The 52,560-nt window shown below is 45.5% G+C and carries 39 protein-coding genes and 1 pseudogene; 22 read left to right on the top strand and 18 right to left on the bottom strand.

Annotated elements, in window-relative coordinates; genetic code table 11:
* The 4 genes and pseudogenes from ACIGBN_RS09880 to ACIGBN_RS09865 all read left to right on the top strand — a co-directional run.
* Positions 1-151: pseudogene (locus ACIGBN_RS09880) on the top strand (IS30 family transposase); the annotation flags it as partial.
* An 83-nt stretch (positions 152-234) separates the two neighbouring features.
* The gene (locus tag ACIGBN_RS09875) at positions 235-939 is read left to right on the top strand and encodes an outer membrane protein (protein ID WP_396665157.1); all 705 of its coding nucleotides are present in this window, start codon (positions 235-237) and stop codon (positions 937-939) included.
* Between the two features lie 284 nt (positions 940-1,223).
* A complete protein-coding gene (locus ACIGBN_RS09870) occupies positions 1,224-2,993 on the top strand; it encodes a sensor domain-containing diguanylate cyclase (protein ID WP_133001523.1) in 1,770 nt (589 codons plus the stop codon).
* Between the two features lie 254 nt (positions 2,994-3,247).
* Entirely contained in the window at positions 3,248-5,128 is a 1,881-nt protein-coding gene (locus ACIGBN_RS09865) for a methyl-accepting chemotaxis protein (protein WP_396665155.1), read from the top strand.
* A 157-nt stretch (positions 5,129-5,285) separates the two neighbouring features.
* Here ACIGBN_RS09865 and ACIGBN_RS09860 read toward each other — a convergent pair whose 3' ends face one another.
* The 6 genes from ACIGBN_RS09860 to ACIGBN_RS09835 all read right to left on the bottom strand — a co-directional run bounded on the left by ACIGBN_RS09860 (position 5,286) and on the right by ACIGBN_RS09835 (position 12,051).
* Positions 5,286-6,059 carry a 3-hydroxybutyrate dehydrogenase gene (locus ACIGBN_RS09860; protein WP_133001521.1) on the bottom strand — a complete coding sequence of 258 codons (774 nt, stop codon included), beginning with the start codon at positions 6,057-6,059 and terminating at the stop codon, positions 5,286-5,288.
* Between the two features lie 59 nt (positions 6,060-6,118).
* The gene (locus ACIGBN_RS09855; protein WP_133001520.1) at positions 6,119-7,480 is read right to left on the bottom strand and encodes a TRAP transporter large permease subunit; all 1,362 of its coding nucleotides are present in this window, start codon (positions 7,478-7,480) and stop codon (positions 6,119-6,121) included.
* Between the two features lie 17 nt (positions 7,481-7,497).
* Entirely contained in the window at positions 7,498-8,100 is a 603-nt protein-coding gene (locus tag ACIGBN_RS09850; RefSeq protein ID WP_133001519.1) for a TRAP transporter small permease subunit, read from the bottom strand.
* Positions 8,101-8,197: 97 nt separating this feature from the next.
* Positions 8,198-9,256 carry a TRAP transporter substrate-binding protein gene (locus ACIGBN_RS09845; protein ID WP_133001518.1) on the bottom strand — a complete coding sequence of 353 codons (1,059 nt, stop codon included), beginning with the start codon at positions 9,254-9,256 and terminating at the stop codon, positions 8,198-8,200.
* Positions 9,257-9,575: 319 nt separating this feature from the next.
* A complete protein-coding gene (locus tag ACIGBN_RS09840) occupies positions 9,576-10,994 on the bottom strand; it encodes a sigma-54-dependent Fis family transcriptional regulator (RefSeq protein WP_133001517.1) in 1,419 nt (472 codons plus the stop codon).
* 124 nt (positions 10,995-11,118) lie between these two features.
* Positions 11,119-12,051 carry a LysR family transcriptional regulator gene (locus tag ACIGBN_RS09835; protein WP_396665151.1) on the bottom strand — a complete coding sequence of 311 codons (933 nt, stop codon included), beginning with the start codon at positions 12,049-12,051 and terminating at the stop codon, positions 11,119-11,121.
* Between the two features lie 160 nt (positions 12,052-12,211).
* Between ACIGBN_RS09835 and ACIGBN_RS09830 the strand changes: the two genes are divergently transcribed.
* From ACIGBN_RS09830 to ACIGBN_RS09790, 9 genes are all read left to right on the top strand, one after another.
* Positions 12,212-12,916, top strand: coding sequence for a CoA transferase subunit A (locus ACIGBN_RS09830; RefSeq protein ID WP_133001515.1), 705 nt, complete (start codon positions 12,212-12,214; stop codon positions 12,914-12,916).
* A gap of 52 nt (positions 12,917-12,968) precedes the next feature.
* A complete protein-coding gene (locus ACIGBN_RS09825; protein ID WP_133001514.1) occupies positions 12,969-13,628 on the top strand; it encodes a CoA transferase subunit B in 660 nt (219 codons plus the stop codon).
* A gap of 29 nt (positions 13,629-13,657) precedes the next feature.
* Positions 13,658-14,833 carry an acetyl-CoA C-acetyltransferase gene (locus ACIGBN_RS09820; protein WP_396665148.1) on the top strand — a complete coding sequence of 392 codons (1,176 nt, stop codon included), beginning with the start codon at positions 13,658-13,660 and terminating at the stop codon, positions 14,831-14,833.
* A 112-nt stretch (positions 14,834-14,945) separates the two neighbouring features.
* Complete coding sequence (locus tag ACIGBN_RS09815) at positions 14,946-16,319, top strand: short-chain fatty acid transporter (protein ID WP_133001512.1); 1,374 nt, start codon at positions 14,946-14,948, stop codon at positions 16,317-16,319.
* Positions 16,320-16,668: 349 nt separating this feature from the next.
* On the top strand, positions 16,669-17,664 hold the full coding sequence (gene xylF, locus ACIGBN_RS09810; RefSeq protein ID WP_133001511.1) for a D-xylose ABC transporter substrate-binding protein: 996 nt from the start codon (positions 16,669-16,671) through the stop codon (positions 17,662-17,664).
* A gap of 55 nt (positions 17,665-17,719) precedes the next feature.
* Positions 17,720-19,246 carry a xylose ABC transporter ATP-binding protein gene (locus tag ACIGBN_RS09805; RefSeq protein WP_396665145.1) on the top strand — a complete coding sequence of 509 codons (1,527 nt, stop codon included), beginning with the start codon at positions 17,720-17,722 and terminating at the stop codon, positions 19,244-19,246.
* A gap of 13 nt (positions 19,247-19,259) precedes the next feature.
* Positions 19,260-20,390, top strand: coding sequence for a sugar ABC transporter permease (locus tag ACIGBN_RS09800; RefSeq protein WP_133001509.1), 1,131 nt, complete (start codon positions 19,260-19,262; stop codon positions 20,388-20,390).
* 70 nt (positions 20,391-20,460) lie between these two features.
* A complete protein-coding gene (gene xylB / locus ACIGBN_RS09795; RefSeq protein WP_396665143.1) occupies positions 20,461-21,936 on the top strand; it encodes a xylulokinase in 1,476 nt (491 codons plus the stop codon).
* Positions 21,937-22,094: 158 nt separating this feature from the next.
* Complete coding sequence (locus tag ACIGBN_RS09790; RefSeq protein WP_396665141.1) at positions 22,095-23,288, top strand: XylR family transcriptional regulator; 1,194 nt, start codon at positions 22,095-22,097, stop codon at positions 23,286-23,288.
* 137 nt (positions 23,289-23,425) lie between these two features.
* Here ACIGBN_RS09790 and xylA read toward each other — a convergent pair whose 3' ends face one another.
* From xylA to ACIGBN_RS09775, 3 genes are all read right to left on the bottom strand, one after another.
* The gene (gene xylA / locus ACIGBN_RS09785; RefSeq protein WP_396665139.1) at positions 23,426-24,745 is read right to left on the bottom strand and encodes a xylose isomerase; all 1,320 of its coding nucleotides are present in this window, start codon (positions 24,743-24,745) and stop codon (positions 23,426-23,428) included.
* 244 nt (positions 24,746-24,989) lie between these two features.
* On the bottom strand, positions 24,990-26,183 hold the full coding sequence (gene fdhA / locus ACIGBN_RS09780; RefSeq protein WP_133001505.1) for a formaldehyde dehydrogenase, glutathione-independent: 1,194 nt from the start codon (positions 26,181-26,183) through the stop codon (positions 24,990-24,992).
* A gap of 126 nt (positions 26,184-26,309) precedes the next feature.
* Entirely contained in the window at positions 26,310-26,636 is a 327-nt protein-coding gene (locus ACIGBN_RS09775; protein WP_133001504.1) for a hypothetical protein, read from the bottom strand.
* A gap of 262 nt (positions 26,637-26,898) precedes the next feature.
* Between ACIGBN_RS09775 and ACIGBN_RS09770 the strand changes: the two genes are divergently transcribed.
* On the top strand, positions 26,899-30,792 hold the full coding sequence (locus tag ACIGBN_RS09770) for a CHASE domain-containing protein (protein WP_396665136.1): 3,894 nt from the start codon (positions 26,899-26,901) through the stop codon (positions 30,790-30,792).
* A gap of 299 nt (positions 30,793-31,091) precedes the next feature.
* Here the strand turns inward: ACIGBN_RS09770 and ACIGBN_RS09765 are convergent, their stop codons facing one another.
* From ACIGBN_RS09765 to ACIGBN_RS09745, 5 genes are all read right to left on the bottom strand, one after another.
* Entirely contained in the window at positions 31,092-32,027 is a 936-nt protein-coding gene (locus tag ACIGBN_RS09765; RefSeq protein WP_396665134.1) for a LysR substrate-binding domain-containing protein, read from the bottom strand.
* 22 nt (positions 32,028-32,049) lie between these two features.
* Positions 32,050-33,615 (bottom strand): MFS transporter, encoded by a 1,566-nt coding sequence (locus ACIGBN_RS09760; RefSeq protein WP_396665132.1) that lies wholly within the window; start codon positions 33,613-33,615, stop codon positions 32,050-32,052.
* Positions 33,616-33,617: 2 nt separating this feature from the next.
* Positions 33,618-34,595 carry an HlyD family efflux transporter periplasmic adaptor subunit gene (locus tag ACIGBN_RS09755; RefSeq protein WP_396665130.1) on the bottom strand — a complete coding sequence of 326 codons (978 nt, stop codon included), beginning with the start codon at positions 34,593-34,595 and terminating at the stop codon, positions 33,618-33,620.
* 458 nt (positions 34,596-35,053) lie between these two features.
* A complete protein-coding gene (locus ACIGBN_RS09750; protein WP_396665128.1) occupies positions 35,054-35,719 on the bottom strand; it encodes a TetR/AcrR family transcriptional regulator in 666 nt (221 codons plus the stop codon).
* Positions 35,720-35,770: 51 nt separating this feature from the next.
* Positions 35,771-37,054 (bottom strand): NAD(P)/FAD-dependent oxidoreductase, encoded by a 1,284-nt coding sequence (locus tag ACIGBN_RS09745; protein ID WP_396665126.1) that lies wholly within the window; start codon positions 37,052-37,054, stop codon positions 35,771-35,773.
* Positions 37,055-37,385: 331 nt separating this feature from the next.
* Here ACIGBN_RS09745 and ACIGBN_RS09740 point away from each other — a divergent pair, with 331 nt between their 5' ends.
* The 3 genes from ACIGBN_RS09740 (at position 37,386) to ACIGBN_RS09730 (ending at position 41,700) form a co-directional block, all read left to right on the top strand.
* Entirely contained in the window at positions 37,386-38,726 is a 1,341-nt protein-coding gene (locus ACIGBN_RS09740; protein WP_133001498.1) for a glutamine synthetase family protein, read from the top strand.
* A 104-nt stretch (positions 38,727-38,830) separates the two neighbouring features.
* A complete protein-coding gene (locus tag ACIGBN_RS09735; RefSeq protein ID WP_396665124.1) occupies positions 38,831-39,955 on the top strand; it encodes an extracellular solute-binding protein in 1,125 nt (374 codons plus the stop codon).
* Between the two features lie 290 nt (positions 39,956-40,245).
* Positions 40,246-41,700, top strand: coding sequence for a TrkH family potassium uptake protein (locus ACIGBN_RS09730; RefSeq protein WP_133001497.1), 1,455 nt, complete (start codon positions 40,246-40,248; stop codon positions 41,698-41,700).
* Positions 41,701-41,819: 119 nt separating this feature from the next.
* On the opposite strand, the gene ACIGBN_RS09725 is transcribed toward ACIGBN_RS09730, so the two are convergent.
* From ACIGBN_RS09725 to ACIGBN_RS09715, 3 genes are all read right to left on the bottom strand, one after another.
* Positions 41,820-44,144 (bottom strand): FdhF/YdeP family oxidoreductase, encoded by a 2,325-nt coding sequence (locus tag ACIGBN_RS09725; protein WP_396665122.1) that lies wholly within the window; start codon positions 44,142-44,144, stop codon positions 41,820-41,822.
* Between the two features lie 3 nt (positions 44,145-44,147).
* Complete coding sequence (fdhD, locus tag ACIGBN_RS09720) at positions 44,148-44,972, bottom strand: formate dehydrogenase accessory sulfurtransferase FdhD (protein ID WP_396665120.1); 825 nt, start codon at positions 44,970-44,972, stop codon at positions 44,148-44,150.
* Between the two features lie 291 nt (positions 44,973-45,263).
* A complete protein-coding gene (locus ACIGBN_RS09715; RefSeq protein ID WP_396665118.1) occupies positions 45,264-45,434 on the bottom strand; it encodes an alpha/beta fold hydrolase in 171 nt (56 codons plus the stop codon).
* 478 nt (positions 45,435-45,912) lie between these two features.
* Here ACIGBN_RS09715 and ACIGBN_RS09710 point away from each other — a divergent pair, with 478 nt between their 5' ends.
* The 5 genes from ACIGBN_RS09710 to ykgO all read left to right on the top strand — a co-directional run bounded on the left by ACIGBN_RS09710 (position 45,913) and on the right by ykgO (position 50,493).
* Positions 45,913-46,392, top strand: coding sequence for a DUF3015 family protein (locus tag ACIGBN_RS09710; protein ID WP_396665116.1), 480 nt, complete (start codon positions 45,913-45,915; stop codon positions 46,390-46,392).
* 70 nt (positions 46,393-46,462) lie between these two features.
* Positions 46,463-48,322: a DUF4105 domain-containing protein gene (locus tag ACIGBN_RS09705; protein WP_396665114.1), complete on the top strand. Its 1,860-nt coding sequence runs from the start codon at positions 46,463-46,465 to the stop codon at positions 48,320-48,322.
* A gap of 317 nt (positions 48,323-48,639) precedes the next feature.
* Positions 48,640-49,977, top strand: coding sequence for a peptidoglycan DD-metalloendopeptidase family protein (locus ACIGBN_RS09700; RefSeq protein ID WP_396665112.1), 1,338 nt, complete (start codon positions 48,640-48,642; stop codon positions 49,975-49,977).
* A 114-nt stretch (positions 49,978-50,091) separates the two neighbouring features.
* A complete protein-coding gene (locus ACIGBN_RS09695) occupies positions 50,092-50,337 on the top strand; it encodes a type B 50S ribosomal protein L31 (RefSeq protein WP_133001491.1) in 246 nt (81 codons plus the stop codon).
* A 12-nt stretch (positions 50,338-50,349) separates the two neighbouring features.
* Positions 50,350-50,493 (top strand): type B 50S ribosomal protein L36, encoded by a 144-nt coding sequence (gene ykgO / locus ACIGBN_RS09690; RefSeq protein ID WP_133001490.1) that lies wholly within the window; start codon positions 50,350-50,352, stop codon positions 50,491-50,493.
* A 182-nt stretch (positions 50,494-50,675) separates the two neighbouring features.
* Here the strand turns inward: ykgO and ACIGBN_RS09685 are convergent, their stop codons facing one another.
* A complete protein-coding gene (locus ACIGBN_RS09685) occupies positions 50,676-52,202 on the bottom strand; it encodes an acetyl-CoA hydrolase/transferase family protein (RefSeq protein WP_133001489.1) in 1,527 nt (508 codons plus the stop codon).
* Positions 52,203-52,560: the final 358 nt, after the last annotated feature.

Genomic DNA, 52,560 nt, shown 5'->3' with positions numbered 1-52,560 from the left:
AAGACAGTACGTGCCTAAGGGCATTGATCTAAGAAGCGTTACAGAAGAGAAAATAGACTTCGCGATGAGACGAATAAACAATCGCCCAAGGAAGTATTTAGGATTCAAGCAGCCAGCCGTTATCTTTAAACTGATGTGTTTGGCTGCTTGAAGTGAAAAGTGTCGCACTTCGTACTTGAATTCGGGGCTATCTAAAACAGACAACAAAGTAGGCCCTATATGATTTCAAAGTGTATGAAGAAAACTATTCTAGCTTCCAGCCTTTTGTATATTTCCACGAACCTAGTCGCTGCACCTCAATATTACGGTGTTTTAGAGATGGGTCTTTCACATAGTGATTTCAGTAATTTAGAAGCATCTACCCCTGAAGCAAGCACGACAACTGAGGTTGTTGATGACTCAGGCAACTCTTCATTTTTTAGTGTTGGTGTTGGTATCAATTGGGAAAATAGCCCCCTTAGATCCGAGATTGTATACAGTTCATATGGAGAGCAGAATTTTATAGAAGACACCGTGTTTACTAGCTCTGGAAATGAGCGAACAACTACAAATATCAAACAAGATTCACTCATGTTTAACCTCTTGTACGATATCGATATTAAAAGTAATGTTTTTAAACCCTATGTAGGTGCTGGCGTGGGAGTGCTCAGATCCAAGGTTAGTGCAACTCAGTCGGATGAGCCTGCAACCAGTAGATCGGCTTCTTTTGCAGAGACCTCTGACACAAATTTTATGTGGAGCGTCGTAATAGGGGCTAACTATAGTGTGGCCGAAACATTAAAGGTTGGTTTTGGGTATCGTTACACGGATGCTGGAGAAATTAGTACCGATGATAACTGTGTAGGATCTGATACCTTGATCTGTGATGCTGGGGAAACACACTCAGCGGATCAAAAGTCACAGCTATTGTTTGTCAGTATGAATTACTATTTTGAATAATTGTTATTAAAAATCTGTAGCGGCTTTTCTCTCGCTTTACTAACGATTCCTTAGGGTGTGTTTCTTTTGTTTTGCAAGAGAAATGCCCCTTGTCTACCAGTACCGCTCTTTGTCTATTGTGCTTTGTTGTTGGCTCTTCTGCGCTAATGTAAGTTTCTGTGCACAAACTTTTCACAATTTGATGACTTCATAGTATAGTAATGGAAAACGCTCAGTTTATGACCTATGTCTGTTCTGGTTAGGCTGAGTTTAGAGTCGCATTACGTAGGTAGAGTAACTAATAAGTGAAGACTGTTCCGTTACGCTGGTTGATTGTTATTCCTTTTGTTGTTCTCGCGCTTGTCTTGGGGATGGCGATGTATTTGCTTTCCACTATCACGATAGCCAATATCGCAGATAGAGTGGGAAAACAATATATCAAAGAGGTGGAAGGCCGTATTTATGATAGGGTGCAAGATTTCGTCACGCCTTTGATTAGTATTGTTGAAATGAATCTTGACGTTTTTTCTCATCGGCCAGAATTGTTGAATGATTTAACCCCGATGGCAGGGCGGTTTTACGAACAGGCGATACCTTACTCACAAATGACGTTTATATCTGTTGCAACGACGGATGGGCGTTATGTGAACTCTTCACAAAGTCCGATCAAAAGTGGTCAGCATAATATTGCCGCGAACTTTGTTCATAAGCCATTGACCATGGAGGGATTTGAATACGATCCGAGAGTCTTCATTGGTCCTAAGATTGACTCTGATCCGACCTTTCCTTACGACCCTAGAGTCCGCCCGTTTTACAATCTTGCAGTACAAAATAAGCAGGTAACCTGGGGGGAAATTGAACCTTATTACGGCTTTCCAGTACTTGGTATTAATTTATCGGCGCCTATTTATGGCAAAGATGGTCAGTTATTAGGGGTGACCGCAACCAGTATTGCATTGGTTGAGTTAGACAAATATCTAGCCTCTTTGGATTTGGTGGAAGGGGCCTACCTTTTTTTGGCTGAGGGTAACGGTGATTTAATTGCCACCTCAGAACAAGGTAATTTGTATCAAACGACAAATGGGGTAATCACTCGATCAAACCTAAATAACCATTCAAATAAAGCCTTTCAATTGGCTAGCCAGACGTTAGAAAAAGGCATCCAGGAGTTAGAGGTCGAAGGGAAAAAATATCTATATTATCTGCGGACTATTGATCTTAAATATGGGAAACAGTGGCAGATAGGCATTCTTATTCCGAGCTCTTATCAACAAAGCATTCTCGATAGTTATACGCAAAGTGCGATTATAATCACATTAATTCTGTTCGTGTGTATTGCTGGGATTGGTTATTTAGTCGCTTGGTACATTGGTAAGCCGATTCGTCGTCTTAGTCAGGCTGCGAATGATAAAAACCTTAAAAGTATTCAGCAACTCCCTCATGTATTAAGTGGGGTTCGTGAGATTAATTCATTAAGCCGAGGGTTACGCTTAATGGCGGATAATCTCTCTGACATCATGCAAAACCTAGAAGAAAAAGTCGCAGAAAGAACCTCTTATTTACAAGGGGAGAATGAGTACTTACTAGAGAGTGCTCTGACGGATGAATTAACGGGCTTATATAATAGGCGTGGTTTTAATCAGGTGTTTGAAGGTGCGATACAACGTGCGCAACAACAAAAACAGCAATTGACCTTTGTGCTCTGTGACATTGATCACTTTAAACGCATTAACGACAAGTTTGGTCATACGGTTGGTGACCTTGCCTTGGTGTCTGTGGCGATGAATCTTAGACACCATGTGCGATTTTCTTCGGACATTGTTGCGCGCTATGGTGGAGAAGAGTTTACGTTGGTATTTTTGAATACGGATATTGCGCAAGTGTTATTTAGATTGGACAGTATTCGACAAGGCTTTGAGCGCAATCCGGTGGTGAAAGGAGAATATATCACCATGAGCTTTGGTGTGGTTCATGTTTGTGAAGGCGATATTTTGACCATGGAAGAGCTAATAGAACAAGCCGATAAAAAGCTATATCAGGCTAAAAATGCAGGCAGAGATCAGGTCGTTATCTGATCTCTAGAAGTCGTGTGTGACGGCGTGAATGGTCCCTCTGAGCGCTTGATAGTAGAATCGTAAATCCTCTTTTTTAAACAGAATGACCGCTGTAGTCCATTGTTCCTTATGACATAATTGCCTTCCTCAATCTACATGTAGCGTCAGCCAATCGTTAAAAATTGCTTGTTTGTCATAATTCAATGCTATCAAGGGGCAATGTTGGCGCTACAGAAAGTTGTTTACCCTGTTTATTAATTAAGGATAGTTAAATAGTGAAGGTATCTCATAAGGTTGTTTCGTGTGCTTGCGCGGTCGTGCTGCTCGCGTTCACCATCTACTCGTTGTTCCAATACAATAGCGCTAAAAATGCATTGTTTCAAAGTGCCACAATCAATACTCAGGAAAGCAGTCAGGCATTGGCTTTACAGGTAAATCATTGGTTAAAAAGCAAAATGGCGTTGATTGACGTTATTGCCCAAAGAGTGGATGAAAACTTTAGCAAGCAAACCATTCAAAAGGCATTTGACTTGCCGATTTATAAAGACGAATTCCTGTTGTTGTTTGGCGGTTTAGACACCGATGGCAAGCCGATTGGTAATGACCCATCATGGAATCCACCAGGTTGGGATGCTCGCCAGCGCCCTTGGTATAATATGGGGAAAGAGTACCAACAAGCCGCACTAACAGAACCTTATATGTCTACCAAAGGCGAATTGCTTATTTCTGTGATCTCGAGATTCTCCGATCATGGTCAGTTTAAAGGCACATTTGGAGGGGATTTGAGTTTAAAAACGGTGTCTGAAGCCGTCAACTCACTGAACTTTAATGGCACAGGCTACGCTTTCTTAATGACCAAAGCGGGCACGATTATTAGTCACCCTAATGCCAATTTGAACGGTAAACCTGTGTCTAAGTTACTCAAAGAGGGCGAGCCAGCGCTCAGCAATCACCTTGAAGAGCAGCATTTGCTTGATGGTACGCCTGTGTACGTCTCCTTCAGCTCAGTGCCTAATCTTTATGGTGCTGATTGGTACGTAGGGGTGGTGCTAAATAAAGATAAACTGTTCGCTAGTACGCGAGAATTTGGTTGGGTGGCGTTTTGGAGCACCTTAATCGCGGCATTCTTGGTGTCTGTGATTCTTTATTTTGTTGTCACACGTTTATTGCAACCGCTGCGCGCGCTGCAAGAATCCTTGCATGATATTAACAGCGGCGACGGCGATCTAACCAAACGTTTGGCGGTCAACACAAACGACGAGTTTGGGCAGGTCTCCACCGAATTTAATAAGTTTGTTAATTACTTGCAGCACTTAATCGGCGAAGTAAAAATGCGCTCTCAACATGTGCGTGAAAATACCGACAAATCAGCCGCGTCTTCACAGCATTCTGCCCAACAGTTGTATACACAGCTTGGGGAGTTGGATCAGCTGGCAACCGCGATGCATGAAATGTCGGCGACGGCGCACGATGTGGCGGACAATGCACAGGCTGCCGCTGATCGTGCTAGTCAAGCCGATATTGCTGCCAGCGAAGGGGAAGCGATTGTAGATCGTACGACTCAGTCTATTGCGCATTTGACAGACCAGATGGGTGGAGTGGTCACAACGATTAATGATCTCGTTACCTACAGCGACAACATTGAGTCCATTTTGACCGTGATCACGGCCATTGCCGACCAAACAAACTTGCTTGCATTGAACGCGGCAATTGAAGCTGCGCGGGCTGGCGAGCATGGTCGAGGCTTTGCGGTGGTGGCAGATGAAGTTCGAACACTGGCTTCAAAAACGCAAGAATCTACCGAACAAATTCAGCAAATGATTCAGCAATTACAAAACAGTGTGCGAGGCGCTGAAAGTGCGATACATGAAGGTCGCGAAAGTGCCAACAGTACGCAACTTATTGCCAATCAGGCGAAACAGTCGTTGGCTGAAATCCGCGCAAGGATTAACGATATTAATGACATGACGGTACAAATTGCGGCCGCAGCGGAAGAGCAAAGCGCTACTTCCAATGAAATTAACCGCAATACCAGTAATATTCGTGACATTAGTCAGTCTGTTTCTGATGCCGCTAAAAACCAATCTACCTTGTCTGATGACATGGTAGAGATCACTATTGAGCAGGCAAAAGCATTAGCTAAATTTAAGATATAACGCGCTGATTGAAACTTACTTGCTACGTTCAATCGGGTCGCTTCAAGCTCGATTGATCGTATATGGTGAGTTAGGCGTGCCGTAATTGTCGCTAAAAAAAGGCCTTAATATTCTATTAAGGCCTTTATTATTTCTGTTGTTTGTTTCAACTGCCAGTCTACTGAGCGGTATACCCACCATCGATGACAATGGCTTGTCCGGTTACGCCTTTAGCGGATGGGCTGGTGAGAAATAAACAGTAGTCGGAAATTTCTTTCACGCTGAGTAGGCGTTTCTGTGGCACTAATGGCCATATCACTTCTTCAAGAACGTCATCGAGTGGCACATTTCTCGTTCTTGCCAGCTCCTCCAGTTGGTTTCTAACCAATGGGGTGTCCACATAACCAGGACAAAGTGCATTAACGGTGACGCCAAAGGGGGCGGCTTCCAGAGCGGATACCTTAGTTAAGCCTATCACACCGTGTTTTGCCGAGTTGTAACCAGCCTTGCCAGCAAAGCCGATTAAACCATTGATGGAGGCCATATTGATGATGCGGCCATCCCCTTTTTCCTTCATCAGTGGAAGTATCTTTTTGATTGCTATAAATGGCGCAATCAGCATGATGTCGATGAGTTTTCGGTACGTGTCCGAAGGAAACTCTTCAATCGGAGCTATGTACTGTACGCCGGCGTTATTGATCAAAATATCGATGTGGCCGAATTGCATTATGGCCTCGTCAATGGCGCTCAAAAACTGTGTCTCATTGGTGACATCGCAGACAAAAAAAGCACATTGCTTGTTGAATTCAGAGACGCGCGCTTGCGCCGCTTCGATGGCTTCTTTGCTAAAGTCTAAGATCGCTACTTGCATGCCAGCGGTTAGAAAAGCCTGAGCAATTTCTAGCCCTATACCGCTTGCTGCACCAGTAATTAGAACGGTTTTATTATTCATTGTTATTCTCCAAACAAGGGCGCTAAGCAAGCGCCCTTCGAACAAGGCGGTCGTTAACGTTAGCCGTAGATGACTTTAGGCAACCAAAGCACCAGATCTGGGAAGAAAAACACCAGAAGTACGGCCAATAATTGCAATAAAATGAATGGGATAACGCCTTTGTAGATGTGCATGGTGGTGACACCTGGAGGGGCGACACCTTTTAAATAGAAAAGCGAAAAACCGACGGGCGGGGTCAAAAAGGACGTTTGCAACGCCAAGGCAAAAAGCACCACAAACCACACCAAATTGAAGTCAAGAGCGACCACAACCGGCCCAACCAATGGCAACAGAATTAGACTTATTTCGAGCCAATCTAAAAAGAAGCCCGCCACGAAAGCAATCAACAGAATAACAATGATGATGCCAGATGGTGACAGAGGAATGCCTTGCAAAAGACTGCTAATAAACTCATCGCCGCCTAATGTTCTTAATACCACGGCAAAGGCGGTGGCGCCTAAGAAAATACCAAAGACAAAAGACGTCGTAATGGTGGTTTTACGGCATACTTCGGCCAACATACTGAGGTTGAAGCGTTTATTTAGAATTGCCAATAGCGTCGCGCCAAATGCCCCGACACCTGCAGCTTCCGTAGGAGAGACAATGCCCATAAAGATAGAGCCTAAGACGGATAAAATCAGCGCTAGGGGCGGAAATACCGCTTTGACAGTTGACCAGATCAGTTCTTTGCTAATAGGCGGTAAATCCAACGGCGGATGGCACACTTTAGGGTTAAAAATCGCCGTCAAAATCACATAGATAATGTACAAAGAGCCTAATAAAAGGCCAGGCATTAACGCCCCCATAAAGAGGTTACCAACCGACAAAGAGAGCTGGTCTGCCATGATGATCAGCATGATGCTTGGTGGAATCAAAATACCCAAAGTGCCTGATGATGCGACAATGCCGCTGGCAAAAGAAGGGGAGTACTTTTGCTCAAGCATGACGGGCATAGACAACATCGCAAGCAGTACCACGGAAGCGCCGACAATGCCGGTAGAGGCAGCAAATAAGATGCCTATTAGAATAACCGCAACGCCAAGTCCACCGCGAAAGCGACCAAATAAGTTAACGAAGTTGACCATTAAGCGTTCAGCGACGCCAGAGCGTTCTAGCATCAGGCCCATAAAAATAAACATGGGCAGGGCGACCAACACCCAGTTGCTCATTTGCGCGTAGATTCTTTGTATTATGGTGCCGTAAATTCGCCAATCGGTCATGTAGTAAGTGTCCCAGTCTAGATACTGAGACGACAAAACTCCCACCACACTAAATACGATGGCAAGACCTGCCAATACCCAAGCGACGGGAAAGCCTGAGAAAATCAGTAAAATAAAGCTGCCAAGCATGGCAATGACTAAAAACTCGTATGTTTCGAACACAGTAAATCCCCTAATGATTAGCGCGATGCGTGGTTATCGTTGCTAGGCGTATTGGTTAAAAAAGAGACACAGCGAAGCCAGCGGGAAGTAGCGGCGACCATCAGTAAAGCTAAGGCGATTAGGATGAAAGATTTAATAACCCAGCGCATAGGAAGCCCGTCGAAAGAAGGGGAAACCTCGTTCATTCGGTACGCGCGTTCGACAAACGGCAACGCGTAACTGAACATCACAATGCAAAAAGGAAGCAGTAAAAAGGTGAGACCGAAGATTTCGATCCAAGCCCGCTTGCGCAGCGACCAGTGTTCAGCCAGTGCATCCACACGAACGTGGCCATCATGAATAAAACAATAGGATAGGCCAAGCATGAAGCCTACCGCGTACAAATGCCATTGCAGCTCTTCTAAGGCGACAAATGTGGTGTTAAAGCAATATCGCATTAAAGCGTTGCCGACGATCAGCAGCATTAATATCAGCCACAACCAGGAGGAATATTGGCCAACTTTTTCAATAGCAGACTCAATGCATTTGGATAATTTTGTGTGTGGTAGCTGGTTTAGATTTGAGTTTGATAAGCTGGCCTCAATTTTTGCCAAATCCAGCTCGTTAGTATGATCAGACATACCATTCTCCTTTGATTCCGGATGCGTGCACCCAGTGAAAAACGTCGGCATGGGTTGAAACCACATGCCGACTCACTAAACAGAGTGTCAAATAGAGTTATTTAGTGTCCCAATCACGAGGTAAGTAGCCCAATTTTTTCCATGGACGATGCTCTTTCTGGAAGGCTTTCATGGACGCGTAGATCTCGGCAAATTGAGGGTCTTCTTGAGAGTGTTTTGCCATGACTTTGTCGGTTGCCACTTCAAAGGCTTTCAGAATTTCAGGAGAGTACTGGTGTAAATTGACGCCTTTTTCTTCGAATTTCGCTAGCACGCCGCCTTGTAAGGCTTCGGATTTTGAAATGGCGAGAGTATTGGCGGCCATACAGCTGGTTTCAATTAAAGACTGAGTTTGTTTGTTCAGTTTTTCCCAATCATTGGTATTGATGTAAAGGAACTGGTTTGTGGAAGGCTGATGCCAACCAGGAAGGTAATAATGTTTTGCTACCTGATAGAATCCAAGTTGTTCATCGACCGTAGGGATAGAGAATTCCGTGCCGTCTAAGACGCCCGTTTCCAACGCTTGATATAGCTCGCCGCCAGGGAAGACGTTGATCGACATACCAAATTCCGACATGATTTCACCGCCAAGACCGGCAGCACGGAATTTAAGACCGTTTAGGTCGTCGACAGATTTGATTTCTTTACGGAACCAACCTGCGGCTTCTGGGCTGATAGTGCCGCAAAGAATAGGGTAAACATCATAAGGCTTAAACAGCTTTTTCAGCATCTTATCGCCGCCATGGAAATACATCCAAGCTGTAAACTCATTAGATTCAAGGCCGAATGGCGTTGCTCCGAATAAAGCCGCTGCTGGAATTTGTCCCCACTCATACCCCATCCAAGAGTAGCCTGCAGACAAGTTGCCAGAGCTAACATTGTCAAAAATACTCAGGGCTGGAATCAAGGTACCGGGTTCGAATACTTGCAGATTGACTTTACCGCCACTGCTTTCTTTTAGCATTTTTGACACTTCTGGCATGGTGTCGCCAAGTGCAATCAGAGAAGAGGAAAATGCCATAGGTACTTGCCAACGAATTTTATTGAAGTCGGCATGGGAGGAGGCGGCGAATGTTAATCCAGTCAGACAGGTGGCTGTTATCAGAGCTTTTTTCATGAGTGTTATCCTATTATTCTTATTGTCTATTTTTTTGTTCTGCAGGTTTTGCAAACGCTCTAGTGGAATAAACTGAAGCGTCTTTTGTGCTTTTTATTTGCTATCAAAAAGAATGCCACAATTTTATTTTCTTTATTTTTCAAAGGTTTATTTGGTTTTGGTTTTTCCATGAAAGAAATATTCTATATTTTTTCCGGAAAATCGGACGATTTTGATGCATTAATGATATTTTTTATAAAAAATAGTCCGGATATTCGGAGTTAGACCGATTTTTCGGACGGTTTTTGGTATATTTGTTGATTTTTCGTAAAGAAGTTGTTCAGCTGATTCCATATTTATCGATTTTTTCATAGAAAGTGGACTTACTTATACCCAGCTTTTTGGCCGCCTTGGTGCGGTTGTCGCCACATTCGATGAGCGCTGCCTTGATAATGTTTCTTTCCGCTGTATTCAGTTGCTCCTTTAAACTCCCCGACGCTTGGCGAGCGCTCAAGTCCGCTGGGGTGGGCGTTGCAACAGGAGGCGTTTTTGCTAACTGAACAGGCAGCAGTGACAAGGGGATTTTTCTGTCATGGCTGGTGTAAAAAGCGGCTTCCATAACGTTTTCTAGCTCACGAATATTGCCCGGCCAATCATAAGCCAGCATGGCGGTAAGCGCTTGAACCGTAAGTTTGGGGGCGCGTCTGCCGGTTCTACGTGACAGTTTTTGGAGGAAAAAATCGGCCAGTTTGGCAATGTCCTCACGACGTTCTCGTAACGGCGGAAGGGCAATAGACACGACATTAATACGATAATAAAGGTCTTCACGAAAATCCCCTGATGCGATCAAGCTTTCTAGAGGGCGATGTGTCGCGGTAATTAAGCGAATGTTGAGTGGGGTGGCGTGGGTGCCGCCCACGGATTCGACCTCTCTGTCTTGCAAGACACGCAGCAGTTTGGCTTGCATGGGTAAGGGTAAATCCCCTATTTCATCAAGAAATAATGTGCCACCGTTCGCGAGTTGAAATTTACCGGCTTTACCGCCTCGTTTGGCTCCAGTAAAGGCGCCTTCTTCGTAACCGAATAGTTCGCTTTCCAATAAGTTTTCAGGAATGGCGGCACAATTCACCTTGATAAAAGGAAACTCTGCACGGTCTGACAATTGATGAATCGCGTGGGCGTAGAGTTCCTTGCCAGTACCGGATTCGCCACGAATTAACACAGTCACATCGCCAGAAGAGACTTGCTTCACTTTAGCGCTTAAGGCCTTCATGATCTGGCTGTCGCCAATGACATCATTAAGATGAAAGCTGGCTCCAGAAAGAGTTTTATCCGACGTTAGCTGCTTTTGGCGACGAAAGTCCTGTTCTGCTAATAGCGCTTTTATGTGGGTGTTAATCTGTTTCCATTCGTGCGTATCATGAAAAATCACAGTGCCAATGGCACCAATGACTTCTCCTTGTTCGATAATAGGGAAGCGATTAGCGATCATGTTACTGCCAAGGATTTTTTGCAGTGACAAGCGTTCTGCTTTCCCGGTTTGCACTGTGATGTGCATGCGGGTGTTCTCAATGACGTCGGTGACTTTTTTGCCTTTGACGTCTTCGGCTTTCACTCCTAAAAAACGCGCGTATGGCCGATTGATAAAGAAGATTTTGGACTGATGATCGACGATCACAACCCATTCTTCCATGGCGTTTAAAATCGACTTATAGGTGTTCGCCGCTTGTGTGAGCTTTTCTGTTTTTTTCAATGGCATTGTCGACTCCGTGCAATGACCAAACCGGATGAATTATTATTTTTCTCGCGCCTTTGTACTGCTTAAAAGCGTAACGTTTTTGTTCAATGAACAGCAAGCGCCAAGGTTGCTTGTGACACCAATATTATATTGACTGGGCTTCGTTGCGATCTTTTGTTGGCATGACATCGTCAATGGTCGCATAAGTATCAATGAGTACGTCCAGCATGGCCGCCGCCGCAATAGAAAGGTTGGATCTGGGTTTGCAAACCACGCCAACACGACGGCCAATTTCTGGCTCACCAATCGGTCGGCAATTAAGGTGTTGTTCGTAGGCTTGTTGGCGACAAATAACAGGGACAACCGCAACCCCCATGCCTTCGCTGACCATTCTGACCACAGTGGTTAACTGATGAGCATCGAACGCGACCTTGAGCTCCATGCCCGCGTCTTGCAATGAATTTTCGATCATGGCACGCACACTAGAAGGGCGCTGTAAGGTAATAAAGTCGTATTCTAGTAGTGCCTTCCAAGTGATTTTCGCTTCTGCGTTGAGCGGATGATGCTCTGGAAAGATGGCGATAAAGTTATCTTCATAAAGCGGGTAAAACGCCAAATCCAAGAGGCTGGTTGGTTCAAAACAAATGCCTAACTCCACCTGATTATTGCCCACCATGTCGACGACAATATCAGACAATACATCGTCAATAGCGACTTGAATATGGGGGTAGCATTGGTGGTAGTTATGGATGGCTTTGGGCAGCAGTGAAGCCGCGAAAGAGGGCATAGAGGCGATGGAGATTTTGCCTAATTGAAGCGCAAAACGTTGCTTCATCTCGTCTTCGGCGTTTTCCCATTGAGCCAAGATACGTCGAGCAATCGGCACTAATGCTTCTCCCTCAGGGGTGAGAGAAAGGGTTCGTGTGGTGCGTGTTAGTAGCTTGCCACCGAGACTCTCTTCAAGACTTTTGACCGATAAGCTGAGCGCCGGTTGTGATAGATGCAACTGGTTAGCTGCGCTGGCAAAACTCATTGCGTCGGCGACGGCGAGAAAGGCGCGTATCTGTTTTAAATTCATTTATTTGTAATTCTTATTAATAAATATAAAAAATAAAATTAATTTATTTATCGTCCTGAGTCAAACTGAAGTTACTCGAAGGTTTACGCAATACTTTTTAAAACAGATACTTTTTTAAAATATAAAAATACTCTTACACAATAATAATTAGGAGAAAGTAATGGCGGGTTTTGACAAAGTAGTCACGTCCTATGAAGACGCCATGGCTGGGCTAGAAGACGGCATGACCGTACTGGCTGGTGGTTTCGGTCTATGTGGTATTCCTGAAAATCTTATTCAAGAAATCAAACGACGACAAACCCGTGACCTCACCATAGTGTCTAATAACTGTGGTGTGGATGGTTTTGGTTTAGGCGTTTTGCTGGAAGATAAGCAAGTTCGCAAAATGATTTCTTCTTATGTGGGTGAAAATGCCCTTTTTGAAAAGCAACTCCTCCAAGGTGAGTTAGAAGTCGAGCTCACACCTCAAGGCACCCTTGCCGAAAAAATGCGCGCTGGCGGCGCGGGTATTCCTGCCTTTTTTACTGCGACAGGTGTTGGTACCCCTGTTGGTGAAGGCAAAGAGACGCGAGTCTTTAATGGTCGTGAATACCTAATGGAAGAAGCCATTACCGGTGATTTTGCCATTGTAAAAGGCTGGAAAGCAGACCGTTACGGCAATGTTATTTATCGCCATACTGCGCAAAACTTTAATCCTCTCGCGGCAACGGCTGGAAAAATCACAGTGGTTGAAGTGGAAGAGATCGTCGACGTCGGTGAACTGGATCCCGCTCAAATTCACACGCCTGGTATTTACGTTGATCGCATTATTCAAGGTTCGTTTGAAAAGCGTATCGAGAAACGCACTGTCCGATCAGCAGACTAAAATGCCCTGTCATATTGACGAATAAAATAGACGAATAATAAGAGGCGCAAAGATGGCACTTACTAGAGAACAAATGGCACAGCGTGTTGCTAGAGAGTTACAAGATGGTTTTTACGTGAACCTAGGCATTGGTATTCCGACCTTGGTGGCGAACTTTATTCCAGAAGGCATGGAGGTGATGCTGCAATCGGAAAATGGCTTGCTCGGTATGGGCGAGTTTCCGAGCGAAGAGACGATTGATGCGGACATGATCAATGCGGGCAAACAAACGGTAACCGCGGTGAAAGGCGCGTCTATCTTTTCGTCTGCTGAGTCGTTCGCGATGATCCGTGGTGGTCATGTGGATCTTACCGTCTTGGGGGCGTTTGAAGTGGATGTGAATGGCAACATTGCCTCTTGGATGATTCCTAATAAATTGATTAAAGGCATGGGGGGCGCAATGGATTTGGTCGCCGGTGCTGACAATATTATCGTCACCATGACGCACGCCTCTAAATCAGGTGAGTCAAAATTATTGAGCGAGTGTGCCTTACCATTAACGGGAAAAGGGTGTATTAAGAAGGTCTTAACGGATTTGGCTTGGTTGGAAATCGAAGACGGTGCTTTTATTTTGAAAGAACGCGCACCGGGTGTTTCTATAGAGGAAATCCAAGAAAAAACACAGGGTAAATTGATCGTTCCTGATCATGTACCAGAAATGGTGTTTGCTTAATCCGACTTATGTTAATGGAGAATAGAATCATGAAAGCAGTCATTGTTGCCGCTGGAAGAACCCCGATTGGTGCCTTTAATTGTGCCTTGTCTTCCTTAAGCGCCGTTGAGATAGGTACTCAATTACTCAGTGGATTATTAGCCAAAGAACCTGTTCTGAAAGAACACATTGATGAAGTGATTTTAGGCCAGGTGTTGGCCGCAGGCTGTGGTCAAAACCCAGCCCGTCAAACGGCAATACATGCCGGTCTTACCAAACAAGTTTCCGCTATGACCATTAATAAAGTCTGTGGCTCTGGCTTAAAAGCGGTTCAGCTCGCAGCACAGGCGGTATTAAACGGTGACGCAAAAATGGTGGTGGCCGGTGGTCAAGAAAGCATGAGCCAAGCGGCCCATGTACTGCCGAATAGCCGCTCTGGTAAGAAAATGGGCAATTGGGAAATGCTGGATACCATGGTGACGGATGGCCTATGGGATGCCTTTAACGATTATCACATGGGACAAACCGCAGAAAACATCGCCTCACGATGGAACATTAGCCGTGAAGAGCAAGATGTCTTTGCCGTACAGTCACAACAAAAAGCCGCTCGAGCGCAGGCGGCAGGTCATTTTGTGGAAGAGATTATTCCTGTGGTGATCCCACAGCGCAAAGGTGAGCCGGTTATTTTTGCTCAGGATGAGCAAATTCGATCCAATGCAACTGAAGAAGCCTTGGCTAAGTTACGACCTGCCTTTAGCCGCGAAGGGTCAGTGACAGCCGGCAATGCTTCCACGTTGAACGATGGTGCAGCCATGGTGATAGTGACCTCAGATGAAGAAGCGGCACGTTTAGGCTTGCCAGTATTGGCGGTGATTGAAGCGGCCAGCAGCGCCGGGGTTGCTCCTGAAATCATGGGCACAGGGCCGATTGCAGCGACGAAAAAAGTGTTAGAGAAGGCCGATTGGTCAATTGCAGATTTGGATTTGATTGAGGCCAATGAAGCCTTTGCCGTACAGGCATTGTGTGTCAATCAAGAGCTTGCTTTGGATGCCAGTAAGGTCAATGTAAATGGCGGTGCCGTTGCTTTGGGTCATCCCATTGGGGCGTCTGGCTGTCGAATATTGATTACCTTATTGCATGAAATGAAACGTCAAGAGCGCCATAAAGGATTGGCAACGCTTTGCATTGGCGGAGGCATGGGGATTGCCATGTTGGTGTCACGTTAGAAAGGGTCAGGAAGGCCAGAAAATAAAAAATATAACCATATAAAACCAAGCCAGGTCGCTTATCAAGCGTTCTGGCTTTCACCTAAAATAACTATAATATTAGGGAAACCCAATGACTAATAACGCAGTAAAACAGACTGCTTTGCAGCGCTTGAGTAAATTTTTCGTTACGCTTCTTCAACGTTACCTACCGGACCCATTTATCTTCGCCATTGTGCTTACTCTGGTGGTGTTTGTCTTGGTTATGCCAAGCACTAACCAAGGGCCGATGGAAGTGGTTAATGCATGGGCAGGGGGCTTTTGGAAACTGTTGAGTTTCTCCATGCAGATGGCCATGGTGGTGGTTACCGGTCATGCGATGGCCAGTGCACCAGCGTTTAAACGCAAATTGGCAATGTTGGCAGGCGTGGCCAAAACGCCGGGCCAAGCGATTCTTCTTGTTACGGTAATCAGTGCCCTTGCTTGTTGGGTTAACTGGGGCTTTGGTTTGGTTGTTGGGGCGATTTTTGCCCGCGAATTAGCGGCAAAAGTGAAAGGCGTAGATTACCGGTTGTTGATCGCTTCTGCGTACAGTGGTTTCTTGTTTTGGCATGCGGGCTTGTCCGGCTCAATTCCGTTGGCAATTGCGGGTGGCGCCAACATCAGTACGGTGACCAATGGCGCCGTGACGTCGGCGATTCCTACCTCAGAAACGATTTTCTCACCCATGAACTTAACCATTTTGGCGGTGATGCTCGTGGCGATTCCTTTGTTGAATCGACTCATGCACCCTGCGCCTCAAGACACCATCACGATCGATGCGTCCTTGCTTGAAGAAGAAAAAGTTGAAGCGCCTAAAACCGGCAAGATGACACCAGCAGAGCGGATGGAAAACAGCCGTACACTGTCATTGTTATTGGGCGCTATGGGCTTTGCTTACATCATTTATTACTTTGTTACTAAAGGCTTTGCGCTGAATTTAAACATCGTTAACTTTACCTTTTTGTTCACCGCGATCTTGCTTCACGGAACCCCAAAAAGCTTGTTGAATTCGGTTTCTCAAGGCGCGCGTAACTGTTCTGGGATTCTGCTTCAGTTCCCTTTTTATGCGGGCATTATGGGGATGATGACAGCAACCGGCGATGGCGGCGCGTCATTGGCGGGCGTCATTTCTCAATGGTTTGTGTCGATTTCCAATGAAACCACCTTTCCTCTCTTTACCTTCTTAAGCGCGGGTATTGTGAATTTCTTTGTACCTTCTGGTGGCGGTCAGTGGGCGGTTCAAGCACCTGTGATGATGCCTGCCGGTGCGGCTTTAGGAGTGGATGCCGCGAAAACCGCCATGGCGATTGCTTGGGGGGATGCTTGGACAAACATGATTCAGCCTTTCTGGGCATTACCAGCGTTAGCGATTGCCGGTCTGGGTGCGAAAGACGTAATGGGTTATTGCATCATGGCATTACTGGGTTCTGGTGTGATTATTTCCTTGGGCTTCTTAATTTTTTAAGGACACAGCACACCATGGCAGCCAACAATGGTTGCCACAAGAAATCAGCAGACGCCTTCTTTTTAATGGTGACCAGAGAAGTCGCTTCCCCGTATTAGAAAGAGTGTCTGCTGTTACTGAGCTGTAAGCAAGAGGTTGTGTTCTTGCTTAAGCTGGTCTTCTGACCGTCTATAAAATGGTAATGCTTGAGCCACTTCTTGATAGCGATATCGGGAAGTGGCTTTTTTTGTTTTATAAAAAACGCTACACACAAACAAAAAAAGATAATGTCCCTATCTCGCTCATTTACTTACCTTTTAATAACTCCTTCAGGAGAACGTTCACTTAATAAAAACAAAAGGAATGTAACATGAAGAAACTCATTTCCCTTGGGCTATTGGCGGTCATCTGCTCCGCTAGCCCAGTGATGGCAGCCGGTGAAAAAATTGGCTTGTTGATGTCTGACTTACGTCTTGAACGCTGGCAAAAAGACAGTGACCTCTTTACTCATGCGGCCCAAGCCTTGGGGGCAAAAGTGTATACCCAATCCGCTAATGGGGATGCGAGCACGCAGATTTCTCAAATCGAAAACATGATTTCCCGTGGTGTGGATGTGTTGGTTATCGTCGCAGAAAACGGTGAAGTGCTGGGCAATGTGCTGTCAGAAGCAAAAGCAGAAGGCATTAAAGTACTGGCCTATGACCGCTTGATTAAATTTGCAGACATTGACTTGTATGTGTCATTCGACAATGTGCGAGTCGGAGAAATGCAGGCCGAAGCCTTGATGAAGCGAGTGCCAAAAGGTAACTACTTTTTACTAGGCGGAGCACCAACGGACAATAACGCCAAAATGTTCCGTGAAGGGCAGATGAATGTTTTGAATCCAGCCATTGAACGCGGTGATATCAAGGTCGTGGGCGACCAATGGGCCACCGGCTGGTCAGCCGAAGCCGCACTGAACATTATGGAAAATGGACTGACGGCAAACCAGAATAAAATTGATGCCGTGGTGGCGTCCAATGACTCGACCGCAGGTGGTGCAATTCAAGCGCTGAATGCTCAAGGCTTGGCGGGTAAAGTGGCTATTTCTGGGCAGGACGCTGATTTGGCGGCGATTCGACGCATTGTCGCAGGCAGCCAAACGATGACGGTGTACAAACCCATTTCTAAATTGGCCACCACCAGTGCCGAACTGGCGGTGAAGTTGGCGCGCGGTGAAAAAATCAGCACGAACAGCACGGTAAACAACGCCAAAAAAGAAGTCCCTGCGGTATTGCTAACACCGATTGCTGTGTCTAAAGACAACATTGATAGCACCATTATTGCGGATGGCTTCCATACCCATAAAGAGATATACAACCCTTAAATTATTCACGGTAGGCGCTCGCAAGAGCGCTTTTGCTTTTCATAGAGGTGGCGGTATGAAACAACCCCTATTGGATATGCGCAATATCGTGAAAAGTTTTTCCGGTGTGCGTGCGTTAAACGGAGTCAGTATTACCTTGGGTGACGGCGAGGTGTTGTCACTGTGCGGTGAGAATGGTTCAGGTAAATCGACCTTGATGAAGGTGCTAAGTGGCGTATGGCCTTATGGGTCCTATGACGGTGAGATTTACTTTCAAGGTCAGCAAGTTAAGGCGAGCGGAATTCGAGACACAGAAACCTTAGGCATTGTCATTATTCATCAAGAATTGGCGCTCGTGAAAGAACTGTCTGTCATGGAGAATATTTTCTTAGGCAACGAATTAGGTTCTTTTGCGGGCTTAAATGACGCCATGATGCACAGTCGATCCCGTGAGTTATTAGCGCAAGTAAAGCTTAATATTTCTCCCGATACCTTGGTTCGAGAGTTGGGTGTGGGGCAGCAGCAACTGGTCGAGATTGCGAAAGCGCTGAACAAAAATGTGAAGCTTTTGATTCTTGATGAGCCGACTTCGTCTTTGACCAATAATGAGATTGATATTTTACTGGGCATTGTCAATGGGCTGAAAGAGCAGGGCATTGCCTGCGTGTATATCTCGCACAAATTGGACGAGGTGCTGGCGTTATCAGATTGGGTCGCGGTGATTCGAGATGGTAACCATATCGCCACCAAAGCCGCGGCAACGCTGACTCAAAATGACATCATTAGCATGATGGTCGGGCGTCAATTGGACGAGCTTTTTCCTAGAGAATCCCACCAGATTGGTGAGGTGATTTTACAAGTCAATCACGCGCACGCCATTCAAGCAGGGGCGTCTCGCCCGCAAGTGGATGATGTGAGTTTTGCCCTTCGCAAAGGGGAAATTCTAGGCATTGCTGGTCTTATTGGTTCCGGTCGAACTGAGCTTATGCAGTGCATATATGGTTGTTACGCGGGGCAATATCGGGCCACGCTTGAGCTAGCAGGAAAGCCATTGCAGATACGCTCCCAGCGGGCGGCATTAAAGGCCGGGATCGCCATGGTGCCAGAAGACCGAAAGCGTCATGGCATAGTGCCCATTATGGGTGTGGGGCGCAATATTACCTTGTCGATTCTGGATCGTTATACCTCCCTTTGGGGGGCGATTGATGAAGACACAGAATCCCATGATGTCCATGACTCGATAGCCCGTCTTAAAGTCAAAACCGCCACCTCAGAGCTGGCCATTAAAAACCTCAGTGGTGGTAATCAACAAAAGGCCATTATTGCGCGTTTTCTCTTAACCAATCCCAAAATATTGATCTTGGATGAACCGACCCGAGGCATTGATGTGGGCGCCAAATACGAAATTTATAAGTTGATGTTTGCCCTCGTAAAAGAAGGCGTTTCCATCATTATGGTGTCCTCCGAATTACCAGAAGTGATTGGTATTAGTGATCGAGTATTGGTGATGCATGAAGGCCAATTAAAAGGAGAATTTGGCTATCAGGGGCTAACGCAAGAAAAAATCATGAACTGCGCCATTAACGACACCGCACTTGCTTAAGGAAATATCGAAAATGTTAAAAACAATAAAAACCAATCAATTGCAGCTGTTAGCCATGTTGGCTGCGATGTTTTTGATCGTGGTGTTCTTTTCTTTTGCCACCGATGGCGCGTTTATTTCACCTCGTAATGTGTCCAACTTATTTCGTCAAACCGCCATTGTCGGGGTGCTAGCGATCGGCATGGTGTTTGTCATAATCAGTGCAGAAATCGACCTTTCTGTTGGTTCTATGATGGGCTTGCTTGGTGGCATTGCGGCGATTCTAGATGTTTGGCTTCACTTTCCTATTATGTTGACCGTCTTGATCACCATGGGAGCAGGCTTATTGTTAGGGCTGTTTAATGGCTGGTGGGTGGCGTATCAAAAAGTCCCTTCTTTTATCGTGACCTTGGCGGGGATGCTGGCGTTTCGTGGCATTTTGGTGGGATTGACCGATGGCGCTACGGTGGCGCCTACCTCTGGTGCATTAGGCGTCATTGGCCAGAGTTATGTTCCAACCGGTTGGGGCGTGAGTTTGGTGTTGCTCTTGTGTCTGGGGGTGATTGCTAAGGTGTATCGCCGTCGCCAAGCACAACATAAGCATGGTGTGAGCAACAGTTCGGCCAAATTTGAATACTTAAATGCTGTTATATCGGTGGCTGTGCTGTTGATTTTATTGGCGATATTGGAAGGCTATCGAGGCATTCCGACCCCAATTTTGATCATGGGAGCGCTGATTTTGGTAGCGACTTATGTGGCCAAAAGAACCGCCTTTGGGCGCCGTGTGTACGCCATTGGTGGCAACATCGAAGCCACTAGGATGTCTGGCGTCAACGTGGAAAAAAACAAGATGTTTGTGTTTGGGTTCAATGGCGTGATGGTGGCCGTCGCCGCGTTAATTTTAACTTCTCGCTTGGGCGCTGGGTCGCCTGCCGCCGGTAATATGGCTGAGCTGGACGCGATTGCCGCGTGTGTTATCGGTGGGACTAGCTTAGCGGGCGGTGTCGGTACTGTTTTTGGTGCCATCATGGGGGCCTTGATTATGTCGAGCCTAGACAATGGTATGAGCATGTTGGATGTGCCGACGTTTTGGCAGTTGATCGTCAAAGGAGGCATCTTGCTGTTGGCGGTTTGGTTGGATGTAAAAACCAAAAAAGCTCAGTAATGCGCGCCTTTACCGAGCCATTTGTCGGTGAATTGTGGCGTCAATTCGTGCTTCATCAAAAGGAAATCGTATGTATTTAGGAATCGATCTGGGCACATCTGGTGTAAAAGTTATTTTAATGTCCGAAGAAGGGCAAGTGATCGCCAGTCAAACATCGCCTTTGAGTGTTTCAAGACCGCATCCATTGTGGTCTGAACAAGACCCAGAACATTGGTGGCAAGCCACTGATAAGGCTATGTTAGCGCTTGCTCTGGCGCACGATTTAGGCAGGGTTAAGGCGATAGGTTTGTCTGGGCAAATGCACGGAGCGACCGTATTGGATGCGAAAAATCGTGTATTAAGGCCGGCTATTTTATGGAATGACGGGCGCTCTTTTGACGCTTGCCAGCAATTACAGAGGCAGTGCCCTGAAGTGCAAGCGATTACGGGAAACTTGGTAATGCCTGGTTTTACGGCCCCCAAATTAGTGTGGCTACGGGAGCATGAGCCTGAGGTCTTTCGGCGCATAGCGAAAGTATTATTACCCAAGGATTTTCTCAGATTACGCATGACGAATGAATTTGCCACGGATGTCTCAGATGCGTCAGGCACCTTATGGCTCGACATGGAAGAGCGAGTCTGGAGCGAGCGCATGTTGCACGCAACAGGGCTAACCATGGCACAGATGCCAAAGGTTTATGAGGGCTGCGAGATAACCGGCACGCTCAGCCTTGAGGTTGCACAGCGCTGGTCTTTGCCTTGTGTGCCGGTTGTCGCTGGGGGAGGTGACAATGCGGCGGGCGCAGTGGGTATGGGCGTGATACATAAAGGACAAACCATGTTATCGCTGGGAACATCAGGGGTGATTTTTTCGGTGAGCGATGGTTTTACTGCCAATCCAGACGTTGCCTTACACAGCTTTGGTCACGCCTTGCCCAATACTTGGCATACCATGTCGGTGATTTTAAGTGCTGCCAGTTGTGTCGATTGGGTGGTGCAATTAACGCAATTTGGTAGCGTAAAAGCGGCTTTCCAAGCGCTGGAGAATCGGCCGATACAGCGAAAATTGTCATCGAATCCAGGGGTGGTTTTTTTGCCTTATCTAAGCGGCGAAAGAACGCCCCATAATGACCCTAATGCCAAAGGGGTGTTTTATGGTTTGTCTCATGAAACACAAGCGATTGATTTGCTAGAAGCCGTGTTAGAAGGCGTTTCGTTCGCCTTGCAGGATGGGCTTGATGCGGTGCAATCCGTGCAGCAAATAGAGGCGAGTATCGATGTGATTGGTGGCGGTGCGCGCAGTCATTATTGGTTGCAGTTGCTTGCGACTATTTTGGGGGTTCCTATGGATTATCGAGAAGGCGGAGACGTGGGGCCGGCATTGGGCGCTGCGCGCCTTGCTGCACTTGCGATACATGGGCAGGGCGCATTACAGGGGATTTGCTGTAAACCTAATAGGATCGCTCGATTTGAACCGATAATGAACGATCGAGAGTACTATCAGCAAAAACGTCAACAATATCAGTCCTTGTATCAAGGCGTGAAGGGGTTATCGTCGTTTTCTTGAGAGTGAGACACCCTGTTATTGGTGCTGACTTTGCGGCTGCTGATTATGAATTTTCACCGTGATTTTTCTTTTTTTTCGATCTGGCATTATCTCAATAAAATACCAGTGTATGATAAATATCTATCACTGATACCCATAATAATAAGAGATGAATGTGTATGTTTGAAAAACGTTATCGGCTTAATCTCGTCTTCAACGCCAATAAAGTCTATGACCGTCAAGTGGTTGAAGGCATTGGTGAATATTTACAAGCGGCACAATGTGATTGGGATGTCTATTTGGAGGACGATTTTCGCTCCCGAGTAGAAGGGCTTACTCACTGGGAAGGTGACGGTATCATTGCCGACTTTGATAACCCAGATGTGGAAGCGATTCTGAAAGACTCGACGATTCCGACCGTGGCTGTTGGTGGCTCTTATGCACACAAAACGGATTATCCAAGACTGCCTTATGTCGCCACCGATAACGCCGCCTTAGTCAAACTTGCCTATGATCATCTCAAACAAAAAGGCCTGACAGAATTTGCTTTTTATGGGGTGCCAAGTACCCGCTATAGCCGTTGGGCTGGCGAAAGAGAAAGCGCCTTTGTCGAGCAAGTCCGTTCCGATGGTTATCATCCTTATGTGAATCTTGGCTTACCGACCAGTGCAGCGTCGTGGCAAACCGCGCAACATGATTTAGAAACCTGGTTAAACAGTTTGCCTAAACCCATCGGTATTGTTGCGGTAACGGATTCACGGGCAAGGCATCTATTACAGGCCTGTGATCATCTTAATATTATGGTGCCAGAAGAAATTGCGATTATCGGCATTGATAACGAAAGCATGGCTCGTTATTTGAATCGAACGGCGCTTTCCTCGGTGGAACAGGGCAGTAAAGAGATGGGATACGCCGCTGCTAAAATGCTGCATCGAATGTTACTTGGCTATTCCGTGGAAGACGCTTTGGTTGTTGTCGACCCTGTGGGTGTTGAGGCTAGGCAGTCTTCTGATTACCGAGCATTAAATGACCCCTATGTTATTCAGGCGATGCACTTTATTCGCCATAATGCGTGTCGAGGGGTGAAGGTTGCCCAAGTCGTTGATTATGTGGGCTTATCTCGTACCAACTTAGAAACGCGATTTGTTGAAGAAATCGGTTGCTCAATGCACGAGCAATTGCACATGACGAAATTTTATCGAGCCTGTGAATTAGTTACGTCCACCAATCTTGCCTTTGATGAAATAGCCCGTACTTGCGGCTATCCATCGGTTCAGTATATGTACACAGTGATGCGTAAAAATGTCGGTATGACCCCAAGGGAATATCGTATTTCGTCGCGTCTTGGTAAGGAACAGGGCGGCGAGTTTTAAACACAATAGCGTGCCTTTAGCTAAAGGCGTGATCTGTTGTACTCCCTTAAGAGACATTAAAAAAGCGCCAATTAGGCGCTTTTTTAATGTCAAGATGCCTAACCGCTTTCGCGCGTAAGAGGCATGAAGAATGGGGATTAACGGTAAATGTAGCCGTTAACGATATTTTCTAATCTCTCTTGTCGGCCTGACGTCGGAGTTGGGTTCAGATTGTTACGCAAGGCGTACTCTGCTAAATCTTGAAGTGAGTGTTTGCCCGCTAAAATATCCAAACCTAGAGTGTCATTCCATTGTGCGTACCTTTGCTCTACCAGAGTCGCTAGAGTGGCGTCTTCGATCATTTTAACGGCACGTTCTAGCGATAATGCGAGTGTGTCCATGGCGCCAATATGGGCATGGAACATGTCTTCAAGATCAATGGATTGGCGGCGCAGTTTGGTGTCAAACATATAGCCGCCGGTTTTAAAGCCGCCGGCTTTTAGGATCTCGTACGTTACAAGTGCGTACTCTTCAACACTGCTTGGGAACTGGTCCGTATCCCAACCTAATTGCGCGTCCCCTTGGTTGGCGTCAACAGAGCCTAATATGCCTAGCGAGCAGGCGGTGGCAATTTCATGATGAAAGCTGTGACCTGCTAAGGTGGCATGATTGGCTTCGATGTTTACCTTGATCTCATTCTCTAAACCAAATTCTTTTAAGAAACCATAGACAGTGGCAGTGTCATAGTCGTATTGGTGTTTAGTAGGTTCAGCAGGTTTAGGTTCAATTAAGAGAGTGCCTTCGAAACCTATTTTGTATTTATGTTCGACTACCATCTGCATGAAACGACCAAGCTGTGCGCGTTCGCGTTTTAGATCGGTATTCAGTAGGGTTTCATAGCCTTCACGACCACCCCAAAGAACGTAATTTTCGCCTTTTAGTTTTTTGGTGGCGTTCATTGCGTGAAACACTTGGGTGGCAGCGTAGGTAAATATTTCAGGGTTGGGGTTTGATGCGGCGCCAGACATATAACGTGGATTTGAGAACGCATTGGCGGTTCCCCACAGGAGCTTGACTCCTGTTTCTTCTTGCTTTGCTTCTAGTACATCGACCATTTCAGAGAAGTTACGTATGTACTCTTTAACGGAGCGCCCTTCAGGGCTGACATCCACATCATGAAAGCTATAGTAAGGGATGCCCAGTTTAGTGAAAAACTCAAAAGCCGCATCGGCTTTCATTTTAGCGGCCTCCATTTCGTTTGTCGGTTTGTACCAAGCCCGATCAAAGGTGTTGGCACCAAATACGTCGCTGCCTTGCCAGCAGAAGTTATGCCAATAACACGCAGACATGCGCAAATGTTCTGCCATGGTTTTTCCCATGAGCACCTTGTTGGCATCATAATGTTTGAAGGCGAACGGGTTAGAAGAGTCTTTCCCTTCATATTTAATTGCAGGGATATTTTCAAAATGCTGGCTCATGGTTTACTCCTAACTTGTTATTGTTTTAATGATGCCTTTATCTTTGATGTTTTTTAAAAAGCCAGCAATTACGAAATTTCTTCGTTCCGTTATTGATTTTCCATGCTGAGGTCGTGCGCTGAATAATGCTGGTGAGCGAATGATGGGGAAGAGGGGGCAAAAAATAAAAAGCGCTTACCCTAAGGAAAGCGCTTTTCTAGTGTCAGTGAGGCTGACGTTGGCGTTGTTCTGGGAGTAAAAACGCTTAGCTCACCATTCTATGAGGATCGATAACGAATTTTTTAGCCGCTCCGCCATCAAAATCAGCGTAGCCTTGTGGTGCTTGATCTAAGGAGATCATTTGCACGTTGACGGCTTTAGCGATCTCAACCTTGTCGAATAAGATGGCTTGCATTAGCTGGCGGTGGTATTTCATCACAGGGCATTGGCCGGTGTGAAGAGAGTGAGATTTGGCCCAGCCAAGGCCGAAGCGCATGCTCAGGCTGCCTTGTTGTGCCGCCGCGTCGGCCGCCCCCGGATCTTCTGTGACATACAAGCCAGGTATGCCAATTTGCCCCCCTGCGCGGGTAATTTGCATTGCAGAGTTGAGCACTACGGCGGGCGATTCTTGGTGATGGTTGCAACCACAAGCGTGGGCTTCAAAGCCGACACAATCGACAAACGCATCCACTTCGCGTTCGCCAAGAATGGCTTCAATCTTGTCTTGCATATCGCCTTCTTGTTTTAGATCGATGGTTTCGCAGCCAAAAGAGCGCGCTTGGTTTAACCTGTCTTCTACCATATCGCCAACGATAATACAGGCGGCACCCAGCAGTTTTGCAGAGGCGGCAGCGGCCAATCCTACAGGGCCAGCTCCTGCAATGTAGACAGTCGAACCAGGGCCAACTCCTGCGGTGATACAGCCATGGAATCCGGTTGGGAAAATATCAGATAAGAGTGTTAGATCTTGGATTTTTTCGCGGGCTTGGTCTGCGTTAGGGAACTTTAATAAGTTGAAATCAGCGTAAGGCACCATGACGTAATCGGCTTGCCCACCAACCCAGCCGCCCATGTCTACATAGCCATAAGCCGCGCCCGGGCGCGCTGGGTTCACATTCAAACAAATCCCCGTTTTGCCTTCTTTACAATGGCGGCAGCGGCCACAGGCAATGTTGAATGGAACAGACACCAGATCTCCCACGTGGATGAACTCAACATCTCGGCCGCATTCAATGACTTCACCGGTAATTTCATGGCCTAGAACTAGACCATTGGGCGCGGTCGTGCGGCCACGCACCATGTGTTGGTCACTGCCGCAAATATTTGTCGTGACGACTTTGAGGATAACGCCGTGGTCGCAACGACGTTTGCCAATAGCGAGTTCGGGAAAAGGGATTGCTTCTACTTTGACTGTGCCATTGCCTTGATAGACAACGCCACGGTTTGCATGGTTATTCATGTCGGACATCCTGTGTTTATTGTTATTAGGAACTACATGCTTGTGCATCCATCGACAGAATAGGCTTATTGCTGGATAAAAAGAAACCAAAAGCGACAATAATGGTACTCATTTACACACTTTTATCTAATTTACTCCCATTGGGATTTGTGACCAATCAATGTCTAAAATACCCTTGCTGCAATCCTTCATTCGGGTCTCTTCTCGAGACGTCAGGGCGGCTAAGCTTTCACCTTTAAACCAGGCTGTAATGTAGCTACATTGATCCTTGCTAACGAAATCAGCGTATTGCCAAGCTTCGGTTGTGCCATTAAAAGAGCGTCGGTTAGGCGTCCCCATAATCTTACTCACTTCCGCTTTTCCCATGCCGACTTGTAATGAAAGGGCCTTCTGATTAATTAAGCTACAGCTGCTTATTAGGGTTGCTATGAGAAGCGTCAATATCACGCGCATACTATCTCCAGATTGAATCGAGTTGAGTGCATTATGCCATATCACCTGGGCTGTGTTTCTGTTGATTTAAGGGGGGAATTCGCAAATGTTTAATATTGTAACTAGATGGTTTATATGTGATTTATGGAATGCTTTTTCTACTATAGTTAGCTAAGACTTACACAGGGCCTGTGTGCTCGTTTGTCTGTCGAGTGAGCACCTTCTTTTTTTCTAGACGAAGGTTTTTTTCACAAGCCGCCTCATTATTTAAGGCGATAGGGTGATGATTAGAATGAAGAAATGGAAATTCGCAGATTCGATCAGTAATAAGTGGGTGTTGGCGACATTGCTGGTGGGGTTGTGCCTCACGGCGCTAATCACTGAGCACATCAAATCCAATAATCAACATCGAATTACCAAAGCTGTTCAAGTCGCTTCTGATCAAGCCATCAAAACCGTCAATGAACGTATTAGACTCTATCAATACGGGCTTAGAGGCGCTCGTGGGGCGATTTTAACCGCAGGGGAATATGGTCTTTCTCGCCGTCTTTTTATGCGCTATAGCTTGAGTCGCGACATAGACCAAGAGTTTCCTGGTGCACGAGGGTTTGGTTTTATTCGACGAGTTCAGCCTTCTGACGTTGAGCGTTTCGTGCAAAGAGCGCAGCAAGATGGCTGGTTAGATTTTCACATTAAAGAATTATCGCCCCATTCTGGTGAGCGCTATGTGATTCAATATATTGAACCTGTGGTACGAAATGTTCAGGCTGTTGGCTTGGATATCGCTTCCGAGAAAAACCGTAGAACAGCAGCCAAAGCGGCCATAGATACGGGTAAAGTGCATTTAACCGGCCCGATTACCTTAGTGCAGGCAACGGGCAACCCACTGCAATCTTTTTTGATCCTTATGCCTATTTATAATAGTGGTGCTGCACCTAAGACCTTAAAAGCCCGCCAAGACAGAGCGTATGGTTGGAGTTATGCCCCGTTGTTGATGCAAGAAGTAATGGCTGATTTAGGCTTGAACACTAAGAACGTGCATCTTGAACTATTTGATATAACGGAAGCCGATAACTCTGAGATGTTTTTTGACAGTAATTATAACCAACCTCATGGGCTATATACTCAAAGAAAGAGTTTCCCTATTTATGGCCGTATTTGGGAAAGCCGCTTTTCTGTTTATCCATCGTTTATTGCAAACCTTAACTTACCAAACCCTAGGGATATTTTTGGGGTGGGTGTATTGATCAGCCTTTTAAGCGCCACATTATTAGGTGTTGTCCGAGTAAGCCGACAGCATCGTCAAGAAATTATTTCACAGCAAGCAAAGATTGCAGCCATTGTTGAAAGCTCTTCAGATGGCATAGTTGGCACAACGTTAGACGGTATTATTACCAGTTGGAATAAAGGCGCTGAGAAGATATTTGGCTACAAAAAAAGCGATGTTTTAGGGGATTCTGTCTATCAATTATTGATTCCTGATGATCGTAGTGAACAGGAGAGACAGATATTTGAGAGCATTAAGAAGGGAGAAGACGTTAGCCATTTTGATACGGTAAGGAAAACCAAGAGTGGCAATAAAATACCTGTTTCTGTGGCGATTTCTCCCATTTATGGCGCCAGTGGTTATGTGATTGGTGCGTCTAAATCCGTACGTGATATCTCATTACAAAAGTCCGCTGAAGCGAAAATTCGGGAGTTAAACAATAGCCTCGAAAATCAAGTGAAAGAGCGAACGGCGGCGCTTCAAACGTTAAATCTTATCCTAAATGATGTTCTTAATGCATCGTCTGAAATTGCCATTGTTGCTACGGATTTGGATGGCATGATTACCTTGTTTAACTCTGGTGCTCAACGAATGCTGAAATATTCTAGTGAAGAAGTGATTGGTCAGTTAACACCATTAAGTTTCCATTTTAAAGACGAAATTCTAGCGTTAAAAAAATCATTAGAAAACGACACAAAGACGCCAATAGAGTCAGAACTGGCGACCTTGTTTTACCATGCTATACATAAAAAATCAGACAGTCGGGAGTGGACCTATATAGACAAACAAGGCAAACACCTTGATGTTTCTGTGGTCATTACTCCAATGCATGATGACAAGGGAGTGGTCATCGGTTTCTTAAACATGGCAATCGATATAACCAAGCAGAAAAAGTCAAACGCCAAAATCATCTCGATGCGAGATCAATTATTGATGGCCGCCAATGTGGCGCAACTGGGGATTTGGACATGGAATGTACAAACCGATGAGCTAGATTGGAATGACATGATGTTTCAAATCTATCAGCAGCCAATCACCCTTAAGCGAGAAGGGGTGACTTACCAACATTGGATGGAGCGCCTTCATCTGGAAGACAAAGCTGACTTTGAACAAGCGCTGCAAAGAACCTTGCAGGATGGTGAAGCCTTCGATCAGATGTATCGTATTGTTTTGCCAAATGAAAGTGTTCGATATATCCAAGCGCGAGCACATGTAGAGCTAGATAGGCAAGGCAATGTGACCAGTGTTACAGGCATTAACCGAGACATTACACAAGAGTATGAATTAGAAACTTGGTTACGACGAGCCAAAGAAGAAGCGGATGCCGCTAGTTTAGCTAAGTCAGAGTTCTTAGCTAACATGAGTCATGAAATTCGTACCCCAATGAATGCGGTGCTCGGCATGTTGCAATTGGTTCAGCGAACCGCCCTGGATGTAAAGCAAGCAGATTATATTGCCAAGGCGCATGTCGCTGCGAAGTCGTTATTGGGATTAATCAATGACATTTTGGATTACTCGAAAGTCGACGCCGGCAAGCTCGAAATTGAGCATGCACCATTTTCGTTAACACAGCTAGTTTCAGAGTTGGATACGCTTCTCTCAGGGCTTGCTATGAATACCAAGGTTAAACTCAGTTACGACATTGATAGCAATATACCCGCGTTTTTAGAGGGAGATCATCTGCGTTTATTGCAAGTTCTGACCAATTTATCCAGTAATGCCTTGAAGTTCACCTTGGAAGGGACGGTGGAAGTTTCGATTAAACAGGTCTTCAGTCGCCCTGAGGTTTCACACCTTAAATTCAGTGTAAAAGACACAGGAATAGGGATCGACATGCGTCAGAAGGAAAATATTTTCGAGGTGTTTTCGCAGGCGGAATCTTCCACCGCTCGACGTTTTGGTGGTTCTGGCTTGGGCCTCGTTATTTCTCGTCGTCTAGTGCGTTTGATGGGGGGAGAATTGATGGTCGAAAGTGTATTGGGTGAAGGCAGTCATTTCTATTTCTCGTTGGTGTTACCTGTGGTTGATGAGCAGGAAGTTGCTGTTATTACAGAGCGCCTTGCTGCAACCGCCTCTCTCTCCAGTACGAATCGCTTGCAAGGACTTCGACTTTTAGTGGTGGAAGATAACGCGTTTAACCGTCAAGTCGCAGAGGAACTGCTGCAGGCAGAAGGTGCTGAAGTGACGCTAGCCGAAGGGGGCGAAGAAGGCGTCGCTGCGGTATTAGAGTCTGACCTTTCGGCGTTTGACTTAGTGTTGATGGACATGCAAATGCCGAATGTAGACGGTTTAGAGGCAACCAGAAGAATACGTCGAGACCCGCGGTTTACTCAGCTGCCGATTGTCGCCATGACTGCGAATGTGTCTAAGTCTGATCAAGAAGCCTGTCTGCATGCAGGAATGAATGATCACCTAGGTAAGCCACTCGATATTGATCTGATGATTTGTGTGATCTGTCAGCATGTAGGGCGTTTTAGAAAAGCCGATGTAGAGCCTAGTGCATGTATTGAGTCAGATGCTCATGTGAGTCAGGGCATGATAGAGAACAGAAGAACGGAAGAGGTGGCATCAATCATGGCTCGGTTTGCGAATAACAAAGCGCTTTATGCCAGCTTAAAAGAAAGCTTTTTGCAAGAAACAGGCGTCTTACTAGAAAACCTTGAGCAAGCCATGGCACAGCGCGATAGACAAGTATTATTGAAAACGGCGCATTCTCTGAAGGGGTCAACTGGCACAATGGGGCTTAGCGCTTGTTCAAACACAATGTCTGATATTGAAGCTTTGTTGAAGAGCGCCAAAGATGACAATGTGGTAGACAGTATTCGCTTGGAATGGGATCTGACGCTTTATTTAGAGCAAGTAAAAAAGGACTTAGAAAGTGTATTGTTAGAATTGGGTGTGACGGTATAGGTGGGGAATAAGAAAAGAATCAAAGCTCTTTCGCAGTGTGACGAAAGAGCTTATAGATTCGTTATTAAGCGACGCGGTTTTTAATCACATGGACTACGTTTGTTACCGCCAGAACGGCAAAGCTACCTAGCATGATAGCCAGCGCGGCTAAGTTAAGCGCATCGTCTAAAATAAAGTTTTCCATCGCTGTTCTCCTTGAAAGTGGTGTTCGAGTGCTGAGAGACACTAAACCATGAGGATTGATCGAAATCCACATTTTTTACACAAACACACATATAGAACACACAGTGTAACCAAGCTTATGTGAAAAAATTATTATCAAAGGATGGCGCGGTTAAAATTTCAGGCAAATGCAAAATAAGGTAATCTAAGAAGGCACGTGAAGCAGGGTTCATGCCTTTTCTTTTTGAAAACACAGCGTAGATAACTTGAGCTTTCGTTGTCCACTCAGGCAGTACATGGAGCAGCTTCCCGTTTTCTAAACTGTGCGCGGCCACTGGGTTTGGCAGCAAGCCTAAACCAATGCCTTGAACGGCGGATTCTAATTGCACCCAGCGATTAAAGCAGAACAGTCTAGGATGATGCTTGATAATACAATGACTGCCTTCAGGACCGAATAATTCCCACTTATATTCACTTTCTCGCCGCTCTATCTCGTTGCAGAGAGTTGGCATTCGTACCAATTGATTAGGGTGAGTCGGAGTGCCGTATTGCTCGATAAAACTAGGACTAGCAACCAGAATCATTTTGGTCGTAGCTAATGCTCTTGTGATTAAACCAGGCTCGTTATCAATTGATTTTGTTGAGCGTAGTGCAATATCGATCCCTTCTTCAATCACTTGAACGTGTCGATCTGTGGCGTCAAGAGACACGCAGATTTTAGGATATTGCCGCATAAAATCAGGCAGCAATAGAGATAAATGATGTTGTGCTAAAACGGTGGGGCAACTGACCTTTACTATACCCGATGGCTCGGAGCGTAAAAGCGCCACAGAGTCATACGCAGACTTGCCTTCTGACACCATGTTAATGGCACCTTCGTATAACTGTCGACCCGCTTCAGTGAGGGAAAATTGACGGCTATTACGTTGAATTAATTGCACACCGACTTTTTCTTCAAGCTGAGCCACACGTCGACTTAGCAGTGATTTAGTAATACCTGAAGCGCGTTCTGCTGCGGTGAAACCACGGTTTTCTGCGGTAAGGTAAAAGTAGTAGATGTCATTAAAATCCATGTTTTACCTGATAAAAAAGAAGTTAATTAAGTCGTTTTTGAATGAGCATAATCACAAAACCAATGATGCCAACAAAAAACAGCAAAGTGAAATAATCAATCCCAGCTAACAATATAGATTGTTCATTGAGTAAACTTTCGATCCAGCTAAAGGCCATTTTTTGCGCCACCGCTGAATCCGTGTGCTTGGCATATTGGTCAGCGACTTGCGCTAAGGTTTTTTGGTAAATGGGGTTGTGGCTGGTAACGCGATCATTGAGCAAATCATAATGAACGGTGGTGCGCCATTGTAACCCAATACTGGCCAGCGCAACCCCCATAGATTGGCCGATTTGGGAGATCATATTTTTAAATTGTTGGCCGTGTGAAAACATCACTTCATTGTTTTCTAATTCGCCAAATGTTTTCGCAGCGGCAGTTGCTTGCAGAAAAATGCCGAACACACCGTATAGCACAATACATGGCAGGATATAGGTTTGAATGTCTGTGCTAGAAGATAGGCGTGACATCAGGTAGCCGTATGCACAGATACAGGAAAAACCAATGAGGAAGTACTTTTTGCCATTGGGGCTTTTAGGAAGGCATTTTAACTGAACCCAGGCGCCAATCACCATGGATGTTAACCCTAGGCTATACCAAGTGCCAACAGTGCCCCAACCAAAGCCTAATCCTTTTTCCAATACCTGAGGCAAAAAATAGCTATTAGATCCCATGATTAAGTAGCAAAGAAAAAATACTAATATGCCAGAACGAAATCTCTTATTATCCAGTAGCGGCTTCATAGAAAGCAGCGGTGCTGCATGCTGGTGGCGTATCATGCTACGAAAAAAATAATAAATACTGGTTAACCCCAAGAGTAAAATGACGCTGACTAGGATGGTGTTGCTGTAAAACTCATAGCTTCCTGAGTCTAATGCGTAGAGGGTTAAAAATGAGCCAGTGGCAAGTGCCATCAAAAAATAAGGGTGAGATTGGCTACGCAGTGCTTCTTTAGGGGGAATGCCAGGAAGGCAAAATGATGCACTCGCAGCCGCTAAAATACAGAGCCCCATTAGAACAAGAAACAGATAATTCCAAGAAGCGTAAATAAACAAACAGGCTGACAGAAAAGGCGACAGCGCCATCCCAATGGTTAAGCCATAGACATAGCCTTTTAAGCCTTTAAAGCGTAAAGGGCCTGCAGGAAACAGAGTGATCATAGTGCGAGCGCCACTCATAAAGGCCGCACCCCCAATTCCCATAATGATATGTCCAATCAAGAACTGACTAAAATTTCGGCTACTAAAGCAGACGCTACAACCCAGAAAAAAGATGAGGATTGAAGTTAATATGTAACGCTTCCATCCCATTCTCTCAACTAACCAGCGTTGTTTGGAAATAGTCACAATCGCCACCGCAGCATAAGCTGCAGACGTTAGACTGTACTCTTGAGGTGATACCCCTAACTCTCCCATCAGAGGAGATGCCGCAAAGGCGATCATTCCCACTTGCAAGAAGTTAATGATCATAAGCAGAAAAATAGTCGTAACCATTAACCACTCATGGGACAAATCGGGCACGTATCTGTGCTGAGCAATGCGTCTAATCATGGTTAAACGTTGTCTTTAATGATCTTTTGGATAATAGCGTCGACTTCCTTATCGTTATGATCAAAGATATTCGTACGCCATGGTTGGGGGTTACCAGAAAGCGTACCTAATGCTGGCTTACCAGCATTTTCTGTATTGACGTCCACATGCATTGAAAGCCCAGGCCGAAGTGGGTGTTGTTCAAGCTCTGTTTCGTTTAATACGATTCTGACAGGAACGCGCTGTACAACCTTTATCCAATTTCCCGTTGCATTAGATGATGGCAGTAAGGAAAAGGCGCTCCCCGTTCCGGGCTCAATGCCCAGTACTTTTCCATGGTAGACAACATGGGAACCATAGACATCCGACTGTAGAATGACATCTTGACCTGCGTGAATATTCCCAATTTGAGTTTCTTTGAAGTTCGCGGTAACCCAAACGCCTTTGAGCGGGATGACCGACATTAAATTGCTACCTGCGCTAACGTACTGACCAACTTGCACGCTACGTTGTGCGATATAACCCTCTACTGGTGCGAGGATTTTTGTTCTGTGTAAGGTAAGCCATGCGGTACGTAATGCAGACTCCGCCTTTAATACATCAGGGTGAGTGAGTACCGTGGTGTTGTCTACTTGTGTTTTGCCTGCATCATACGCTTTTAGCGCAGCGTGATAGGAGGCTTTAGCACTGGTAAAGGTGCTTTTATAGTGGCTTAAATCTTCGGCAGAAATAAGATTGTCTTTGCGCAGTTGAATGCGGCGCTGGTAATCATGTTTAGCCTTGTCCAAGGCTTCATAAGCAACATCGACATTGGCTTTTTCTTCTTCTAATGTGGCAAATTCATTACGCACCATACGGATGGTGCTGGCAAGATTTGCTTGCGACTGCTGCAGCGTTAATTGGGCATCCAGTGGATTGATCTGGACTAGGGTGTCGGCTTGATGTACTTGGCGGGTATTGTCCGCCATGATATCTGTGACAGTCCCGGATACTTGAGACATCACGCTAACGATATCTCCAGCAACATAAGCATCTTCTGTTGTTTCGTGAAATTGGCCTAGTAATGACCACCAAAAATATAGCCCGACACCGCTTATTATGCTCAAAAAGGATAATAGAACGAGTGTATTTTTCTTTTTAAGGGTGTGTTTTTCGATCTTGGTCATGCGCTCTTTGTGCTCGTGGAATATAGTCTAGAAGAGGGTAAGGGCGCCTAGAGTAAAAGGATTGGTTGGGGAGGGCAATCTCGAAAAATGAGATTCAAAATCTCACAAATAGGACAATTCTTTTTGTCTCTTTATTCCTTATTTTTTGCGATAAGTCATTGGTTTAAAAGCTATTTTAGGGTTAAAAAATAGAAATATGGCAGAAATAAGAATAAGAAAAAATATAGAATGTATTGTATATAAAACAAACACCTGTTTTTTAACGCAGAAAAACGGCCATCTTAGCGCTCTTGCTAGTTGCTAAGATGGTGGGCTAAAAGGCTTTCAATCATTCTTTTTAGATCATTGAGAGTGCGCTTTGCGCGGTTTTCATTTTGGTTAACAACCACGAGAAAAGTACTGTGTGTCACTTCAAGGTAGAGGCGGGCAATACGCTCTCTTTCACGAATATGGCGTTGTAGACCAATGCGCTTGAAAACTTCAGACATCTGGTTAATAACAAGCTCGTCGTGCTTTTCATCCAGCTCACGCAGCTCCTTAACGGAAAACATGGCTTGCACTAGCGTTAAAATAGCTTTTTGTTTTTTATAGGTTTTTAGATGAATAGCCAAAATTTTATCGATTAAGTCATCGACTTCTAATTCTTCTAGGGGCCATTTCTGTACCTCATTAAACACGGTATCTATGCTTTCTAACCAACGGCTGCCCATAGCGTACAAGATGGCGTATTTGTTGGGGAAATAGTGGTACAAAGAGCCAATAGAAATGCCCACTTCTTTGGCAATGATAATGGTATTGAGGTCATCTAAGCCGACTCGCTCTAATAGTTCGCCGGTCACATCAATAATCTGTTTTGAGCGACGAATAGAACGGCTTTGTACTGGCTCATTGCGTGGCGCTAGATCTTGCTTTTGGCTGTCTTCTAGAGTCACTTTTGGTGTTTTGCTTTTGTTCGGCATTGTTAGACCTTTATGGGTGCAGGGCGGCGCTATTGTACCTTAGTCATAAGGTTAGGATAAGCGGTCTCGTAATGAGTAATACAACATGCCTGCGACAAGCCCAGGCCAGCGCAACAAGGTACCACCAGGGAAATTAGCGCTTGGAATTTGTGAGAAAACATCAAATCGTTCGGCGGTGCCACTGACGGCTTCGGCCATGAGTTTGCCGCCTAATGTCGCCAGTGCGACGCCATGACCTGAATATCCCTGGGCTAAAAATACATTTTTTTCTTGGTGACCAAAGTAAGGCATGCGATTGAGTGTGATCGCGAGCGTCCCTCCCCAACTAAAGTCGATATTGGCTTTTTTTAGCTCGGGATAAATCTCGATCATGTGTTTTTGCACAAACGCCCCTATGTCTTTTGGAAAGCGAGCGCTGTAGTTCTCACCACCGCCCCATAGCATGCGTTTGTCGGCAGAAAGTCGGAAGTAATTAATCACAAACTTTGAATCGGCGACGGCCACGTCTTGTGGGTTAATTCGGTTATAGACTTCTTCAGGTAAAGGCTCGGTAGCTAGGATGAAGTTATTGATTGGCATCATCTTTTTGGCTGCATTTGGGTTTAGATTGCCAAGATAACCATTGCAGGCAAATAAAAGGTATTTTGCTCTTACCGTGCCTTTTGCGGTGCGCACAGAGGGATTATCCCCCGCTTGGTAGTCAATAACCTTGGTTCTTTCGTAGAGATTCGCCCCTTTGCTTTTAGCGGCTTTGGCCAGACCTAGCGCGTAATTTAAAGGGTGGAGGTGGCCACCGTCTTGATAATACTCACCACCGTGGAAATGGGTCGTTCCCAGTTTTTCGGCGACGGACTGGGCATCTAAATAGTCAATTTTATCGTAACCCAATACGTTTCTTTTGTAGTCGACGGCGTCTTTAATGTCTTTTACATGGGAGGCTTTGGACGCCACGTGTAAAACCCCCGATTTATAGTCACAATCTATATCGTGCTCTTTGATCAGCGACTTTACTAAGTCGACCGACTCAACGGACAAATGCCACAATATGTCCGCCGTGTCTTGACCGGCTTTCTTTTTCAACTCGGCATGGCTCATATTATGGCCTTGGCAAATTTGACCGCCATTTCGGCCTGATGCCCCAGAGCCGATCACATGCGCTTCTAGTAAGGTAACACGAAAGCCTTTTTCGGATAGGTGAAGGGCGGCCGACAATCCTGTGTAGCCACCACCTATGATACAAACATCGGTGTCAGTATCGCCGCCTAATGATGGAAAACTCAGGGTTTGATTCGCTGTGTTAGCGTAATATGACGCTTCAAAACCGTGGTTTTTCATAACCTATCCTTAATACTGGTAACAGTAGTTGTCTTAATTTGTTAAATAAAATGACATGCAGAGGAATCTAATTAAAACCGAATAATAATTCAATTAAAAAAACCATATTTAGGAGTATATAGACTTTTTATTAAATTTTTGTTGATTTTTAAGTGATCATTAAATAGGGTTTAAACCGAGTGATGATTCGGTTTTTGGTTTATGAATTGATCATATAAAGGAAAGAAAGACTCTGACGACCTTTTGGGTTGTGATCGCTAAGCACATAGAGAAGGGCGTACAGAGTTTTTTTATTGGAAATTTCACAGTTAATTTTTACAAAAGGTGATGTATGGGTGTCCTAGAGGATTTCCTTAAAGCAAATTCCATTACAGAAATAGAGTCTACGCTACCGGATATGACGGGCAATGCTCGTGGCAAGTTTTACCCAACGCGTAAGTTTTTATCTGAAGAAGAAGGGCGTTTGCCTGAAACGGTTCTCGTGCAAAGTGTGACGGGAGATTGGGCGTCTAACCACTATGATATTGTCGATGCCCGTGACCGAGACATGATACTGGTTCCCGATACAAATACCTTACGGATTGTTCCTTGGGCCGATGAACCGACGGCTCAAGTGATTAATGACTGTTTTGATACAGAGGGCAACCCTCATCCATTGGCGAGCCGAACTATTTTACGACACGTATTGGCCTTATTTGAAAAAGAAGGCTTACGACCTGTTATTGCGCCAGAAATGGAATTTTATCTGATCCAGAAAAACAACGATCCTGATTATGAGCTAAAACCGGCTGCTGGTCGTTCTGGTCGTCGAGAAACAGCGCGTCGCTCTTACAGCATCGATGCCGCGAATGAGTTCAATCCTGTTATCGATACCTTATATGCCTACTGTGAAGCACAGAATCTTGATGTGGATACCTTGATTCATGAATCCGGCGCGGCACAGATGGAAATCAACTTTCTTCACGGTGACCCGCTGGATCTAGCGGATCAGGTTTTTGTCTTCAAGCGGACAATGCGTGAGACGGCGATTAAACATGATATACACGCCACCTTTATGGCGAAGCCAATGCAAAATGAGCCTGGCAGCGCCATGCACATTCACCAAAGTCTTATTGATATTAAAACCGGTAAAAATATCTTTAATGACAATGGTAAATACAGCGAATCCTTCTATAACTACTTAGGCGGATTGCAAAAATACACGCCAAATGCGATCAGCTTTTTTGCTCCCAATGTCAATTCATACCGTCGTTTTGCACCAGAAATGGCCGCTCCTGTGAATATGAAATGGGGAGTTGATGATAGAACCGCAGGCTTGCGTATACCGGTATCGTCGCCAGAGGCGTTCCGCATAGAAAACCGTTTCCCGGGCTCAGATTGCAACCCTTACTTAGCCATTGCGACGAGTTTGGCGTGTGGTTATTTAGGAATAAAAGAAAAGCTTCGTCCGACAGAACCGTCTGGTGAAGAGGCGGCCATCGAAATCGAAGAAATTGAGTTGGCACGAACCCTAGAAGAGGCCTTGCGTCTATTAGAGGATTGCCCTGAGATTTGTAACATCATGGGACAGCAATTCGTTGATGCCTACATAGGGGTGAAACGTACTGAGTTTGAAACCTTCAATAAAGTGATCAGTTCTTGGGAACGAGAGCATTTACTATTGAATGTGTAATTGTCATTTAGGGTTGCATTAGTACTTTGTTATTAATGCAAACACCACAAGCATGTGAGAGAAAAGACAAATAAATCTACCACCACTAAGTGAGGCACATAGGTATGAAAAGCGCTTTATCCCATTCGTTTAAACGTATGATATCACCACTGGCCGTTATGGCGGCGGTGGCAACACCAATAACAGGTTTGGCTGAAGAAGAACTTAAGTTTTTCAACTGGTCTGATTACATTGGCGAACATACGATTGAGAACTTTGAGAAGCAAACTGGCATCAATGTGGTGGCGGATGTGTTTGATAGCAACGAAGTGCTGGAAGCTAAATTGCTAGCAGGCAGCTCTGGCTATGATGTGGTCGTGCCAACGGCGTCCTTTATGGGGCGTCAGATTCAAGCCGGTGCATTTCAAAAGCTAGACAAGTCTAAATTGCCTAATTTGAAAAACATCGATCCAGAGCTACTGTCTTATTTGCAAAATGCCGATCCGGGCAACCAATATGGCGTGCCGTATTTATGGGGCACTACTGGCATTGGTTACAACAAGAAAAAAGTCGAAGAAGTTCTCGGTAAGGACGCGCCTGTAGACAGTTGGGATCTGGTGTTCAAACCAGAAAACATGAAGAAACTTCAGCAGTGTGGCGTCATGTTCTTAGATTCACCAGATGAGCTTTACCCGCTTGCGCTGAACTACCTAGGCATGGACCCGAATTCTCGTAACCCGAAAGACTACGCCCTAGACAGCGCGCCAGTGAAGTTACTTGATTCGGTTCGCCCTTACGTTAGCCAATTCCACTCTTCTGCTTATATTAGTGCTCTAGCAAACGGTGATATCTGTGTGGCGATTGGTTGGTCTGGCGATGTGATCCAAGCACAAGACCGTGCCGCTGAAGCGGACAATGGGGTTGAGGTTAGTTACAGCATTCCCAAAGAAGGCACGCAAATTTGGTTTGATATGTTAGGCATTCCAAAAGGCGCTAAAAATATGGATGCGGCGTTGGCATTCATTAACTATCTAATGGAGCCAGAAGTGATTGCAGAAGTGACTAACTATGTGGCTTATGCGAATCCGAACATGAAGGCGACTGCTTTGCAGGATCAAGACATCTCTAATAATCCGAGTATTTACCCTTCTGCAGAGGTGAAAAAGCGTTTGTTCACCCAGAAACTGCGAGGACCTAAAATTGATCGTCTTATGACCCGCATCTGGATGCATGTAAAAACCGGCCAATAGACATCAGCAAGACACCACGACTTGCACTGAAGCGAGTAGGTGATCATAACGAAAGCCCAGTAAGCAATTACTGGGCTTTTTAATTCACTGAATAAGCTTAACCTTTGTGTTCAATCTTCTATATAGCAAACTTATGGCGTACTATACCGAGCCTCGCCACTTGGTTGAGATTTGACTGTCATTATTGGCCATGTCGTGCGCTGGCCCCTTCACTCAATAATGACAGAATGTGTTCCAACAATACGTTTCCATAAAATATGCCTACGTTTTAATAGGAGTGTTTGCCGCACATGATTCGGCCTCTATTAGTCCTTAGATTATTGACTATGCCTTGTTTATGGATGGGTTTGGTGCAGTTAGTGTTTGGTGAGTTGTCTTTTATGCTGTTTAAAGACAATGTAGCAAGTAACTTTGCCATGCCTGCGTCTATTACTTTAGGCGTTTCTTTGGTGTTGTTGATCGCCTTCAAAAAATACCAGTTACCCTCTGTTTCAACCCGCGAAGCCATGCTGTTTGCCAGCTTAACCTGGTTGGCTGTCGGCGTGCTGGGTGCCATTCCCATTGTTACGATTGCCCACGTCACCTTTACCGATGGGGTGTTTGAATCCATTAGTGCGTTGACGACAACAGGCGCCACAGTGCTGTCTGGTCTTGATGACATGCCGCGTACTTTTTTGATGTACCGGCAGTTTTTACAATGGATGGGTGGCTTAGGTGTGGTTATTTTTGTGGTGGCGATTCTGCCAATGCTTAACATTGGCGGCATGCGACTGTTAAAAGCAGAAACACCTGGGCCGATTAAAGACGAAAAACTGTCACCTAGGGTCGCCAGTACAACGCATTATCTTTGGCTTGTCTATCTGACCATTACCGCCTTGTGCGCCATCTGTTATTACCTAGCAGGGATGTCGGTTTTTGACGCCATAGGTCATAGCTTTTCAACCGTATCAACGGGAGGCTTCTCTACCCATGATGCCAGTATGGGGTATTTTCATAGCAGTTTATTGTTGTGGATTTGCAACGTCTTTATGCTGCTTGGGGCCACTAACTTTGCATTACACTACCGTGTTTATTTAGCGAAGAACATCAAGCTTTACTGGCGTGATGAAGAAATGAAAGCCTTTTTAATGATCGTCTTTGTGATTTCTTGTTTGCTGGCTTTTTATCTTTACCAAAAAGGCGCTAATGCGACCTTTAGCGGCGCTTTCACGGAATCCTTTTTCCATATTATTTCATTCATCACCAGTACCGGATTTGCAGCAACCGATTTAAGTGCATGGCCTGCTGTGACGGCTGTGGTATTGATTTTTGTTGGTTATATTGGGGGGTGCGCTGGGTCAACGGCAGGAGGGAATAAAGTCATTCGGAATATTATTTCCTTGAAGTCTGTCGGCTTGGAGCTGAAGCGGCTGGTACACCCTAATGGCGTGTTTGCGATGAAGTTTCAAGGACGCACGATTGGCGCGGATGTGCGCCATTCGGTGATGGGCTTTATGTGTCTGGCTGCTCTGACCACCATGGTCTTTACGGTTTTATTGATGACGACAGGGCTGAGCTTTGTGGCTGCGCTCAGTGCAACCGCAGCGTGTTTGAATGTGCTGGGGCCTGGCTTTGCAGAGCTTGGCAGCAGTTTCGCGCCTCTTACCGATACAGGAACATGGATGATGAGCTTTGCGATGATCCTAGGGCGCTTGGAGTACTTTACCGTGCTGGTGCTGTTCTTCCCCGTCCTTTGGCGTCATTAGTATTGTTCATTTGTTAGCTTACACTTACAACTAAGAGAAAAAGAGAAAAAGAGAAAAAGGGGAAGTGGCTTGGCCAACTTCCCCTTTTTAATGTTTTTTAATCAATAGCCTGTTATTGCTTAGTTCGAAACAGAGGCTATTTTGCTGGTGGGTTCTTGGTACGGCTCAAGCTCGATCGCTATGCTCTTCGAGGTAGGCGTGTAACTAAACTCACCATGGCTGTTCAGTGGTACCAGAGGGTTGGTCTCTGGGTAATACGCGGCAATATTGCCAGCAGGGATGCTGTAAGGAACCAGTTTAAAGCCGCTGACTTTACGTTCTACACCATCGTCCCACAAAGAGCGTAATGTCACGCTGTCGCCTTCTTGGTAGCCAAGACGCTTGATGTCTGCAGGGTTAATAAACAGCACCTGACGCTCGCCCTTGATGCCTCGGTAACGGTCATCCATGCCATAAATGGTCGTATTGTATTGATCGTGTGAACGAAGCGTTTGCAATACTAAGGTCGTATCAGACGCTAAGTCCTGTGCGTTTTTAGGCAATATAGATTCCGGTAGAGCATGAGTGTGCATAATGGCTTTGCCTGCTGGGGTTTTCCAGTTACGCTCTCTGGCACTGTTGCCTAAATAAAACCCACCTTCTTGTTCTATGCGCTGATTGAAATTGTCGAACCCTGGAATCACCGCTTCAATATGTTGGCGAATGAGAGAGTAATCGCCAGCCAATTCTTCCCAATTTAGCGGAAAGTCCCCTAATGTCGCTTGTGCCATACCCGCGATAATAGCAGGCTCTGAGCGTTGCTCTGGGCTAAGTGGTTCCATTACGCCACCAGAGGCGTGCACCATGCTGAATGAATCTTCCACGGTGACGCGTTGTACGCCAGTGGCTTGATGGTCAATGTCAGTACGACCGAAACACGGCAAGATCAACGCATTTTCACCAATGGTCAGGTGAGAGCGGTTGAGCTTGGTACTGATCTGAACGATTAGCTCACAGCTTCTGAGAGCTTCTTTAGTGGCTTCTGTGTCAGGTGTCGCAGCCGCGAAATTACCACCAAGAGCGATAAAGACACGTACTTTTTTCGCTTGAATGGCTTGGATGGTTTGCACCACGTTTAAGCCATGTTCTTGTGGCTGAGGAAAACCAAAATGTTTTTCCATTGAATCTAAGAAGGCTTTGGATGGGGCTTCATTAATGCCCATGGTGCGATCACCCTGAACATTACTGTGGCCACGTACTGGGCAGGTGCCAGCGCCTGGTTTGCCGATATTGCCTCGTAACGCGAGCAAGTTTACGATTTCGTGGATAATCGCGACAGAGTGGTGATGTTGTGTGATGCCCATTGCCCATGTGCAGATGACGCTGTTGGCCTTTGCATAGACTTCAGCGCAATGATAAATCTCTTCTTTGCTTAAGCCAGATTGAGCCAAAATAGCGTCCCATGGCGTTTTTTCAACTTCTGCTAGGTAATCATCCATACCTTGTGTGTGTTGTTGAATAAACTCATGATCAAAAACGGCTTTGCCTTCTTTTTGCGCGGCACTTTCCATCTCGATTAAGACTTTGACTATGCCTCGAACCGTCGCCATATCGCCGCCAATTTTAGGGCAATAATAGTTTGTATTGGTTGGCTTGGAACCATTGGTAAGCATTTCAATTGGGTTTTGAGGGTTTTGAAAACGCTCAAGTCCACGCTCACGCAGGGTATTGAAAGTAAGCAGTTGTGCGCCACGAGAAACCACTTCTCGCAATGTTTCAAGCATACGTGGGTGGTTAGTGCCAGGGTTTTGGCCAAATACAAAGACGGCGTCAGCGCGGTCAAAATCGTCGATTTCCACTGAGCCTTTGCCTATGCCTAAACTACTGATTAGGGCATAACCACTGGCTTCATGACACATGTTTGAGCAGTCTGGGAAATTATTGGTGCCATAAGCGCGGGCAAATAACTGATAGATAAAAGCCGCTTCGTTACTGGCTCGACCAGAAGTGTAGAAAGCCACTTGATTTGGGTCTTCTTGAGCTTTTAAAGACTCGGCTATTTGAGTGAAAGCCTGATCCCATGAGATAGGTTCATAATGGTCTGTTTCTGCATTATAACGCATCGGTTCAGTGAGGCGACCTTGGTATTCTAGAAAGTAATCACTTTGTGTGTTTAGCCAGCTCACACTGTGTTGTTTGAAAAAATCGGCATCAACACGGCGAGAGGTGGCTTCCCAGTTGACGGCTTTGGCGCCATTTTCACAAAAGCGAATTTTAGCTGGGTCGTGTTTTTCACCCCAAGCACAGCCTGGGCAGTCAAAACCATTCGGTTGGTTTGTTTTGAGCATGGTAAACACGTTACGTACAACGTTGTCGCTTTTTAGCCAGTGTTTGGTTGTACTTTGTAGTGCTCCCCAGCCGCCAGCTGGACCTTTATAAGGGGTAAAGAAATTGTTTTTAGACATGATTTAGTTGCCTTTAAGTTGAGAAGACGGCGCAAAAATTCTCGGAGCGTCTTTCTTGGGTAAATGAATAAGGGTCAAACCATATTGTCGCGCCAGTGCCACCGCTAGGGTGCTTGGCGAGGCGAGATGAATCAAACAAGATAAGCCTGAACGAACGGCTTTTTGTATCAGTTCTGTGCTGCATCGACTCGACATCACAACGCTGTGATTGTGGAGATCAATGCCGTGTTTGAGGGCATAGCCAAGGACTTTATCGAGCGCATTATGGCGGCCAATGTCTTCCATCGCGATGAGAGCCTCACCTTGTGGCGTGATCAAGAGCGCAGCATGGATGGCGCCAGTTTCTTTGCCGATGACCTGGTGTTCAAAGAGGCGGTCTTTTAAGGTGCGTAAAATATCATCTGACAGTATGTCGCTTGGCATGAGAGATGTCAGTTGAGGCAATGCATAGTCTAACGATTCTACCCCACACAGACCGCACCCTGTTGCTCCTAAGCGAGCAACGCGACCTTTTTTAAACTCGTTAAAGCGGCGTTGACTGATAACCAGGTTGATCGCAAATCCGTCAATGCCAGCGTGTTGGGTAGGGGTTCTCTCTATACTAATGTCGCGAATATCTTGTGCACTTTCAATCAAACCTTCACTGAAAGCAAAACCAATAGCAAACGCATCCAGCGCCGTCGGCGTGACCATCATAATGGCATGAGTAATGTCATTAATGCTGATGGCAAGAGGCGCTTCTTCAACCAATGTTACCGCTTCACACTCTGAATCATTCAGTCGTGAGAAATAACAAAGTTGGACGCTCGGCGCGGAGAAACTGGTCATGAGGCTTGCCTTCTGCTCATTGCGAATTGTAATGGTTTGTTATTAATAGTACGTAGTCTGGGAGGTGGCGTCTATCGGGTGGGCGCGCTTCCATGATAGATGTCGTTTTGTATGCGATATCACTTGATATTGGTCAATAAAGCGAAGCGAGAGAGGCACGGTAGGGGGAGCGAGCACACAGAGCCATCCAAAAAGAGGGGCTGTGTCGCTTTAGCGTGATGGAGTAGGTTGATTATGCAACCTCTTAGCCCCTAAGGCAGAGAGGTTGCGTTTAGTTTGTACTTCTTGCCTTTATTTTGCTAAAAATGCTTCTAAAGGGGTTATAAATTGATTGAAAGCTTCAATGTGCGGTAAATGACCAACATTCGGTATTTCAACTAAGGTACTGTTTGGGATAGTTTGCTGAGTTAATTTGCCCAATTTGTCATAGCGTCCCATTGTTTTTCTGACTTCAGCAGACACTAATGGTTTTCCTATCGCGGTTCTATCTCGCGTACCAATAATCAATAAAGTGGGTGCTTTAATGACCTTATAAACATTGCTTCATAAGGTCATCTTGCTCTCTTCATGCGAACGCCCCTATACCGGCACACGTCATGGTTTGCTCTCATTGAGCTTTTCAAGCTATTAAGGCGCTCGGCTAGGCTTACTGGTGCGTTCTATTGTTTATTAATGGCATTTGAAATATGGATTTTTATGATGCTTTTGGTGAGAAATTGTTCATGGAAAGGCTGAATTTTTGAAATATGCTTATTTTTCATGCTTATTAATGACCTTTTCTTTACATCGATAGAGGCCTTCCTATAACCTTAACTTCAGCTGTTTTACTTAAGTAACTTTTCAGTAGGAATTGAAACGCTACCTACGGAAGTAGTTGTTATAAACAGTTTTATCTGGGAACACTGGCTAGACCTTATTAAAGGAATTATAGGAAATCATCATGAAAAAACTTATCTTATCTGCAGTACTTGCTACTGTTTCTGTTTCTTCTTTCGCAGCCTCTAACGGCCCTGCGGGTTGTGGTTTGGGTACAGCGGTTGTTTTCCAAGATGCAAATGAATGGTACGAACACGTTATGGCAGCGACTACCAATGGATCGGCTAGTCAAACAGTTGCTATGACATCCGGTACTTGGGGATGTGAAGATGCGAACGGCCCATTGGCTGGCGGTATTGCTATGTTCTTAAACGATAACCTAGAACCTTTGGCTATCGACATGGCAAAAGGTAACGGCGAAACATTGGGCGCTTTGGCTGACCTAATGGGCGTTAAAGGCGCAGACAAAGCGGTCTTTAATGAGCAAATGCAATCTCACTTCGATACTGTTTTTGCAGACGCACAAGCGAACCCAACAACAGCATACGATGGCATCATGTCCGTTATGTCTGGTTCTAAAGAGTTGTCTAAATACCTAGGTTAATACCTAATTAACCTTGACCAAATGAGGGCATTCTATATGCCCTCATTTTTTGTTGGTAGCTTTTATATTTATGCGCTTTTTAATCTTTTTATTGTTTTCCTCTTTATCGTCTTCCTTGTTTGCCGCCATGGCGTTGCCTTTATCCGACGCTGAAATAGACACTCTTGCGGCTAAAAAAGAGTGGCAAGACTTGCTTCATTACCATGGTGTTGGTGCTATTAAAGGGACTGGCAGCCAGATAGACGATCCGAGTTTTTTTCTTGCGAAAGAGGGCAGTCAAGATCCTGCTGCCGAGCTCAAAGCCTCATTGGCGGGTTTTTTACAAGGCCCCACGCTTAGCGACACCAATCAAGCCGCGCAGTGCCGTTATCCAGCACGTTTTTTCTGGCTTAAAAAACAAAGACCTGATTTGCCTCTGCAACAAATAGAATGCCCAGACTTTGACCCTTGGTTCGCCCAGATCAACGGCGAAAGTGTTTATTTGATTTTCCCCGCAGCCTATTTAAACAGCCCCTCTTCTATGTATGGGCACACCTTGTTTCGGGTGAAGAAAAAAGGCAACGATGCGCCGTTACTGGATTACGCCGTCAATTATGCCGCCAACGCTGACCCAGATGAGAACCAGTTGGTCTTTACTTATAAAGGCCTGACAGGCGGTTATCCTGGCGTCGTTTCCGTGATGCCGTATTACCAAAAAGTCAAAGAATACAACTTCTTAGAAAGCCGCGATATTTGGGAATACAAACTCGACTTGACGCCGTTTGAGGTGCAACAATTTGTGCGCCATGTGTGGGAAATGCAAAACACACAAATGTCGTATTACTTCTTTTCTGAAAACTGCTCTTACCAATTATTAACCTTACTTGACGCCAGCAGCCCGCGTTTAAATTTAGCGGATGAGTTTTCCCTTTGGGCGATTCCAGCCGACACGGTGCGCGTGCTTAAAAAAGCCAATATGATTGATGACGCCAGCTACCGTCCATCGTTGCTGAATAGAATGTCAAACATGCTTAATCAATTGGATGATGAACACATCGATGTGGCAAAAGCGCTGGTTGACAATGAACAGTTGGATCTGACTGAGCTAGACACCTACAGTGATCAAGATCAGGCGCAGATTTTAGAAATTGCTTATGAATACAGCCGTTATTTGGTTGCTCGTAAAAAGGTTACCTCAAGTTACCTGAATGGTCGTTCCATTAAACTCTTGTCTTTACGCAGTAAGCGCCAGCGTGGGGAAGTGTTTACGCCTGTTAAGCCACCAGCATTGCGTGATGATCAAGGTCATCAAACCCAGCGCTTAGGCTTGTCGTTAGGCTCTAGAGACAGCAAGGCGTACTCTGTTTTAGAATACCGCCCGTCTTACCATGGTTTATTGGACCCGCAGGGTGGCTATTTAAAAGGCGCTGAGCTGTCTATGTTTAGTGGCAGTCTGCGATGGGATGAAGCGGAATCCGTCGAAATAGACACTTTTTCGTTTATTAATATTCGCTCATTGGCTCCTAAAAATGCCTTGGTGACACCGAAATCGTGGCAGGTAAATGCGTCTTTATTGCGCGACCATACCATTGATGATGAACTGGTTTTTCGCTTAAAAGGCGGCGCGGGTGTGACTCAAGAAGTGGGTCAAAGTATGTTCTCTGTGCTATTAAACGGCAGTGGCTCGGTAGAAGACGATTACCAAGATGGTTACCGTTTAGAAGCGGGTCCTGAATTTAAATGGCTTTGGTATGGCGAGCAAAACAATCTGCAACTAGGGTTTGAATATCTCACCGATATCAATCTTCATAATGCGGAGCGTCGTACTCTGAATGGCGTTTGGGCGCATCAGTTGGCACCAGATTGGCAGATGCGATTGAGCACTTCCCACTCATGGTATGAAGCAAAAAGTTGGAATGATACCTCGATCCAATTACTGCATTACTTTTAAGCCTTGCTCTATTTAAGTGATTACCTCTGACCTTTTATTGATCAGAGGGATTTCTTTACTGGCGAGAATGCCGTATTCTCGCCAGTTATTTTTCATGCCCAAGCCCATTTCTGTATAGAAAGCGGTATAGAAAGTGAAAATTGCGATTAAATTCGTTTGATTTATTAGCGTATCAAACGAATTTAATGGTACTTACTGTATTCACTCCAAAAAAGCGTAAGACGATCTAGCCCGTATACGGCTGTGTCTATGGTGCTTTGGGCGCTTAGATGGTTCAGCTAGAGCCGCTTTATTCTGTTTTAACGAGTTGTTTTTTTATGTCTTCTGAAAATCGCCTTTCGCGCTGGACTCCTTCTGGTCCAAAAGCTTGGCTACTATTGATTCTAAGTGTATTTGTTCTCCTTATGTTGGTTTATCGAGCTCTAGTCGCACCGAGCCCAGACCCAGAAACCTATGTGTTGCCGAACAGTACAATGAGTGAGGCTGAGATCTCGCCTGTTGAGCAACCGGCAGCAAAAACAACGGATTCGAAAGGCGCTTTACTGTCAACCGACCCTCTTCAAAGTGTTGTTTCTGCCGCACCAGTGCCGCACGTTATTAATCATGTGATCAAGTCTGGCGAAACGCTTGAAAAGATATTTAATCGCCTTGGCTTGTCTCGTAGTGTGATGTATTCCATCTTAGAAGCGGATGAAGAATACCTGGTATTAGACCCTTTATTAGCAGGCGATACACTGAGCTTTGAATTGGATGATGAGGGTAAGTTAAAAAGTCTTTCCCGTCGCATTAACCCGAGTAAAAGCATCTCTTATGTGCGTCATGATAATGGTGGCTATAGCTATCAAGAAAACGCGCTGCCAATCAATTACTCGCAAGAGGCCTTGCACGGCAAGATTGCAGGAAGCTTTTATCAATCCGCGAAAAAGCTCGGTCTGTCTGATGCAAATATCGTGATTATCAGCGATCTGTTTAAAACGCGCATCGATTTCCGTAAAGACCCTCGGGCTGGCGACAGCTTTGATGTGGTTGTAGAAACCGGTGATGTAAACGGTGAGTCGGTCGGAAAAATGCAGCTAGAAGCCATTCAGCTGACGATTAAAGGCGAAACCTACCATGCCTTTTTGCATTCCGATGGGCGTTTTTATGATCAAAACGGCAATGGTTTGACGCCTGCATTGTTACGTTGGCCAACCAAAATCCATTACCGTATTAGTTCGCCATTTAACCCTAATCGCCGTCACCCTATTACTGGCCGCCTGTCTCCCCATAACGGCACCGATTTGGCTGCACCGAGCGGTACAAAAGTATTGGCAACTGGCGACGGTGTGGTGACACGAGTGGCTTATCAAAAATACGCGGGTAAATATCTTGATGTTGATAACTTAGGTCCTTACAGCACGCGCTTTTTGCACCTTAGTAAAATTCTGGTGAAAAAAGGTCAACATGTTAAGCGTGGGCAAGTGATCGCGTTATCAGGCAATACTGGCCGTACCACGGGCGCCCATTTGCATTATGAATTGCATGTGAACGGCAAGCCGGTGAATGCCATGACAACGGACATTCCAACGCTTCAGGAAATTCCTAATGCGAAGATGCCTGAGTTTAAACGTCATGTTGAGCAATGGGTTGCCATGATGAATGACACGCCTTATTAGCGTCGGCTTTTGGGTTATGAATAAACGGTCCTTTTCGAAGGGCCGTTTTTTTTGTTTGCAATATAGTCTTAGAAGCGTTATAAAATGTTATAACATAACATATTGGAGATTATGATGAGAAAACAACTGCACCCAGATTATCGTACCGTTGCGTTTCATGACACTCGAATAGACCGCTACTTCTTTATTGGCTCTACGGTCAAAACAGAGCAAACCATTGAGCATGATGGTAACGAGTACCCTTATATGGCGATCGATGTGTCTAGTGCGTCGCACCCGTTTTATACAGGCGAGCAAAGAACTCACGACGGAGAAGGGCGTATTGCTCAGTTTAAACGTCGCTATCGCCGTAAGCAGTAAAGGGAGAAATACATGAAAGTGGTTAGCTCACTTAAGAGTGCAAAATTGCGCAATGCGGATTGCAAGGTCGTGAAACGAAAAGGGCGATTATTTGTGATTTGCAAATCCAATCCTAGATTTAAAGCGACGCAAGGGGTGAAAAAGAAGCGCCATTAAGGTGTTTGTCGCTTATTAGACTCAACAAGCAATTATCAGTAAGCCCAGTCTAGAAATGCACGCTAAAGTGCTTAGAAAGGCTTAGAAAACGATAAAAGCCTCGCCATGGATAACCGTCATGACGAGGCTTTTTCATGCTCTTTTTGGTTGTGATGGCGCAAAGAGGCGCACGGTTTTTTTCGCTAGCACGAGACCAGTTTTGGCGGTACAGCAGGTGGCACTTTTTTCATACTGCCTTGCTCTTCAAGGCGAGTATGCCAGCTAAATGCTTCTTCTAGTAAGTGCGGTGTATGGCCGCCGCGCAGACAAGCGCGTTCAAAGTAATCGCGCATGGCTTCACGGTATTCTGGGTGCACGCAATGGTTAATGACTTCAATGGCCCTTTCCCTTGGGGCTAAGCCGCGTAAGTCTGCTAAGCCTTGTTCTGTCACTAAAATATCCACGTCGTGCTCGGTATGGTCAACATGGCTGACCATAGGGACGACACTGGAAATATCGCCGTTTTTCGCAATTGATTTGGTGACAAAAACAGACACATGCGCGTTGCGAGCAAAATCGCCTGAGCCGCCGATGCCATTCATCATTCTTGTGCCACAAACGTGGGTGGAATTAACGTTGCCGTAAATATCAAACTCAAGGGCGGTGTTAATGGCAATAATGCCTAAGCGACGCGCAATCTCTGGGTGGTTAGAGATTTCCTGCGGACGCAATATCAGCTTATCGCGGTATTTGTCTAAATTATCAAATACTTGTGCGTTAATGCGCTCAGAAAGAATGATCGAGCAGCCTGAGGCAAAGCTTAGCTTGCCAGCGTCGATCAAATCGAACGTTGAATCTTGCAGCACTTCTGAGTACATGGTGAGGTCTTTAAAGTCAGACTCCAGTAGCCCCATCATCACGGCGTTGGCAATGTTACCAATGCCAGCTTGCAAAGGTCCTAAATTAGCAGGCATGCGCTCTTGTGCCACTTCATTTTCGAAAAAACTGACCAAGTGGCGTGCGATGTTTGCTGTGTCTTCATCTGGCGGTGTGACAGTGGAGAAAGAGTCACTCTGGTTGGTAAACACTATGCCAACAATTTTAGCCGGATCAATCGGGATGGCTGTGCTGCCAATTCTGTCGTCAACCTGGGTTAAAGGCACGGGGGTGCGAGTAGGTCGATAAGAAGGAATATAAATGTCATGCAAGCCTTCGAGTTCAGGCCGGTGAGACAGGTTGATTTCTACGATGACCTGTTTGGCAAAAATAGCAAAACTTGCCGAATTGCCGACCGATGTAGTCGGTACAATATGGCCTTCCTCGGTAATGGCGACCGCTTCAATGACAGCGACATCGGGTCGCGTTAATTGATGGTTACGCAATTGTTCAACGGTTTCTGATAAGTGCTGATCAATAAACATGACCTCGCCATTGTTGATTGCCTTACGCAGCGTGGTGTCGACTTGAAAAGGCATGCGACGGGAGAGGGCGCCAGATTCTGTTAGGAGTTTGTCTAAATCGTTTCCGAGAGACGCGCCCGTCATTAGGCTGATTTTCAATGGGTGTTTTTTGACTCTTTCCGCCAGTGCTTTCGGCACGGCTTTGGCTTCGCCTGCCCGGGTGAAACCACTCATACCGACGGTCATGCCATCTTTAATAAATTCGCTGGCTTGTTCGGCGGACATGATTTTACTGTGTAGGCCACTGTGTCTAATTCGATCTAACTGCATGCTCAATTCTTCTTTAATGTTGTTATTAGGTAATAGAAGGCACATAAAACGGGTGTTGGCTGGACTTTATTGTTTGGATAAAGCAGGCGAAAAGTGGTGCGCAAGAAGGAAGAGTCCTTGCTAGCGGCCGAGAAAAGCCTGAATGCCGAGCCATTTTTTATATGAGAGATATCTAACGGTTTTATGGTTAGCGGATTCTATACTTTTCTTTACGCTGCGTAATTTAGACCTAAGTCGCATAGGGGGATACAACAAAATGCAGGAAAAGCCGCAAAGTTAGAGAAAGTGAGCGTTCATTGTGGGTGTGCAGGGCTTTAAACGGAAAATGGATAATAAAAACAGGGCACTGTGAGCTAAA

This window comes from Marinomonas sp. NPDC078689, from assembly GCF_044542435.1.
GTDB classification, from domain to species: Bacteria; Pseudomonadota; Gammaproteobacteria; order Pseudomonadales; family Marinomonadaceae; genus Marinomonas; species Marinomonas arenicola.
This window is presented reverse-complemented; position numbering and strand designations above follow the sequence as displayed.

Bases quoted from the DNA above. Each gene is read 5' to 3' on its own strand.
- ACIGBN_RS09830 (WP_133001515.1), top strand. From the start codon at position 12,212: ATGGCGGGTTTTGACAAAGTAGTCACGTCCTATGAAGACGCCATGGCT.
- ACIGBN_RS09800 (WP_133001509.1), top strand. From the start codon at position 19,260: ATGTTAAAAACAATAAAAACCAATCAATTGCAGCTGTTAGCCATGTTG.
- ACIGBN_RS09790 (WP_396665141.1), top strand. From the start codon at position 22,095: ATGTTTGAAAAACGTTATCGGCTTAATCTCGTCTTCAACGCCAATAAA.
- ACIGBN_RS09770 (WP_396665136.1), top strand. From the start codon at position 26,899: ATGATTAGAATGAAGAAATGGAAATTCGCAGATTCGATCAGTAATAAG.
- ACIGBN_RS09845 (WP_133001518.1), bottom strand. From the start codon at position 9,256: ATGAAAAAAGCTCTGATAACAGCCACCTGTCTGACTGGATTAACATTC.
- ACIGBN_RS09700 (WP_396665112.1), top strand. From the start codon at position 48,640: ATGTCTTCTGAAAATCGCCTTTCGCGCTGGACTCCTTCTGGTCCAAAA.
- ACIGBN_RS09750 (WP_396665128.1), bottom strand. From the start codon at position 35,719: ATGCCGAACAAAAGCAAAACACCAAAAGTGACTCTAGAAGACAGCCAA.
- ACIGBN_RS09775 (WP_133001504.1), bottom strand. From the start codon at position 26,636: ATGCGCGTGATATTGACGCTTCTCATAGCAACCCTAATAAGCAGCTGT.
- fdhA (WP_133001505.1), bottom strand. From the start codon at position 26,183: ATGAATAACCATGCAAACCGTGGCGTTGTCTATCAAGGCAATGGCACA.
- ACIGBN_RS09695 (WP_133001491.1), top strand. From the start codon at position 50,092: ATGAGAAAACAACTGCACCCAGATTATCGTACCGTTGCGTTTCATGAC.
- ACIGBN_RS09755 (WP_396665130.1), bottom strand. From the start codon at position 34,595: ATGTCTCAAGTATCCGGGACTGTCACAGATATCATGGCGGACAATACC.
- ACIGBN_RS09745 (WP_396665126.1), bottom strand. From the start codon at position 37,054: ATGAAAAACCACGGTTTTGAAGCGTCATATTACGCTAACACAGCGAAT.
- ACIGBN_RS09725 (WP_396665122.1), bottom strand. From the start codon at position 44,144: ATGTCTAAAAACAATTTCTTTACCCCTTATAAAGGTCCAGCTGGCGGC.
- xylB (WP_396665143.1), top strand. From the start codon at position 20,461: ATGTATTTAGGAATCGATCTGGGCACATCTGGTGTAAAAGTTATTTTA.
- ACIGBN_RS09735 (WP_396665124.1), top strand. From the start codon at position 38,831: ATGAAAAGCGCTTTATCCCATTCGTTTAAACGTATGATATCACCACTG.
- ACIGBN_RS09805 (WP_396665145.1), top strand. From the start codon at position 17,720: ATGAAACAACCCCTATTGGATATGCGCAATATCGTGAAAAGTTTTTCC.
- ykgO (WP_133001490.1), top strand. From the start codon at position 50,350: ATGAAAGTGGTTAGCTCACTTAAGAGTGCAAAATTGCGCAATGCGGAT.
- ACIGBN_RS09765 (WP_396665134.1), bottom strand. From the start codon at position 32,027: ATGGATTTTAATGACATCTACTACTTTTACCTTACCGCAGAAAACCGT.
- ACIGBN_RS09840 (WP_133001517.1), bottom strand. From the start codon at position 10,994: ATGCCATTGAAAAAAACAGAAAAGCTCACACAAGCGGCGAACACCTAT.
- ACIGBN_RS09820 (WP_396665148.1), top strand. From the start codon at position 13,658: ATGAAAGCAGTCATTGTTGCCGCTGGAAGAACCCCGATTGGTGCCTTT.
- ACIGBN_RS09740 (WP_133001498.1), top strand. From the start codon at position 37,386: ATGGGTGTCCTAGAGGATTTCCTTAAAGCAAATTCCATTACAGAAATA.
- ACIGBN_RS09850 (WP_133001519.1), bottom strand. From the start codon at position 8,100: ATGTCTGATCATACTAACGAGCTGGATTTGGCAAAAATTGAGGCCAGC.
- ACIGBN_RS09835 (WP_396665151.1), bottom strand. From the start codon at position 12,051: ATGAATTTAAAACAGATACGCGCCTTTCTCGCCGTCGCCGACGCAATG.
- ACIGBN_RS09825 (WP_133001514.1), top strand. From the start codon at position 12,969: ATGGCACTTACTAGAGAACAAATGGCACAGCGTGTTGCTAGAGAGTTA.
- fdhD (WP_396665120.1), bottom strand. From the start codon at position 44,972: ATGACCAGTTTCTCCGCGCCGAGCGTCCAACTTTGTTATTTCTCACGA.
- ACIGBN_RS09730 (WP_133001497.1), top strand. From the start codon at position 40,246: ATGATTCGGCCTCTATTAGTCCTTAGATTATTGACTATGCCTTGTTTA.
- ACIGBN_RS09685 (WP_133001489.1), bottom strand. From the start codon at position 52,202: ATGCAGTTAGATCGAATTAGACACAGTGGCCTACACAGTAAAATCATG.
- xylA (WP_396665139.1), bottom strand. From the start codon at position 24,745: ATGAGCCAGCATTTTGAAAATATCCCTGCAATTAAATATGAAGGGAAA.
- ACIGBN_RS09875 (WP_396665157.1), top strand. From the start codon at position 235: ATGAAGAAAACTATTCTAGCTTCCAGCCTTTTGTATATTTCCACGAAC.
- ACIGBN_RS09705 (WP_396665114.1), top strand. From the start codon at position 46,463: ATGCGCTTTTTAATCTTTTTATTGTTTTCCTCTTTATCGTCTTCCTTG.
- xylF (WP_133001511.1), top strand. From the start codon at position 16,669: ATGAAGAAACTCATTTCCCTTGGGCTATTGGCGGTCATCTGCTCCGCT.
- ACIGBN_RS09760 (WP_396665132.1), bottom strand. From the start codon at position 33,615: ATGATTAGACGCATTGCTCAGCACAGATACGTGCCCGATTTGTCCCAT.
- ACIGBN_RS09860 (WP_133001521.1), bottom strand. From the start codon at position 6,059: ATGAATAATAAAACCGTTCTAATTACTGGTGCAGCAAGCGGTATAGGG.
- ACIGBN_RS09815 (WP_133001512.1), top strand. From the start codon at position 14,946: ATGACTAATAACGCAGTAAAACAGACTGCTTTGCAGCGCTTGAGTAAA.
- ACIGBN_RS09710 (WP_396665116.1), top strand. From the start codon at position 45,913: ATGAAAAAACTTATCTTATCTGCAGTACTTGCTACTGTTTCTGTTTCT.